A 54,748-nucleotide genomic window follows, 5' to 3' on the forward strand; every position below is an offset into this window, starting at 1 on the left:
GTGTCCGAGCGCGGCACATAGGCTTCCGGCTGGTAGTAGTCGTAATAGGAGACGAAATACTCCACCGCGTTGTTCGGAAAGAACGACTTGAACTCGCCATAAAGCTGGGCGGCCAGCGTCTTGTTGGGTGCCAGCACGATGGCCGGCCGCTGGGTCTGGGCGATGATCTGGGCGGCGGTGAAGGTCTTGCCCGAGCCGGTGACGCCGAGCAGCACCTGGTCGCGCTCCTGCCGGTTCAAGCCGTCGACCAGTTCGGCGATGGCGGTCGGCTGGTCGCCGGCCGGCTCGAAGTCGGAGACCAGTTCGAAAGACTTGCCGCCCTCCCATTTTTCCGGCCGTGCCGGCTTGTGCGGCAGCCAGACCTGGCCGTTGACCTCGGGCCGGCCCTCCTGGATCAGCCGCTCCAGCGCCTTGACCGTGGCGGTGACGCCGGAGGCGCCGATCTCGCTTTCGATGTCGAGCGCCTGTGCCTGCTCGACATTGATGCCGAGCCGGTGCGCCAGCGCCTTGTCGGCGAGGCTCGCCTCGGCCTGGAAGCCGGCCTGCGGGGCTTCGCCGAAACCGGTCTGAGAACCGACGCCGGCGGTGCCGCGGTTGATCGCCGGGTTCAACAGCTCGGCCAGCGCCGGACCGAGCGGCTGGAGCTCCGGCTTGGAGGCCTTCGATCGCGGGCTTTTCGCCTTCGAATCCTTCGTCGCGGGCTTCGTCGCCCTCATCGGGGGCGAGGACGCCGTCGGGGATCGCGGAACTTCGGCGGCAGGCTGCTTCGGCGCTTTCGGCATGGCCGCAATATGGGACGGGAATCGCCGGAACGGAAGAGGTACGGCGGCCCGGCCGCCATGCTGCTGCCAGCCCGTGTCAGCAGTGAGCCGGCGCCCGCGTCACCGTGGCCCTTCCATCGGCGCCGTCAGCCGTGCCATTTTCCGGCCCCGCAGATCGTCCGCTTTCCGGAGCATTCTCATGCCTGCCTTCACTCGTCGCGCCGCGCTCGGCCTTCTGTCCACGGCCCTCACCGCGCCGGCCCTGGCGCAGGCCGATTACCCGAACCGGCCGGTCACCATCCTGGTGCCGCAGGCGCCGGGCGGGGCCAATGACATTATCGGCCGGATCGTCGCGGAGGCGCTGTCGGAGGTGATGGGCCAGCGCTTCATGGTCGAGAACCGGGCTGGCGCCGGCGGCAATCTCGGCTCGCAGGCCGCGGCGCGCTCGACGCCGGACGGCTATACGCTGCTGGTGACGATTTCGGCGAGCCAGGCGATCAATCCGGCGCTCTATGCCCGCACCGGCTTCGACCCGGTGAAGGATTTCGCGCCGATCTCCATGCTCGGCACGGTGCCGAACGTGCTGGTGGTCAATCCGAACTTCCCGGCGAAAACGGTCGCCGACCTGATCCGCATGGCCAAGGAAAAGCCTGGCGACTATCAATATGCCTCGGCCGGCAATGGCACGCTCAATCACCTTGTCGGCGAGATGCTGAAGTCGCGCGCCGGCATCGACCTGAAGCACATTCCCTATCGCGGCATCGCGCCGGCGCTGAGCGACGTCATCGCCGGCCACGTGCCGATCACCTTCTCCAACCTGCCGGCGGTGATCAGCCAGATCCAGGCCGGAACGGTGCGAGCGCTCGGCGTGTCGACGCTGAAGCGCAATGCCAATATTCCCGACGTGCCGGCGATCGCCGAGACCGTGTCGGGTTTCGACGCCGAATTGTGGATCGCCATTTATGGCGTCGCCGGCACGCCGCAGCCGGTCATCGACAAGTTGGTGACCGCCACCCACGCGGCCCTCGCGCGACCGGAGATGAAGGCGAAATTCGCCCAGCAGGGTGCCGATATCGTCGCCTCCACGCCAGCCGAACTGGCGGCCAAGCTGGAGGCCGACCTGAAGGTCTGGGCCGAGATCGTTCGGACTTCCGGCGCCAAGATCGAGTGACTTTGTCGGCGTTGCGTTGGTGGGCCTGGGGCGGAAATTGCCAGTGGCGCTGACGCGCATCCTGAATGGGCCGTTCTCTATGAAAAATCGGGCCGAAGTCGTGGATGGCCGGGACAAGCCCGGCCATGACGAGGGGTACTCCCCAGAGACGGGCGCAGGACCCGCGTCGTGGCCCAGCACCCCGTGAGGTCGACACATCGTCTTGCCCGGGCTTGTCCCTGATATCCACGACTTGTCTGCTCCGAAATCGACCAGTCATGACCACTGAGCAGCGGTACTACCGGCTGCGCGGACCGCCTCGGCAGACCCCGGAGGGGGAGCCGGCATCGTCGCAGGCGGGCCGGCAGTTGCCGGATTGCCGGCAGGCGGAATCGACCCAGCGCTCGCCGGTCGCCTGCCAGTTCACATCGGCGCAACCGGCAAGAAGCAGGGACGCGCCGATGAGGATGACGGCGGAAGCTGCCCGCATGGGATGGCTGGCAAGGCGTGGCATCGAGGAATGGCTGAACATGCGGGCACTCCGGAATGGAGAAATTGCCGTAGCATATCTAAATATCGTTTTGCGATAATTATTTTTTGCCGAAAAGAATTCCCGTGAAGCAAGCCGAACCGGTTCGCCGGGGCGGGCGGGCCGGAACGAAAACGGGGCCCGAAGGCCCCGTCGAAAATCCCGTCAGATGACGCTTGCCGTCGCGGCGATCACTTCGCCTTGCTGGGGCGGGGATCGGTGCGCTCGGCGATGCGGGCCGACTTGCCGCGACGATCGCGCAGGTAATAGAGCTTCGCGCGACGGACCTTGCCGCGGCGCACGACCTTGATCGAGTCGATCGAGGGCGAATAGACCGGGAAGACGCGCTCGACGCCTTCGCCATAGGAGATCTTGCGAACGGTGAAGCTCTCCATCAGGCCGCCGCCGGAGCGCGAGATGCAGACGCCTTCATAGGCCTGCACACGGCTGCGGTCGCCTTCGCGAACCTTGACGTTGACGATCAGGGTGTCGCCGGGAGCAAATTCCGGAATGGTTTTTTCGCCGAGAACGCGAACGGCCTCTTCGGCCTCGATGGTCTGGATCAGGTTCATGGATTTCATCCTTGTGGCCGGCCGATAGCGGTCCGGCATGTTTTTGGTCTTGATTCGAAGGGCGGGCGCGGGCGCCCGGTCGACCCGATAAAAGGGGCTTTCACCCCTGGTTCCATCGGAAGGCGGCTCGATACGCGAAAAGCGCCGGCTTGTCACGCCTTTTTGGCTGATATTCTTGCCCAAAGATCGGGCCGGCGCTCGCGCGTGATGCGCTCGGCCTCGGCGCGCCGCCATTTGGCGATCTTGCCATGGTCGCCGGAGGTCAGGATGGCCGGGATCTCCAGGCCTTCGAACAGTTGCGGCCGGGTGTAGTGGGGATATTCGAGCAGATCGGCCTCGAAGCTCTCCTCGGTGCCGGACTGGTCATGGCCCATGACGCCCGGCAGCAGCCGGACGACGGCGTCGAGCAGCACCAGTGCGGCAATCTCGCCGCCGGACAGCACATAGTCGCCGATCGACACCTCTTCGAGACCACGCGCCTCGATGATGCGTTCGTCGACGCCCTCGAACCGGCCGCAGAGGATCATGGCGCCGGGGCCGGCGGCGAGCTCGCGCACCCGGCTCTGGGTCAAGGGCCGGCCGCGCGGCGACATCAGCAGGCGCGGGCGGGGATCGCCGGCAGGCGAGGCGGCGTCGATGGCGCGTGCCAGCACGTCGGCCTTCATCACCATGCCGGGCCCGCCGCCGGCCGGGGTGTCGTCGGCGGTGCGGTGGCGATCCCGGGTGAAGTCGCGGATGAACAGGGTGTCGAGCGACCAGGCCTCGCCCATGGCCCGGCCGGCCAGGCTGACGCCGAGCGGCCCCGGGAACATTTCCGGATAAAGGGTCAGGACGCTCGCGCGGAACATCAGGCCGGCACCGCCAGGCCCGCGAGGTCGAAGCCGGTGAAATCGGCGATGGTCGCGATCCGGTTGGGGAATTCGGCGAAGGCCTCGGGCGCCAGCATGGTGGTGACCGCGACCGCGCGCATGCCGGCGCGCCGGGCGGCCTCGACGCCGAGCGGCGCATCCTCGAAGACCAGGCAGGTCTCGGGCGGCACGCCGAGCAGTTCGGCGCTCTTCAGGAAGATGTCCGGATTGGGCTTGCCGCGCAGGCCGAGCGCCGGCGAGGCGATGGCCTTGAAGCGGCGGCGCAGGTCCAGCGTGTCGAGCACGACGGCGATATTTTCCGGCGGCGCGGCGGTGGCGACCGCCGAGGGCAGGCCGAGCGCGTCGGCCTTGTCGAGCAGGGCCGTCAGGCCCGCCAGCGGTGCCGCATGGGGCTTGTAGGCGGCGCGGTAGAGTTCTTCCTTCTCTTCCGCCAGGTGCATGCGCTGCGTCTCGGAGAGAGCGGGGAACAGGCCGGCGAAGATCTCGGAGAGCGAGCGTCCGGCGGTCTGGACGAAGTGCCGGTCGCGGTCGAAGGGCAGGCCGTGGCGCTGGTGGAAGATTTCCCAGGCATCGTCGTGGAAGCGCATATTGTCGACAATGGTGCCGTCCATGTCGAAGATCAGCGCGCGGATCGGCTGGCTCATCGCGGTTCCTCCTCGTCCTCGAGCAGGCCGGCAGGTGGGTCGACGACCAGCTTGCCGCCGGCGATGTCGACCACGGGAACGACGGCCTTGGTGAACGGGATCATCACCGCCCGCTTGCCGCGCCGGGCGACGTCGATGACATCACCGGCGCCGAAATCGAACACGGCGGTGACCGTGCCGATGGTCTCGCCGGCGGTGGTCTCAGCGGTCAGTCCGATCAGGTCGGAATGCAGGAATTCATCCTCGTCCATCGGTCCGGCGAGCCGCTCGCGCGGCACCAGCAGGTCGAGATTGGTCACCGCCTCGGCGGCGTTGCGGTCTTTCAGCTCGGTCACCCGCGCGACCAGGACTTCGCCGGCCGGCCGGACCGTCTCGATGGTGAAGCTGCGGCCGTCGCGGCTGACCAGCGGCGAATAGCCCAGAATGGCGGCGGGATCCTGGGTGTAGGATTTCACCCGCACTTCGCCCTTGATGCCGTGGGCGGCACCGAATTTCGCGACGAGGACGAGATCGGAGGGCATGAAAACCTATCCTTGCAGCCTGTCCGCGCCGGCAGCCGCGGCCGGCACGGCGATCGGGCGGTGCGCGGACAGGGCTTTTCCGCCACCTCCCCGGGCCGGGGAGGCGGCTCACAATGTCCTGACGGCCGGCATCGGGCTCATGCGCGGATGCCGGCTGATCAGGTTCAGCCTTCGGCCGGAGCCTCGGCTTCGGCGGCCTTGGCGGCGCGGGAAGCTGCGCGCTCCTCGGCCTTCTTGCCGGGCTTGGCCTTTTCCGGATTGTTGCGGGCTTCGCGCTTCATCAGGCCTTCGGCGTCGAAGAAGCGAGCCACGCGGTCCGTCGGGGTCGCGCCCTTGGCGAGCCAGGCCTTGGCGGCTTCGAGATCGATCTCGTAGCGCTTCTTGTCCTTGTCGAGGATCGGGTTGTAGGTGCCGAGCTTCTCGATGAAGCGGCCGTCGCGCGGCGAACGCGAGTCGGCGACGACGATCTGGTAGAACGGGCGCTTCTTGGTGCCGCGGCGGGCAAGACGGATCTTCAGGGACATGCGGGTAGCTCCTTGTGGTCTTTGAATCTCAGGATTGCAGGGATTCGTGATGCCTGATGACTTCCTTGATGACGAAGTTCAGGAATTTCTCGGCGAAATCGGGATCGAGCTCCGCTGATTCCGCCAGCTGGCGCAGGCGCCTGACCTGCGTCGCCTCGCGCGCCGGGTCGGCCGGCGGCAGGTTGTGGGCAGCCTTGAGGGCGCCAACGCTCTTGGTGCACTTGAAGCGCTCGGCCAGGAGATGGATGAGGGCCGCGTCGATATTGTCGATGCTCTGCCGCAGCGACTTGAGTTCGGCCGGGATCGCCGCATCGGGACGGGATGGGGAAACACTCATCGCGCTTACTTCTTCTTGCCGCCGAAGGGGAAGCCGGGAAGGCCCGGCAGCTTGCCGCCGAGGCCGCCGAGACCGGGAAAGCCCGGCGGCAGGCCGCCGGAGGGCAGCCCGGGCATCTTGTCGGGCAGGCCACCCGGCATGCCGCCGGGCAGTTTCTTGGCCATTTCGGCGAGCATTTCCGGCGTCGGCTGGGGCATGCCGCCGCCGCCGCCCAGCCCGAACATGTTGGCAAGGCCGGCCATCGGGCCGCGCTTGCCCTGGGCGCCGCCCATGGACTTCATCATGTCGGCCATGCCGCGATGCATCTTCAGGAGCTTGTTGACCTCTTCCGGCGAGGTGCCCGAGCCCTTGGCGATGCGGCGGCGGCGCTTGCCGTCGATTTCCTTGGGGTTGCGGCGCTCCCAGCGGGTCATCGCCTGGATGACGGCGCGCTGACGCTTGATCGCCTTGTCGTCCATATTGGCGTTGGCGAGCTGCTGCTTGGCCTGTTTCATGCCGGGCAACATGCCCATCAGGCCCTGCATGCCGCCGATCTTGAGCATCTGGTCGAGCTGCTGGCCGAGATCCTCGAGATCGAACTTGCCCTGCTGCATCTTGCGGGCAATGGCCATGCCCTGTTCGGCATCGATGCTCTCGGCGGCCTTCTCGACCAGCGAGACGATGTCGCCCATGCCGAGGATGCGGTTGGCGACGCGCGAGGGGTGGAAATCCTCCAGCCCGTCCATTTTTTCGCCGGTGCCGAGCAGCTTGATCGGCTTGCCGGTGACCGCGCGCATGGACAAGGCGGCGCCGCCGCGGCCATCGCCGTCGACGCGGGTCAGCACCACGCCCGTCACATTGACGCGGCCGGTGAAGGAGCGCGCGACATTGACCGCGTCCTGGCCGGTCAGGCTGTCGACCACCAGCAGCGTCTCATGCGGCTTGGCGGCGCGCTCGACCTCGGCGACCTCGATCATCAGGGCTTCGTCGACATGGGTGCGGCCGGCGGTGTCGAGAATGACCACGTCGAAACCGCCGAGCTTGCCGGCCTCGATGGCGCGCCGGGCGATCTGCACCGGCGACTGGCCCACGACGATCGGCAGGGTATCGACGCCGATCTGCTTGCCGAGCACGGCGAGCTGTTCCATGGCCGCCGGTCGACGGGTGTCGAGCGAGGCCATCAGCACCTTTTTCTTCTGCTTTTCGAAGAGGCGCTTGGCGAGCTTGGCCGTGGTGGTGGTCTTGCCCGAGCCTTGCAGGCCGACCATCATGATCGGCACCGGCGGCACGGCGACGAGATCGATGGCGACGCCATCGGTGCCGAGCGTGTCGACCAGGGTGTCGTGGACGATCTTGACGACCATCTGGCCCGGTGTGACCGATTTCAGCACCTCGGCGCCGACGGCGCGGTCGCGCACCTTGTCGGTGAAGGAGCGGACGACTTCCAGCGCCACGTCGGCCTCGAGCAGCGCGCGGCGCACCTCGCGCATCGCCTCCTGGACATCGGCTTCGCTCAGCGCGCCGCGCCCTTTGAGACGATCGAGGATGCCGGACAGTCGCGTCGACAGGCCTTCGAACATGGTCGCTCCAAAGTTCATCACCGGGGTCGCCCGGAAATGGTCACGTCCGCCGCAAACCGCAACGCCGAACACGCCCGAGGGCGCTTTGCGCTGTCGGGCGGGAACCTCCGGGATCAGCGTCCCGGTCGGCGAAGGCAGGTCTCGAAGAACGAGAGTGGGTGGGCCGATAGAGACAAAGCGCGCCGGAGTCAAGAAAAAGGCCGGCGCCAGGGGCGCGCACCGCGCCTGGGGCCGGGTCCGATCGTCAGCTTTCCGGCCGCTCGCAGGCCCGCTTCAGATCGGTGAAGGCGGTTTCGAGCGCCTGTTCGGAGCGAGCGATCATCCGGCGCGCCTCGTCGGTGTCGCAATTCCAGCGGGTCGCGGCGCGGGCGGCGAGCGAGCGGCGGAAATGGGCGGCGATGATCTCGAGCGAAGCCGGGGCGACGCAGCCTTGAACGGTGCGGCGCACCCGTCGCTCGAGCGCCGGGGGATGGCCGCAGAACTTCAGGAAACTCTCGACATGGGCATAGCTGTCGACGCGCTGAAACAGCAGCTCCTTCTGCCCGGGGGTCAGCATGTCCAGCCGATAGGTCTCATGGCTCTGGGCCTGGACCGGCGAGGCGGCGAGGCTTGCCGCGGCCAGTGACAGGGCGGCGAGGAGGGCGGTACGAAGGCAAGCGGGCATGGCAGCGGGTCGGCAGGGTCGAGGAGCAAGCCCGACCAGACCTGGTCGATACGGGCAGATCACGGTATCGGCCGGACAACCCGGCTGCTAGATTTGCGGCTGGATTTCTTGGGGAGAACGGGAGATCGCATGCGCCACCATTGTCGTCCGGCGGGCCTCGCTGCCATTGCCGTCATGGGTTTCGTCGCCGCGATGACGCCTGCCGCTGCGCAACAGAAGGGGCTGGCCGATCGCGTGCTGTCGCAGCCCGTGCAGCCTGCGCCGGCCAATTGCGAGAGTGGCAATAGGATGGACCTCGAACTCTGTGCCGTCGCCCGGTTTCGCGCCGCCGATGCCGAGCTCAACCGGGTCTATCGTGACATTGCCGGCGACAAGCAGAGCCGCGATCTGCTGCTGAGCGCCCAGCGGGTCTGGCTCGCCTATCGCGACGCGACCTGCGCCTGGGAGGAGGACCGGGTGCGCGGCGGCACGGCGGCGACGCTTTTTGCGATCAATTGCCTCGCGGCCGCGACCGAGGCACGGGCCGCCTATCTGCAGCAGGCGACGGGCCCCTAGGGCCGGCGCGGCCGATCCGGCGATCGCCGCGAGACGCCCTGGTCGCCGCGTTCGAACGTGGCTACAGATCTCGCCATTTCGTCACGCTTTCTGTGGAGTTCCCATGCTGTTTCACCGGCGCATGCCTCGCGGCACCGTCACGGCCGTGGCGCTTGCGGGCGTCCTCTTTGCCCTTGCGGCGGGACCGGCGCCCGCGCTCGGACAGGGCCGGGGCCTCGCCGAACAGGTCCTGTCGGATCCGGCGCCGAACCTTTGCGACAGCGAGGTGCGCGCCGATCACGACGACTGCGTGGTCAAGCGTTTTCGCAATGCTGACGAGGAACTCAACGAGCGCTATCGCGCGCTGGGGGGAGACGGCCGCAACCGCGAACTCCTCCTGAGGGCGCAGCGTGCCTGGCTCGCCTATCGCGACGCGACCTGTGCCTGGGAGCAGGACATCACGCGTGGCGGGGATGCGCGCGCGGCACGGCTGAGAGGTGTCAAGTGCCTGGCCGACGTCACCTATGCGCGCATCGACTATCTCACGCAGGCGAGGAAGCCCTGAGAGCCGGAGGGCACCGGAGCGACCTTCAGGATATGAGCTCACCGAGCGAGACGGTGAGCGTTTCGCGGAACAGCGCCAGGGGGCGCGTCAGGCGGCCGGCAGGCGGCCGATGCAACAGCCACGAACGCACGCGTGGCTGGAATTCGACGGTATCGAGGACCTCGACGCGCTCGCGCCACGGGCTGCCGGCAAAGGCGGCCGGCGTGACCACACCGATCCCGTGGCCACGGGCAACGAGCGACATACGCAGGTCCGCGCTCAGGGCCTCGATGCCGACCTGGAAAGGCAGCCGGGCGGCTTCGAAGGTACGGCGCAGGAAAGCCCTGAAACCGCAGCCGGTCTCGTTCATCACCCAGGGAAAGCGCGCGAGATCGGCGAGGTTCGCCTGTTTCGGCACGCCCAGGGAAGGCGCCGCGACGAGCAGGACTGGCTGAAGGCCGAGATCCTCGGCGACGAGGTCGTCGGGCGGGTCGATCCCCTCGGCAAGGCAAAGCGCGGCGGCATCCAGCTCGCTGCGTCCGACCTGTTCGACGAGGCGCGGCGACCAGCCCGAGGTGATGCGCAAGGTCAGGTCCGGAAAGGTCGCCCGCAGCCGGTCGAGCGGCGCGGCGAGGGCCGCCTCCGACAGATAGGGCATGATGCCGAGGCGGAATTCGCCGCGCACCGGTCCGCCCGGCGCCAGCCCTGATTTCAGGTCTTCGAGCGAGCGCAACACGCGCCGCCCCTGTTCATAGGCTTCGCGGCCGGCGGAGGTCGGCTTCAGCGGTTTCGACTGGCGGTCGAGCAAGGCCGTGCCCAGGAGGTCTTCCAGGTTCTGCACCCGCCGGGTGACGCCCGGCTGGGTCAGGTTCAGGCGTGCCGAGGCGGCGACGATCGAGCCGGTTTCGACGACGGCGAGAAAGGCCTCGAGGTCATGGGTGTTCATGCTTGATCCGCATAATCATTATAGAATGAATTGAATTGTAGCATGATGCGTAGGCCAAATAAAGTTTCCGAGCAATATGTCATTTCATTTGATCGGAAGTGTCCATGTCCCCTGCAAGCGATACCGCGTCCGGCCTGCTCGCCGCCGACCGGGCCGGGCCGCCGCTCACCCGCGCGCTCATCATTCTGTTCGCCAGCGCTGTCGCCGTCATCGTCACCAACCTGTTCGCACCACAGACGCTGGTGGGGTTGATCGGACCGGCGCTCGGACTGTCGGAGGCGGCCAGCGGGATGGTCGCCATGGCGACCTTGCTCGGTTATGCCGCCGGCCTGTTCCTGCTGGTGCCGCTTGCCGATCTCCTGGAGAACCGGCGACTGATCCTGCGCATGCTGCTTGCCGCGGTGCTGGCGGCGGCGCTGGTGACCGCCGCACCGACGGCGGCTCTCCTGCTACCCTTGCTGTTCCTGCTCGGGGCCGCCTGTTCGGCGATCCAGATCCTCGTGCCGATCGCCGCCGGCATGGCGCCGGCGGAGCGGCGCGGACAGGTTGTCGGCGACGTCATGAGCGGCCTGATGATCGGCGTCCTGCTGTCGCGGCCGCTGGCCAGCCTGATTGCCGATACATTTGGCTGGCGCGCCTTCTACGGCATCAGCGCTGTCGCCATGGGGACGCTGAGCGTCGTGCTGGCCGCTCGCCTGCCGGAGCGCCGGCCGATGGGCCGCACGGCCTATAGCCGGCTGATCCGCTCGCTGGGCCAGCTTCTGCTCACCGAGCCGGTGCTGCGCCGGCATGCCCTGACGGCTTCCTTCAGCATGGCCGGCTTCAGCCTGTTCTGGACGGCGGTGGCGCTTCGGCTCGGCCAGGCGCCGTTCGATCTCGGCCAGCGCGGCATCGCGGTTTTCGCCTTGGTCGGTGCCGCCGGGGCGGCGGTCGCGCCCTTGGCCGGGCGGCTCGGCGACCGCGGCCTGACATCCGCCGCCACGATCGCCGCGCACGGCCTGCTGGTCGTAGCCTTCGGCCTTGCCGCTTGGGCCGGGACGGCGCGCCACGGCGACCCCGTCGCGATGCTGGTGCTGATGGGCGCGGCGGCCGTCCTGCTCGATATCGGCGTCACCGCCGACCAGACGCTCGGACGGCGCGCCGTCACGCTGCTGCAGCCGGAGGCGCGCGGCCGGCTCAACGGCCTGTTCGTCGGACTGTTCTTCCTGGGCGGCGCGCTCGGCTCGGCGGGGGCGGGCCTGGCCTGGGCGCTCGGCGGCTGGCCGCTGGTTTCGGCCATCGGGGCGGCGATCGGCATCACGGCGCTGATCGCCGACCGGCTGATGCGGGCGGCCTGAGCCGGCGGTCTAGCCGCCGGCGAAGTCGACGATGATCTTGATGTTGAGCACGATCAGGGTCAGTGCGATCAGCACGGCGATGGCGGTCAGCCAACGCGGCGAGACCAGCGCCCCCATCCGCTCGCGCGACGCACTGAGGTGAATCAGCGGCACGATGGCGAAAGGCAGCTGCAGCGACAGGATCACCTGGCTGAGGATCAGGAGCTTGGCGGTCTGGCCCTCGCCATAAAGAATGGTCACGACGATGGCCGGGACGATGGCGATGCAGCGCGTGACCAGGCGCCGGAGCCACGCCGCGATGCGGATGTCGATGAAGCCTTCCATGATGATCTGGCCGGCCATGGTGGCGGTGACCGTCGAATTGAGGCCGCAGCAGAGCAGCGCGATGCCGAACAGGGTCGGCGCGATGGCCGAGCCGAGCAGGGGGGTGAGCAGCGAATGGGCCTGCTGCAATTCCTCGACGCCGGTATTGCCCGTCTTGTTGAACGCGGCGGCGGCCAGGATCAAGAGCGAGGCATTGATGGTCAGGGCGAACATCAGCGCGAAGGTCGAATCCAGCGTCGCATATTTCAGCGCTTCGCGTTTCTCCGGGATGCCTTCGCCGAAGGCGCGGGTCTGCACGATGGAGGAGTGCAAATAGAGATTATGCGGCATGACGGTGGCGCCGATAATGCCGAGCGCCAGGTAGAGCATGTCCGGATTGGTGACGATCTGGGTGGTCGGCGCGAAGCCCTTGATGACCTCGCTCCAGTTCGGGTTGGCCATGGCGATCTGCACCAGGAAGCAGAAGGCGATGACGCCGATCAGCGTGATGATGAAGGCCTCGATCCAGCGGAAGCCCTTGGTCTGCAGCCAGAGGATCAGGAAGACATCGAGCGCGGTGATGACCACGCCGATCTCGAGCGGGATGCCGAACAGGAGGTTGAGGCCGATCGCGGTGCCGATCACCTCGGCGAGATCGGTGGCGATCACGGCGACCTCGGCCAGCACCCAGAGCGGCCAGGCGGTCCAGCGCGGATAGGCGTCGCGGCAGGCCTGGGCGAGATCGCGCCCGGTGGCGATGGCGAGCCTGGCGCAGAGCGACTGCAGGATGATCGCCATGATGTTGGACAGCAGCGCGACGAACAGCAGCGCGTAGCCGAATTTGGAGCCGCCGGCGAGCGAGGTCGCCCAGTTGCCAGGGTCCATATAGCCGACCGCGACGAGGTAGCCGGGGCCGAGAAAGGCCAGAAACTTGCGCCAGGGCGTGCCCGTGGTCGGAACACGGATCGAGCGGAAGACTTCGACCAGCGATGCTTCGCCGCGCGCCCGCCGCCATCCCCGTGGAGCAGCGTCGCCTTCATTGATGCGGGCCATGGTCATCCGGTCATCCAGGAGTGGGTTTTCTGGCTCCATTTGGTTCCATGATCATTGTCCGACGTCAAGGCTTTTGCAAATCATTTGCAACAAGCCTCCCGCGCGCCGGGCTCATGACCGGGCTTCGGGGCGAAAGGCGCGGCCTCGATCGCATGCCGGAGCCGGTCGCGGCGGCGCGCATTTTCATGTTCTATGACAGCGGCTTGGGCCGCTTCAGCCGGACGCCGGGCCCGTCGTCGCCATCCGGCAGAAAGGTGATTCCGGCGGTCTCGAACGCCTTGACGATTTGCGTCTCGGTCGTGGCGTGCAAGTCGTGATGACCACCCTCGAAGCCGCGAATGGTGCTGCGCGAGACATCGGCGAGGCGAGCGAGGCGCTCCTGGGACCAGTCGAGCAGGGCGCGGGCGGCCCGGCACTGTTCAGGTAACAAAATCATGAGATCGTTTGGACCTTTGGCCTTGCGGGGACCGGTGGGTGTCAACCATATTGGTTGAAATCCGCCAAACCATCCAGCCCTCGCAACCGATCGTCCGGAAAGGCCGCCCCCAGCCCATGCATCATGACACGCCGCTGATCGCCACCATCGTCATGGGCCTCGGACTGGCCTTCGTCTTCGGCGCGATCGCCAACCGGTTTCGTGTGCCGCCCCTGGTCGGCTACCTCCTGGCCGGCGTGCTGGTCGGGCCGCATACGCCGGGCTTCGTCGCCGACCAGAAACTGGCGCCCGAGCTCGCCGAGATGGGCGTGATCCTGCTGATGTTCGGCGTCGGCCTGCATTTCTCGCTGAAGGATCTCCTGTCGGTGCGCACGATCGCGCTGCCGGGCGCCGTCGTGCAGATCACGGTGGCGACCGTCATGGGGGCCGGGCTTGCCTGGGTGCTCGGCTGGAGCTTCGGCGCGGGCCTGGTGTTCGGCCTGGCGCTGTCGGTCGCCAGCACCGTGGTGCTGCTACGCGCCATGCAGGAGCGCCGGCTGATCGACACCGAAAGAGGCCGGATCGCGGTCGGCTGGCTGATCGTCGAAGACCTCGCCATGGTGCTGGCGCTGGTGCTGCTGCCGGCGCTGTCGGGCCTGCTCGGCGGCAATAGCCAGGCGGCCGCGGCGGATCCGCTGAGCGCCTATCTCGGCCTCGGCGTCGGCGGCACCATTGCGCTGACCGTCGTCAAGGTCGCCGGTTTCGTCGGCCTCATGCTGGTGGTCGGACGGCGGATCATCCCTTGGATCCTGCACTATGTCGCCCATACCGGCTCGCGCGAGCTGTTCAGGCTCGCGGTGCTGTCGATCGCGCTCGGCGTCGCCTTCGGAGCGGCCAAGCTGTTCGGCGTGTCCTTCGCGCTCGGCGCCTTCTTTGCCGGCATGATCATGAGCGAGTCGCCGCTCAGCCACCGGGCGGCGGAGGAATCGCTGCCGTTGCGCGACGCCTTTTCGGTGCTGTTTTTCGTGTCCGTCGGCATGCTGGTCTCGCCGATGAACCTGATCAGCGATTCCGGCGCGGTCCTGGCGACGCTGTTCATCATCGTCATCGGCAAATCGGTCGCGGCCTTCCTGATCGTGCTCGCCTTCGGCTATCCGCTGGCCACCGCGCTGATCATTTCGGCGAGCCTGGCGCAGATCGGCGAGTTCTCGTTCATCCTGGCCGAGCTCGGGGTCCAGTTGGCCCTGCTGCCGGAGCGCGGCCGCGACCTCATCCTGGCCGGCGCCATCCTGTCGATCCTGGTCAACCCGCTGGCCTTCGCGGCGGTCGGCTGGCTGAAGCGGTTCTCCGATCGCAAGGAGGTCGTGCCGCCGGACGCCGCGGCACCGGCCGGTGCCGCCGTGGCGCCGGCGGCGCCCGCCGGGCATGTCGATGACGACGTGCCGGTGGCGACGACGCTAAGCGGACATACGGTGCTGGTCGGCTATGGCCGGGTCGGCAGCCTGGTCGGCGCCGGGCTGAAGCAGAAGGGCGAGCCGTTCCTGGTGATCGAGGACGCCGACAAGCTGGTCGCCCGTCTGCATGCCGAAACGGTGGAGACCATCGCCGGCAATGCGGCCCGCAGCGATATCCTGAAGGCGGCCAATGTGGCCGGGGCCGAACGATTGATCCTGGCCATTCCGAACGCTTTCGAGGCCGGCCAGATCATCGACAAGACCAAGGCGGTCAATCCGGGGATCCGGGTGATCGCGCGCGCCCATTCCGATGCCGAGGTCGACCACCTGACCGGGCATGGTGCCGACATCGTGATCATGGGCGAACGCGAGATCGCCAAGGGCATCCTCGATCATGCCGCCAAGGCCGTGGCCGACGAGGCCGGAGATGGCGCCGCGGGCCCCGCCGCTGCCTGATCCGGTCGCCGCCGGCTGGTGCCGAAGCTTTGCCGCCAGGGGAGGGGCCGGGCATGAAGGTCAAACGGATCGTCGCCAATATCGCGGCAGCGGATATCACCGCTGCCAGGCGTTTCTACCAGGACCTGCTCGGCCTCGAGCTCATGATGGATCATGGCTGGATCGCCACCTATGGCTCGGCCGAGACAATGAAGGTCCAGCTCAGCGTCGCCTCGCAGGGCGGTTCCGGCACGCCGGTGCCGGATCTGTCGATCGAGGTCGACGATCTCGACGTGGCGCTCGACCGGATGCGGGGCGCCGGCGTTCCGATCGTCTATGGGCCGGCCGACGAGCCCTGGGGCGTCAGGCGCTTCTATGTGCGCGATCCCCTCGGCAAGCTCGTCAACATTCTCGTGCACAAGGACCAGGATTGACGTCCGGGCTCGGCCCTGCCGGCTAGAATATCGTGCTGCTCTCGATGCTGTTGCGAAACGCGATCAGGCGGGGGCCGAGCTCGTCATAGATGACCGACCGGGTCATGCGGTAGATCGGACCGCCGACGCTGATGACATAGATCTGCCGCCGGTCGGGACGGCTGAACGGCACCGCGATGGTGCCGATGTCCTCGACCCAGTCGCCGAGGCTGATCGAAAAGCCATATTGCTGATAGTGGTCGATCTGCTTGTCCACGTCCTCCTTGGACAGGCCGTCATTGACCATCTGCCGGGCAAGCTCACCCAATTGTATCTGGAGCTCTCCCGCGGTGAGCGCCGCCAGGTAGGCGCGCCCCATGGCGGTGGTGAAAAAGGGAATGCGGAAGCCGGGATAGACCTTCAGGCCCACCAGCGCGGTTCCCTCCCAGGTGTCGATATAGAGCATCGAGTCCTTGTCGCGGACACCGAGCCCGATATTCAGCCCGGTCTCGTTGGCGAACTGCTGCATCATGGGCCGGAGATTGCCGCGAATATCCGCGTCGGCCCGCGCGACGAAACCGAGGTTCAGGGCCTTCGGGCCCAGGTGATACATCCGCTGCCTTTGGTCGAAAGACAGAAAACCGCTCTTGGCGAGGGTGAAGGTGATGCGCGAGACGGTCGCCTTGGGCAGTCCGGTCCGGGTCGCCAGTTCGTGGTTGCCGAGCTGCCGGTCGCCCAGGTGAAAGGCGCCCAGCACCTCCAGGCCGCGGGCCAGCGCCGCGATGACCTGGCTGTCGTCGGCATTGTCGCCGGTCAGGTCGTTGCCGCTCCCGCCCTGACGGACCTTCGATCGCGTGGCGGGCGGCGTGCTGCTCTTGATGGCCATGAAAGTGATCTTGCGGTTGGCAGATGCCCGGCACATTCGCCCGGCGAGATGGAAATGTATTCCAATATCTTGCGCAAATCCAGGCCCCGGCCACGCTCAAGTCGATATACCGGCGGTCGCGTAACTACCTGATATTGCGTCATAAGTTTTGCGAGCACCGCCGACGCGCCTATTCGCCGGGCCGTTTCTGGCCAAAGGGCTTGACAAGATCGCCGACGACGATCAGAAATAATGGAAATCAATTCCAAAAAAAGAGCGCTTCATGACTCTTCACCCGGGAAACGCCGTTCCAAGCCGTCAGGACGTCTCGATCGTCGCGAGGCGCGGCCAGCCGTGCCGCCGCTCCACGCGCGCAGGATCGTCCCGGGCAACCAAAAATCGGGCTGCAGGCTGATCACGGCATCGCCGCCGGCCGCACCCGTCCGACCCACCGCAAACCGTCAGCTCCACCGGCCGCGCAACAGGCGCGGGGTGTTCGGCTGCGCCAGAAAAGGAAGTCACTCCGATGTCGTCAGCCTATCTCGTTCTCGATCTGCAAAACGATCTGGTCCACAAGGATGGGCCGAACGGCGCCGGACCGCTCGGTGAGCAGGTCCGCAGCCGCGATGTCCTGGCCAGGACGGCGGCGGTGATCGAAAAGGCGCGGGCGGCTGGCGTGCCGGTCGTCTTCGTCCGGGTCGGCTTCTCCAGCGATTATCGCGAATGCCCGTCGACCTCGCCGATGTTCAGCGCGGCCCGGAAATATGGGATTTTCAAACTGGACTCGTGGGGAACCGAGATCCATCCCGATATCGACCGCCGCGAGACCGACCTGCTGGTCACCAAGCACCGGGTCAGCCCGTTCTACGGCACGAATCTCGAGGTCTTCCTGCGCGCTCACGGCATCACGCGCCTGTTCATGTCGGGCGTGTCGACCGCCGCCGTCGTGCAGGCGGGCATCCGCGAGGCCCACGACCGGGACTATGTCTGCGTCGTCATCGAGGATTGCTGCGCGGCGGCGACCGCGCGGGATCATGACGATTCGATCGCCGTGCTCGGCCGCTTCGCGGCGATCACGACCTCCGACGCCGTGTCGTTCGACTGACGCCCCCCATGCGGCCTCCGGCCTTATGGCGGACGGCCCGGAGCCAGACCATGAACCGCGAAGAATTGCGCGAATACCGGCGCCAGAACATTCCGATCTTCAATGATCAGAAGCTCAAGCTCGGCGTCTTCGCCATGAACTGCAGCGGCGGCAGCGTCATTACGACCTTGCCGACCGAGCATCAGATGTCCTGGCAGCAGAATCGCCGGATCGTCCAGATCGCCGACCAGATGGGCTTGGAAGTGGCCCTGCCGATCGGCCGATGGAAGGGCCAGGGTGGCCAGTCCAACCATAACGGCACCAATTTCGACGTCTATACCTGGGCTGCCGGCATGGCCGAAGCAACCGACAGGATCATGTGTTTCGCGACCTCCCATGTCGGTCTCACCCATCCCGTCGTCGCCGCCAAGCAGGCCGCGACCATCGATCACATCTCGAACGGACGGTTCGGCCTCAATGTCGTGATGGGCTGGTTTCGTTCCGAAATGGCCATGTTCGGCACCGGCCTGCGTGAGCATGACGACCGCTATCGCTACGGCGAGGAATGGCTCGACGTGGTCAAGCGGCTCTGGACCGACCGGGAGCCGTTCGATTTCAAGAGCCAGTATTTCGACCTGGCGGGCCTGGAATCGAGCCCCAAGCCGCTGCAGCGGCCCGGCCCGGTTCTGGTCAATGCCGGCACGTCGCCGGCCGGCATCGAGTTCACCGCGCGCAATGTCGACATCAGCTTCGGATCGCCGTCGCGTCCCGACGACATCGAGCGGCTGCTGAGCGTCAAGGAGCGCGCCGACAAGGAATATAACCGCGACGTCGCGTTGATGTGCTCGGCGCTGGTGGTCTGCCGCGACACCGAGGCAGAGGCCCAGGCGGCGTTCCAGAGCATTCTCGACCATGGCGACTGGGAAGCGGCGCGCAGCATGATGGCGACGCTCGGCATCGAAAGCGGGTCGTTCAAAGAGGGTTTCGAAGAGCGCGCGCGCCGGTTCGTGGCGGGCTATGGCACGCATCCGTTGATCGGCACTCCCGAACAGATCGTCGATCAGATGAACGACTATGCCCGGCGCGGCGTCCACGGCCTGGTGATGTATTTCGTCGACTACGCTTCCGAGCTCGAATATTTCCGCGACAAAGTGATGCCGTTGCTGAAGCAAAGCGGCCTGAGGCATTGAGCGGGGGGTGTTGGTGATGCAGAGCAGACAGGCCCTCAGCGGCAAGACCGTCGTGGTCACCGGCGCCCGCGGCGGCATCGGCATGGCGATTTGCAAGCGTTTCGCCCGCGAGGGCGCAACGGTCATCGGCGCGGATATCGGCGCCGATGACGGGATGTTCGGCGGCGGCGCCGGCGATGGCCATGACGAGGTCGCGCAGCGTTGCCGGCCCTATGACCTGGACGTGACGTCGGAGGGGGCAGTCGCCCGTTTCGGCGATCACGTCAAGGCGACCTGGGGCCGGCTCGATATCCTGGTCAACAATGCCGGCGCGATGGTCGGCAAGCCGCTCCTGGAGACGAGCCTCGCCGATCTCGATCGTCTCATGGCGGTCAATGTCGCCGGTCCGTTCCTGCTGATGCGGACCCTGGCGCCGCTGATGGCCGAGAGCGGGGCGATCATCAACATGTCGTCGGGCGCGGCGACCAAGCCGACGGCCAATATGAGCGCCTATTCGGCGTCCAAGGCGGCGGTTGCGATGATGTCGCGGGTGGCGGCGATCGAGCTCGCTCCGATCCGGGTGAACTCGATCCTGCCGGGTGCGATCGACACACCGATGCCGCGCGCCTTCATTTCGAACATGTCGCGGCCGCAACAGGAGAAGGTCATGGCGGGCCTGAGCGAGGGCCGCCTGGCGAAGCGTCTCGGCCGGGCCGACGAGGTCGCGGCCATGGCGCTCTACCTGGCCTCGGACGAGGCGGCTTTCGTCACCGGCGCCGATTTCGTCATCGACGGCGGGCGTCTGTAGCCGGCTCATGGTGGCCGCATCCAGCATTCATTTCGGGAGGAAACAATGAAAAGAATTCTTCACGCCTGCATCCTGACGCTCGGCACCCTGCTGGCGGGAGCGGCCTCGGCGCAGATGTCGGACAATGTCATCAAGATCGGTGTGCTCACCGACATGTCGGGGCCGTTCTCGCACCAGACCGGCGCGGGTTCGGTGGCCGCCGCGCAAATGGCGATCGACGAGTTCGGCGGCGCCATTGGCGGCGTGCCGATCGTACTGGTCTCCGCCGACCATCAGAACAAGCCGGATGTCGGCCTGAACATCGCGCGCCGGTGGCTCGATGTCGAACAGGTCGATGCCATCGTCGACCTCGGGAGCTCGGCGGTCGCCTTGGCCGTGCAGGAACTGGTCAAGGAAAAGAACCGGGTCGTGCTGTTCTCCGGGCCCGGCACGGATAGGCTGACCAATGACAGCTGCTCGCCCAACGGCATCCACTGGACCTATGACACCTATGCCACCGGCCGGTCCATGGCGAACGCGGTCAGCGGCAGCGGCGGCACGAAATGGTTCTTCATCGGCATGGACAGCGCGTTCGGCCGCTCGCTCGTCGAGGTGATGACCAAGACGATCGCCGCGCGCGGCGGCCAGGTGGTCGGAACCATCTGGCATCCGACCGGCAACAATGACTATTCCTCCTTCATCATGCAGGCGCAGGCGTCCGGCGCCAATGTCCTCGTCTTCGCCAATTCCGGCACCGACTTCGTCCGCGCGGTCAAGCAGGCCCGGGAGTTCGGCATCAAAGGCGACGCGCTGCGCATCGTCGGCCCGGCCATCACCATGGTCGATATCCTGGCGCTCGGCCGCGAGGACGCGGAAGGCCTTCAGTATATCGACGCCTTCTACTGGGACCTGAACGACGGCACGCGCCAGCTCGCGCGCGAATTCAACCGTCGCCGCGGATCCAATCCGGGCCAGGCCCATGCCGGCGTCTATTCGGCGGTCCGCTCCTACCTGAAGGCCATCGAGGCGGCGAAGACCGACGGCGCCACGGCGGTGCTGAAGAATCTTCACACGATGACCATCTCGGACAATTTTACCCCGTCGGGACAGGTCCGCCGCGACGGCCGCATGATGCATGAAATGTACCTGATGCGCGCCAAGGGACCGGCGGATCCGAGCACGGCGCCGTGGGACGCGGTCAGCCTGGTCACCAGGGTTGCCGCCGAGGACGCCTTCCGGCCGATCGCCGAGAGCGCCTGCCCGCTGCTGCGCTGAGCCGCCTCATCGTCGAACCGCAACGGGGCCGGCGGCGTCGCCGGCCCGATACAGACCAGCGAGCCAGGAGCGCGCGAAGCAATCATGTTCGGAATTTCAGCGCAGGTTCTCAGCGGGCAGTTGCTGATCGGGCTGATCAACGGTTCGTTCTACGCGCTGATGAGCCTTGGCCTGGCGATCATCTTCGGTCTCCTGCACATCATCAATTTCGCCCATGGCGCGATCTACATGCTGGGCGCCATGTGCGCCTGGCTCATGCTGAACTATCTCGGCATCGGCTATTGGTGGGCACTGTTGCTGTCGCCCTTGATCGTCGGCGCTTTCGGCATGGCGCTGGATCGGCTGCTGATCTCCCGCCTGCGCGGCCTCGACCCGATCTACGGCCTGCTCCTGACCTTCGGCATCGCGCTGATGCTGCAATCCCTCTTCCAGGGTCTCTTCGGCTCGTCGGGCCTGCCCTACGGTATCCCGGCGGAGCTGCGCGGCGGCTGGAATCTGGGCTTCGTCTTCCTGCCCAAATACCGGGCCTGGATCATCGTCGTGTCGATCCTGATCTGCTTCGCCGTCTGGTATGCGATCGAGAAGACCCGGCTCGGCTCCTATCTGCGCGCCACCAATGAAGACCCGGATCTGGTCTCGGCTTTCGGCGTCAACGTGCCGATGCTGGTGACGCTGACCTTCGGCGCGGGCGCAGCCCTTGCCGGCTTCGCCGGCATTCTCGCGGGCCCGATCTATACGATCAGCCCGCAAATGGGCGTGGAGATGCTCAGTATCGTCTTCGCCGTCGTCGTCATCGGCGGGATGGGCTCGATACTGGGGTCGATCATCAGCGGCTTTTCCCTCGGGATCCTCGAGGGTCTGACCAAGATATTCTACCCCGAAGCATCCTCCGTCGTGATCTTCGTCGCGATGATCGTGGTGATCATGATCCGCCCCTCAGGATTGCTGGGAAAGTACTGAGACAGTCATGTCGGTTTCCTCTCCGCTCGCCCCCGAGGCTCCCGCCTATGCGGCCCTCGCCGACCCGGCCCGCAGCCGCACGCATTTCCGCTGGATCTTTCTCGGGCTGGCCGTGGCGCTGATCGTCCTGCCCGCGCTGGTCTATCCGATCTTCCTGATGAAGCTCCTGTGCTTCGCGCTGTTCGCCGTCGCCTTCAATCTCCTGCTCGGTCATTGCGGCTTGCTGTCCTTCGGCCATGCGGCGTTCTTTGGCGCCGGCGGCTATGTCGCCGCTTATGCCGCGCTGGTCTGGCGACTGCCGCCCGAGGCGGCCGTCGCGCTCGGCACGCTGGCGGGCATCGTGCTGGGGGCGGTCTTCGGCGCCCTGGCGACCCGCCGCCAGGGCATCTACCTGACGATGGTGACGCTCGGCCTTGCCCAGCTGGTCTATTTCGTCGCCCTTCGCTCGCCGTTCACCGGCGCCGAGGACGGCATCCAGAACGTGCCGCGCGGCAATCTCTTCGGGCTGATCGACCTGAAGAATGACGTGACGCTGTATTTCGTCATCGCGACGGTCTTCTTCGCCGTGCTCATGCTGACATACCGGCTGGCGTTTTCGCCGTTCGGGCAGGTGCTCCGCGCGATCCGCGGCAACGAGCCGCGCGCGATATCGCTCGGCCTCGACGTGAGATCCTACAAGCTCGCCGTCTTCGTCATTTCCGCCGGGCTTTCCGGCCTCGCCGGATCGATGAAGGCCATCGTCTTCCAGATCGCTTCGCTGGTCGACGTCCACATCGCGACCTCGGGGGAGGTCGTGCTGATGACCCTGGTCGGCGGGGTCGGCACGATCCTCGGCCCCATTGTCGGGGCGAGCGTCATCGTGATCAGCCAGAACTATCTGGCGGGCTTCGGCGAATGGGTCGTCTTCCTGCAGGGACTGATCTTCGTGATCTCGGTCCTGCTGTTCCGCGACGGCATTGTCGGCGTCATCTCGCGCAAGATCGGGAGGCCGCTGTGATGGCCGCGCGACCGACGACCGAAGGCGTGGGGCCCGCGCCTCGGGTCATGATCGAGACACGCCAGCTCGCGATGGAGTTCTCAGGCTTCCGCGCCGTCGACGGGGTGGATCTGCGGGTGGCGGAAGGCAGCATTCATGCGCTCATCGGCCCGAACGGCGCCGGCAAGACGACGTGCTTCAACCTGATCACGAAGTTTCTCACGCCGACGGCGGGCCAGATCTTCTTCGGTGGCCAGGACATCACCAGCTTCGAACCGGCCGCTATCGCCCGGCGCGGCCTCGTCCGGTCGTTCCAGATCTCGGCCGTGTTTCCGGGGTTGAGCGCGGTGCAGAACGTCTGCGTCGCGCTGCAAAGCCGGACCCGGCGCCTCTTCCAGTTCTGGAAAAGCGATCGCTCGCTCGCCGACCTGGAGGCCGAGGCCGACGCCATTCTGGAACAGGTCGACCTGGCCGCGTTTCGCAACGTCAATGCCGCGCTGCTGCCCTATGGCCGCAAACGCGCGCTCGAATTGGCGACGACGCTGGCTCTGGATCCGCGCGTCCTGCTGCTCGACGAGCCGATGGCCGGCATGTCGCCGGCGGATGTCGAGCGCGTCTCGCAACTCATCCTGCGCATCCGCAAGGGGCGGACCATCCTGATGGTCGAGCACAACCTGCCGGTGGTCGCCGCCCTTTGCGACCGGATCACCGTGCTGGCGCGGGGGCGGGTGCTGGCCGAGGGCGACTATCGGGACGTCTCCGGCAATCCCCAGGTTCAGGAAGCCTATATCGGATCCGACCATGACTGACAGCGCCGCCGATCGACGCGACTGCCTCCTCAGGGTGCGCGACCTGAACGCCTGGTACGACGAAAGCCATGTCCTGCACGGCATCGATCTCGACCTGGCGGATGGCGAGGTCGTGACCCTGCTCGGGCGCAACGGCGCGGGCAAATCGACCACGCTCAAGGCGATCATGGGCTTGCTGCCCGGCCGGACCGGTTCGATCGGGCTCGCCGGGGCCGAGACCATCGGATTGCCGGCGCGGCGCATCGCCCGCATGGGCATTGCCTATTGTCCGGAGAACCGCGGCATATTTTCGTCGTTGACGGTGCTGGAAAACCTGCTGCTCCCGCCGGTCCTGCAGCCCGGCGGATTGTCGATGGACGAGGTTTTCGCGCTGTTTCCGAATTTGCGGGAGCGGCTGAACAGCCAGGGCACCAAGCTGTCGGGTGGCGAGCAGCAGATGCTGGCCATTGCCAGGATCCTGCGCACGGGATCGCGCATTCTGCTCCTGGACGAGCCGACCGAGGGGCTCGCTCCCGTCGTCGTCCAGGAGATCGGCCGGATCCTCAAGCGCCTGCGTGCCCGGCGCTACACCATTCTGCTCGTCGAACAGAACTATCGCTTCGCCGCGGCGGTCGCCGACCGGCATTACGTCATGGCGAGCGGGCGCATCGTCGACATGATCCGAAGCGACGAAGTCGCGGCGAGACAGTCCGACATCAAGTCCTATCTGGGCGTCTGACGCCGGATCACGCATCGAATGAGAGCAAAAATGGCTTCATCCATCCGAGAAATGCTCGCGGCCAACGAGATGATACTGGCGCCGGGCGCCTATGATTGCCTGACCGCGGGGGCCATCGAGCGCGCCGGTTTCAAGGCCGCCTATATGACCGGCGCCGGCGTCTCCGCTTCCCATGGCTTCCCGGATTTTGGCGTGCTGACCATGACCGAGATGGTCGCCGTGGCCGGCCGGATGGCCCGGTCCTTGTCGATCCCGCTGATCGCCGACGGCGATACCGGTTTCGGCAACGAACTCAATGCGGCGCGCGCGGTGCGCGAATATGAGCGGGCCGGCGTCGGCGCCATGCATATCGAGGACCAGGTGTTCCCTAAGAAATGCGGCCATTTCGACAATAAGGCGATCGTCCCGGCCGACGAGTTCATCGCGAAGATCAAGGCCGCCGCCATGGCGCGGGAGACCCGGGAATTTGTCCTGATCGCCCGGACCGATGCCCGCTCGGTCGAAGGCCTCGATGCCGCGATCGATCGCGCCAACCGGGCGCTCGACGCCGGGGCCGACGTCGCCTTTGTCGAGGCGCCCCAGGACCTCGACGAGATGGCCGCGATTCCCCGGCGGGTCCAGGGCCCCTGCCTCCTGAACATCGTCTGGCGCGGCAAGACGCCCGATGTCTCCTTCGAGGACGCCGCGGCGATGGGTTATCGCATCGCGATCCTGCCGAGCATCCTGCTGAAGTCGGTCATGGGAATGTCGGAGCAGGTTCTGGCGGCCGCACGGCAGGCCGGGCGTCATCCGGTGCCTCCGGGCGATATCGGCATCCAGGACGGGGTGGCGCGCGCCGGCGGCGCAGAATGGAAACGCCTGCGCGCGTGCGCGCCGTGAACCGCCGCTTCCGGCCGGCATGGCCCAGGCGCGCTTTTTCATCAACCGGACCAGGGAGTTGAACGGCCATGGCTCAGTATCGTCCCTACATCGTCGGCATCGGCGGCACCACCTCCGACAATTCCTCCAGCGAGAAGGCGTTGATGACCGCCTTGCGTCACGCCGAGGCAGGCGGCGCCGATATCGCGGCCTTCGTTTCGGCGGATCTGGATTTTCCCAATTATGGCGCGGGCAGGCTCTCCGACGACCGGGCGATCCGTCTGGTCGATGCCGTCCGGCGCTGCGACGGCCTGATCATCTCGACCCCGGCCTATCACGGCATCATGTCCGGGATGATCAAGAATGCCCTGGACTGCGTCGAGGAACTGCGCGGCGACACGCGGCCCTATCTCGACGGCCGGGCGATCGGCACGATCGTGTGCGCCTATGGCGACCAGGCCATGGGGACGACGCTGGCCAGCCTGCGCGCGGTGATCCACGCCTTGCGCGGATGGCCGACCCCGATGGGCGTGGCGATCAATTCGAGCGAGTGCCGGTTCGACGCCGAGGGCCACTGTTCCAACCCCGATATCGATGCGCGCCTGCGGCTGCTCGCCCAGCAAACACTCGGGTTCGCGAGGTTCTCCCATGTCGCCTGAACCGATCTCGCCTGAACCGATCTCGCCTGAACCGATAGCCGCCGGCGTGACCGGGCCGCGGTCGCTCTTCGACAAGCTTTGGGCGCGGCACTCCGTGATGGAGCATCCGATCGCCGGTACGCTGCTCTATATCGACCGGCATCTGCTGCATGAGGGGTCGCGCAATGGATTTGCGCTGCTCAAGCGCAAGGGGCTGCCGGTTCGGCGTCCCGACCTGACGACGGCGACCGCCGACCATTACGCGCCGACCGATGGCCGCAGCGTCGACGCGATCGATGTCCGGTCGCGCCGCGAAGTGATCTCCGACCTCGGCGCCAATACAGCGGCGGCCGGGATCAGGCTGTTCGACCTCGCCCATCCACGCCAGGGCATCGTTCACGTCATCGGGCCGGAACTCGGTCTGAGCCTGCCGGGCCTGACGGTGATCTGCGGCGATAGCCATACCGCTACGCATGGCGCCCTGGGGGCGCTGGCCTTCGGCGTCGGCGCGTCGCAGGTTGCCCATGCGCTGGCGACACAGACGCTCTGGCAGAAGAAGCCGAAGCAGATGCGCATCCGCGTGACCGGCGAACTCCGGCCGCGGGTCACCGCGAAGGACCTGATCCTGACGGTCATCGCGCGGATCGGCGCCGCCGGCGGCACGGGTTTTGCCATCGAATATTGCGGACCGGCGGTGGAAGCGCTGTCGATCGAAGGACGCCTGACGCTCTGCAACATGACCATCGAGGCGGGCGCCAAATTCGGCCTGGTCGCGCCGGATGAAAAGACCTTCGCCTATGTGAAGGGGCGTCCGTTCAGTCCAACGGGCGATCAATGGCACGCGGCGGTCGCGTCCTGGCGCGGGCTGGCGAGTGAGGACGATGCGCATTTCGACCGGGAGGTCGAGATTGACGCCCGCACGGTGGAACCGATGGTCACCTGGGGTACCAGCCCGGAGGACGGCGTATCGGTCAACGGCCATGTGCCGGACCCGATCGCGATCGCCGATCCGTCGCGTCGCGCCAGCAAAGGTGAGGCACTCGACTATATGGGCCTGTCGGGCGGCACGCCGATCGCGGATATCCGGTTCGACCGGGTGTTCATCGGCTCCTGCACCAATGGACGCATCGAGGACCTGCGTGCCGCCGCCGAGGTGGTTCGCGGCCGCCGGGCGGTCATTCCGGCCCTGGTCGTGCCGGGCTCGATGGCCGTGCGCGCCGCCGCGGAAGCCGAAGGGCTGGACCGGGTCTTCTTGGAGGCCGGTCTGGAATGGCGCATGTCGGGATGTTCGATGTGCGTGGGCATGAACGGTGATCTGGCCAAGGCGGGCGAACGCTGCGCCTCGACCTCCAACCGCAATTTCGTCGGGCGGCAGGGTGCCGGCGTCCGCACCCATCTCATGAGCCCTGCCATGGCTGCCGGTGTTGCCCTGCACGGCCATGCGGTCGACGTGACGAGGTCCTGACCATGCTGGCATTCACCCGATTGCAATCGGTCGCCGTGCCCCTGGCCCTCGACAATGTCGATACCGATCAGATCCTTCCCGCCCGCTTCCTGGTGCAAAAGCGCGAGCTCGGCTACGAGGCCTATTGCTTTCGTGACCTGCGCTATTTCGCCGATGGCACGGAGCGGCCGGATTTCGTGCTGAACCAGGCCATCTATCGCGGCGCGCAGGTGCTGGTGGCCGGCGCGAATTTCGGCTGCGGCTCGTCACGCGAGGGCGCGGTCTATGCCTTGCAGGACATTGGCGTCCGGGCGGTCATCGCCGAGAGCTTCGGCGATATTTTTTATCAGAACGCCCTGATCAACGGAGTGCTGCCGGTTCATCTGGCGGCCGAGCCCATGCAGGCCTTGCTCGCGGCGATGCGTGCGGAACCGGGCGTGAAGGTCGCGATCGATCTCCCGAGCCAGACGGTCACCATGCCCGGCGGCATGGCCCTCGACTTCCGCATCGATGCTTTTCGGAAGCACTGCCTGCTGGAAGGCCTCGACGAGATCGACTTCACGATCAATTACATGCGCGAGATCGAACAATATGAAGCCAGGCCGGGGGCGGCCTGAGATGCCCTAGGTCCTTGTCGCATCGGCGCGGACGGGAAAGGCCGGCCGGGCCGAGACGATCATCCGGCCGAGCTCGACGAAGTCGCGCTTGCGCGGCGAGGTGGCGCGCCAGGCGAGGCCGAGGACGCGATGCGGCTCGGGATCGGCGAAACGCATCAGCTTGAGCGGACCGTGGCGGGCCTCGACCTCGACGCAGATCTCCGGAAGCAAGGTCAGGCCGAGGCCGTTGGCCACCATCTGGACCAGGGTCGACAGGCTGGAGGCGCCGAAAGTGTCGATGTTCTCGACCTTGCGCAGGCTGCAGAAGGTCAGCGCCTGATCGCGCAGGCAGTGGCCTTCCTCGAGCAGCAGCAGGCGATCGTCCTTCAGCAGGTCGGGCGTTGCCTGCACCCGGCCGTGCATCTGGCGCGAGGCCGGAAGCGCCAGCAGGAAGCGGTCCTCGAACAGCCTGATCGTCTCGATGTCGGGATGCTCGACCGGCAGCGCCGCGAGCAGCAGGTCGAGGCCGCCATCGAGCAATTCGCTGGTGAGCTGGCGGGTCTGGGTTTCCCGGATATGGACCTCGAGATCGGGGAAGGCGTCGCGCAGCAGCGGCAGGAAGCGCGGCAGCAAATAGGGCGCGACCGAGGGAATCACCCCGAGGCGCAGGGTGCCGGACAGCCGCGCGCCGCGATGGTGGGCATAGTCCCGGAGATCGCGGATATCAGCGAGGATGCGCTGGGCGCGGCGCGCGATCTCGCGCCCGTCCTCGGTCAGTTGCACACCTTTGCGCCGCCGTTCGACGAGCTGGAGTTTCAGCTCCTTTTCCAGATCCTGGATCTGCATGGAGAGCGCCGGCTGGGTGATCGCGCAGTGCTCGGCGGCCTGGCCAAAATGTTTCAGGCGGGCGACCGCATCGAAGTATCGGAGCTGTTTGAAGGAAATCATTTCGATCAGTTTTTCTGATTGAGACGGCAGGATAATCCGATTGGCCTTGATCGACAAGCGGTGCCTAGAACCATTCCATCCAATCTCGATGGAACCTTCCAATGCCCCAGAAACCGACCCTGACCACCTCCGCCGGCGCACCGGTTTCCGACAATCAGAATTCGCTGAGCGCGGGAGCGCGCGGGCCGCTGCTGCTGCAGGACTACCAGCTGCTGGAGAAACTGGCGCATCAGAACCGCGAGCGGATCCCCGAGCGCGTGGTTCACGCCAAGGGCTGGGGCGCCCATGGCTCGCTGACCATCACCAACGACATCAGCCGCTATTCGCGGGCCGGCCTGTTCGCCAAGATCGGCCAGAAGACCGATCTGATGCTGCGCTTCTCGACGGTGGCGGGCGAGTTGGGCGCGGCCGACGCCGAGCGCGACGTGCGTGGCTTCGCCGTCAAGTTCTATACGCAGGAAGGCAATTGGGACCTGGTCGGCAACAACACACCGGTGTTCTTCGTCCGCGACCCGCTGAAGTTTCCCGACTTCATCCACACCCAGAAGCGCCATCCGCGCACCAATCTGCGGTCGCCGACGGCGATGTGGGATTTCTGGTCGCTGTCGCCGGAGAGCCTGCACCAGGTGACCATCCTGATGTCGGACCGTGGCCTGCCGGTCGCCCCGATGTTCATGAACGGCTATGGCTCGCACACCTATTCGATGGTCAATGCCGGCCAAGAGCGGTTCTGGGTCAAGTTCCACTTCAAGACCCAGCAGGGCCATAAGTTCCATACCAATGCCGAGGGTGGCCAGGTCATCGCCCGCTCGCGCGAGAGCTACCAGGAGGAATTGTTCGGCGCGATCGAGCGCGGCCAGTTCCCGCGCTGGACCATGTGCATCCAGGTCATGCCGGAGGCCGATGCCGGCAAGACCTCCTACAACCCGTTCGACCTGACCAAGGTCTGGCCGCATGCCGACTATCCCTTGATCGAGGTCGGCGTGCTCGAGCTCAACCGCAACCCGGACAATTATTTCGCCGAGGTCGAGCAGGTCGCCTTCTCGCCGTCCAACGTCGTGCCGGGCATCGGCTTCTCGCCGGACAAGATGCTGCAGGCGCGCATCTTTTCTTATGCCGATGCCCATCGCTACCGGCTGGGCACCCATTACGAGGCGCTGCCGGTGAATGCGCCGCGCTGCCCGGTGCATCATTATCACAAGGACGGGGCGATGCGGTTCTTCCGCAACGACACCGGCAATCCGGATGCCTATTACGAGCCGAATTCGGTCAACGGCCCGGCCGAGGCGCCCGAATATCGCGAGCCGCCGCTGGCGATATCGGGCGATGCCGACCGCTACGACCATCGCGCCGGCAATGACGACTACACCCAGCCGGGCAACCTGTTCCGGCTGATGACGCCGGCCGAGCGCAACCGCCTGATGGACAATATCGCCGAGGCCATGCAGGGCGTGCCGGTCGCGATCGTCAAGCGCCAGGTCGGCCATTTCTACCGTTGCGATCCGGACTACGGCATCGGGGTTGCCACCCGCATGGGCCTCGGCGTCACCGACCTGCCGGGGACGCTCGCCGCCGAATGAGCCGTCCCACCCCGTGATCCAGGCGCCGCCGGCCCCGGCCGGCGCCGCCAGGCTTCGCATGCCGCATTTCCCTCTTCACAAGGATCATCCCATGGCCGTCGCCCAGCATGCCCAGTCGAACCGTTCCGATGTGGTCAGCGAGTTCATCACCGAAGCCCGGGTCGAGGCGCTGAACAGCGCGCTGTCGGATCGCGGCATCGCCGCCGACCGGATCATCTCGATCCTGCCGGTGTCCGGCCAGACGCTGATCAATGCGTCACCGGCACAGTTCCGCGTGCTCTACCGGCTGAACTGAGCCGGTCCCGGGGCGGCGCGCGGGACTTGACGCGCGCGCCGTCCTCGGCCACGCCTCGGCCATGTTCGAGACGCGCCTGACCCATGTCGCTTCCCTGGTCGAAGCGGTACTCCACGATATCCTGTCCGATGCCGTGCGCAGCGGCGAGACCGCTCGCCCGGCGCGGCTCATCGGCGCCATGCGCCATGGCGTGCTCGGCGGCGGCAAGCGGCTCAGGCCCTTGCTGGTGGTCGAGGCCGCCGGCCTGTTTGGCGTCGCCGAGGCCCAGGCGCTGCGCGCCGGCGCGGCGCTCGAACTGATCCATTGCTATTCGCTCGTCCATGACGACCTGCCGGCCATGGACGATGACGATCTGCGCCGTGGCCAGCCCACCGTGCACCGGGCCTATGACGAGGCGACCGCGATCCTGGCCGGCGACGCGCTGCAGACGCTGGCCTTCGAGGTGATGGCCGACAGCGCGGTTCATGCCGACCCGCAGGTCAGGGCGGAACTGGTGCTGCTGCTCGCGCGCGCCACCGGGCTCGGCGGCATGGCGGGCGGCCAGATGCTCGATCTCGAAGCCGAAGGGCGCTTCGCCGGCGGCGTGCCCCTGGCGCTGGCGGAAGCCGAGATCCGCCGGTTGCAGGCGATGAAGACCGGTGCGCTCATTCGTTTCGCCTGTCTTGCCGGTGCCGTGCTCGGCGGAGCACGCGGCACCGAGCGGGCCTCGCTCGAAGCCTATGGTGCGACCATTGGCCTTGCCTTCCAGATCGCCGACGACCTGATCGACCACGAGGGTGATGCGCTGAGCGCCGGCAAGGCGACCGGCAAGGACGCCGCGCGCGGCAAGGGCACACTGGTGTCGCTGCATGGCGCGGCCTGGGCACGCGCCGAACTCGCCCGCCTGGTCGCGGTGGCCGAAGGCCATCTCGCGCCCTTCGGGGCCAAGGCCGGCACGCTTGGCGCGGCTGCCCGCTTTATTGCCTTCCGGCAGGTCTGATGCACAGGTTGTCGCCTTGACAATTTTTTGTGCGGACCACCAGGATCAGGATAATCCCTGACTACAGGGTAAGACAGAATGAGGGTGGCGATGAGGCGTTTTTGGGGGCTGGTGCTCGGCGCGGCCGTTTTGATGGGGCTGGCCATGCCGGCGGAGGCGCAGAAGCGCGCCAATACGGTGCGGTTCGGCTATGATCAGGTGCCTGAGAACGTCGACCCTTATTACAACAGCGTCCGTATCGGCGTGATCCTCGGTCAGCAGGTCTGGGACACGCTGATCTATCGCGATCCCAAGACCAATGAATATCGCGGCCAGCTCGCCACCGCCTGGCGCTGGATCGACGACCGCACGCTGGAGCTCGACCTGCGCCAGGGCGTGAAATTCCACAATGGCGAGGAATTCGACGCCGACGACGTGGTGTTCACGCTGAACTTCGTCTCCGATCCCGCCAACAAATCGGTGACCCAGCAGAATGTCAGCTGGATCCAGCGGGTCGACAAGATCGACAAGTTCAAGGTCCGCATCGTCACGCGCCGGCCGTTCCCGGCGGCCATCGAATATCTCGCCGGCCCGATCGTCATTCACCCGAATGAATATTATGCCCAGGTCGGCCCGCGCGGCATGAACGAGAAGCCGATCGGCACCGGCCCTTACCGGGTCGTCGACCACCAGATCGGCAAGCAGATCTCGCTGCGGCGCAATCCCGATTATTTCCGCGACAGCCCGAAACCGCAGCCGACGATCGAGAACGTCGTCATCCGCTTCATTCCCGATCGCCAGACCCAGGTCGCCGAAATGCTGGCCGGCGGGCTCGATTTCATCATGAACATCGCGCCCGACCAGGCGACGCAGATGCGCGCCGTGCCGAGCCTGCAGATCGTCTCGGGCGAGACCATGCGCATCGCCTTCCTGCAGATGGCGACCTCCGAGCAATCGCCGACGCCGGCGCTGCGCGACATCCGCGTCCGCCGGGCGATCAACCACGCCATCGATCGCCAGACCATGGCGACGCAGCTGGTCGGCCCGGGCTCGCAGGTGCTGAACGCCATTTGCTTCCGCAGCCAGTTCGGCTGCGACGATTCAAAGGCGACGCAGTACGCCTATGATCCCGCCAAGGCGCGCCAATTGCTCGCCGAAGCCGGCTTCCCCAATGGCTTCGAGCTGGAGCTGCACTCCTATCGCGAGCGCAACCAGGCCGAGGCGATGATCAACTACCTGCGCGCCGTCGGCATTCGCGCGACCTTGCGTTTCGGCCAATATGCGACGTTCCGCGAGCAGAACCGCGCCAATCGCGTCGGCCTGGCGCACCAGACCTGGGGCTCGTTCTCGGTCAACGACACCTCGGCCTCGACCTCGGTGTTCTACAAAGGCGTCGACGACGACGTGACGCGCGATCCCGAGCTGATCGCGCTTCTGTCGCGCGGCGACACGGTGACCGATCCGGAGCAGCGCAAGGCCGCCTATCGCGATGCGCTGGCGCGCATTTCGGAACAGGCCTATTCGGTGCCGCTCTATTCGCTCGTCACCTTCTATGCCGCGACCAAGGACCTCGAATTCACGCCCTATCCGGACGAGATGCCGCGGTTCTGGGAAATGCGCTGGCGGTAACGGATGCCGGCCGGCTTTGCGGCCGGCCGCTCCTTTGCGCCCGTGAAGGACGGGCCTGAATGGCAGGACAGCACCTGGGGCGCGACCACCGCCCCAGGTGCAGCTTTTCAAGCGCCTGTTTTCAAGCTCTTCTTGGCCCGCTCTCCCTTCCCAACTCCTGGCCGGCACCTGGCCGGGCACGGGACGTCAGGACGACTGAACCGATGTTGATCTATACGCTGAAGCGATTGGGGCTCGCCGCGCTGGTCGCGTTCGCGGTCTCGGCGCTCGCCTTCCTCCTGCTGCGCCTCTCGGGCGATGTCGCCATCGCGATCGCCGGCGAGGGCGCGCGCGCCGAGGACATCGCGATGATCCGCCAGCAATATGGCCTCGACCGGCCCTTGCTGCTGCAATATCTGGAATGGCTCGGCCGGACGATCACCGGCGATTTCGGTCAGTCGCTTTATTTCAAGTCGCCGGTGGTCAACCTGATCAGCGAGAAGATCGGCACGACCCTCATTCTCGGCTTGTTGTCGATCGGTTTCGCGCTGGTCGTTTCGATCCCGCTCGGGGTCATGGCGGCGATCTGGCAGAATTCCTGGATCGACCGGCTCTGCCTCGCCATTGCCGTGGTCGGCCAGGCGCTGCCCAATTTCTTCTTCGCTTTGTGCCTGATCATGGTTTTCGCGATCGGCCTGCGCTGGCTGCCGGTCTCGGGGGCCGATGGCTGGGAAAACTTCGTCATGCCGACGATCGCGCTCGGCTATTACGTCACGCCGCCGTTCATGCGGCTGATCCGCGCCGGCATGATCGACGTGCTCGCCTCCGACTATGTCCGCACCGCGCGCGCCAAGGGCCTGCCGGCCTCGACCGTGGTGATCAAGCACGCCCTGCGCAACGCGCTGGTCCCGGTGGTGGCGCTGACCGCGGTGCAGATGGGCTTCCTGCTCGGCGGTTCGATCGTGGTGGAGACGGTGTTTGCGCTCGATGGACTCGGCTATCTCGCCTACCAGGCGATCAGCCAGAAGGATTTTCCGGTGATCCAGGCCGTGCTGATGCTTCTGTCGGTCGGCTATGTCGGGCTGACGCTCGCCGCCGATCTGGTCAATGCCTGGCTCGATCCGCGCATCAGGGTGGCATGAGATGACCGACGCAACCCAGACCAATGTGTTCGACGTCAAGGAGCCCTCGGCCGCGCTGCGACTGTGGCGGCGGATCAAGGGCCACAAGGGCCTGCTGTTCGGCTCCGGCCTGTTCCTGGTGATCCTGCTGATGGCGCTGACCGCGCCTGTGGTCGCGCCGCACGATCCCTATGCCCAGGACCTGATGAACCGGCTGGTGCCGCCGTTCTGGTACGAGCGCGGTACCTGGGCGCATCCGCTCGGCACCGACAATCTCGGCCGCGACTATCTCTCGCGCCTGCTCTACGGCGCGCAGATCTCGCTGCTGATCGGTTTCGCCGTGATGGTGATCTCGGGCACCATCGGCACCGCGCTCGGCCTGTCGGCCGGCTATTTCGGCGGCCGCGTCGACATGGCGATCACCTTCCTGGTGACCACCCGGCTGGCGCTGCCGGTGGTGCTGGTGGCGCTCGCCGTGGTGTCGATGGTCGGCGGCACGCTCTTTATCGTCATCGCGGTGCTCGGCTTCCTCAAATGGGACCGTTTCGCCGTGGTCATGCGCTCGGCGACCCAGCAGGTGCGTTCGCTCGACTATGTCGCGGCGGCGGAAGCGGCCGGCGCCTCCAAGGCGCGCATCATTTTCGGCGAGATCCTGCCCAATGTCGCGCCGCAGCTGATCGTGGTGGCAACCGTGGAAGCGGCCAGCGCCATCCTGCTCGAAGCCGCCCTGTCGTTCCTGGGCCTCGGCGTGCAGCCGCCGCTGCCGTCCTGGGGCCTGATGATTTCCGAGGCCAAGAATTTCATGTTCTTCTCGTTCTGGCTGATCGCCATCCCGGGCAGCGCGCTGGCGCTGCTGGTCCTCGCCATCAACATGATGGGCGACGGCCTGCGCGATGTGACCGCGCCGGAGGGGCGCTCGTGACCGCGGTTCTCGAGGTTGAAGACCTGAAGGTCGATCTGGCGGTCGCCGCCGGCACCCTGCATGCGGTGCGCGGCGTGTCGTTCTCGATCGCACGCGGCGAGACGCTCTGCCTCGTCGGCGAAAGCGGCTGCGGCAAGTCGATGACCGCCTTGTCGGTGATGGACCTGCTGCCGCCGCGCGCCATGCGTTCGGCGCGCCGGCTGTCGCTTGCGGGCGAAGACCTGGTCGCGGCCGGGCCGAAGCGCTGGAACGCGCTGCGCGGCGACCGGATGGGCATGATCTTCCAGGAGCCGATGACCGCGCTCAACCCGGCCTATACGATCGGCGACCAGCTGATGGAGCATCACCGGCTGCACAAGGGGTCGAGCGCAAGCGCGGCGCGCGAGCGCGCGGTGTTCCTGCTCGAGAAGGTCGGCATCGCCAATGCCACCCAGCGGCTCGGCCAATATCCGCATCAGCTGTCCGGCGGCCTGCGCCAGCGGGTGATGATCGCCATGGCGCTGATGTGCGGACCGGACCTGATCGTGGCGGACGAGCCGACCACCGCGCTCGACGTGACCATCCAGGCGCAGATCCTGCGCCTGCTGATGGACCTGCAGAAGGAGTTCGGCATCGCGCTGCTGCTGATCACCCACGATCTCGGCGTGGTCGCCCGCATGGCCCACAAGGTCGCGGTCATGTATGCCGGCGAGATCGTCGAGAGCGGCACTTCGGCCGAGGTGTTCAACGCGCCGAAACATCCCTACACGCTCGGCCTGATGGAATGCATCCCGGTGCCCGGCCGCACCTTGCCCGGCGAACGGCTCGGCTCGATTCCCGGCGTGGTGCCGTCGCTGGTCGGCGATATCGGCGGCTGCGTCTTCCGCACCCGCTGCAAGCTCGCCGAGGAGGCCTGCGCCGCGCCGGTGCCCCGGCGTCGCGACGGCGATCACGCCTGGTCCTGCCTGAAGGTGGCGGCATGAGCACGCTTCTGACCATTTCCAACGTCTCGCGCACCTTCCAGGTCAGCCAGGGCCTGTTTTCCAAAAAGAAGACGCTGCATGCCGTCAACGGCATCGACCTGACGGTCGAGAAGGGCGAAGTGCTCGGCATTGTCGGCGAAAGCGGCTGCGGCAAGTCGACGCTCGCCAAGATGGTGCTGGGCCTGTTGCCGGCGACTTCGGGCGAGATCGCGCTCGAAGGCGCCGACATGCGCGGCCTCGACCGCAAGGCGGTGGCCAGGCGCATCCAGCCGGTGTTTCAGGATCCCTATTCCTCGCTCAATCCGCGCAAGACGATCGCCTCGATCGTCGCCTTTCCGCTGCTCGTGCACGGTTTCGGCAATGGCGAGGCGCGGCGCGACAAGGCGCTCGCCATTCTCGACAAGGTCGGCCTGCCCAAGCGTTTCGCCGACCGCTATCCGAACCAGCTCTCGGGCGGCCAGCGCCAGCGCGTGGCGATCGCGCGCGCCCTGGTGATGGAGCCGGAGCTGGTGGTCTGCGACGAGCCGACCTCGGCGCTCGACGTTTCCGTGCAGTCGCAGATCCTCAATCTGCTGATGGATCTGCGGCGCGATCTCGGGCTGACCTATGTGTTCATCTCGCACAATCTGGCCGTGGTCGAGCATATCGCGACGCGGGTCGCGGTGATGTATCTCGGCCGCGTGGTCGAACTCACCGACACCGCCACGCTCTTCAAGGCGCCGCGCCATCCCTATACCAAGGCCCTGCTGCAATCGGTGCTGACGCCGGAACCGGGCGCCGGCATTCCCGAGACCGGGCTTGGCCTGGCCTTTCCCGATCCGCTCAATCCGCCGCCCGGCTGTGCCTTCAATCCGCGCTGTCCGGACGCTTTCGCCACATGCCGCACACTTGCGCCGCGGTCGGTCAAGGACACGGCAGGCCTTGTCGCCTGCCATCTCCACGATCCCGAGAGGTCGCGGGCCGCGGCGGCCTGAGCCGGGCGCCGTCGGACAGGGGCGGGCAGGGGCCGAAGCCGGATCGACCCGTTGCGGGGCGGCAGCCCTCTGCCGTCAGGGTTTGGCCTGGTTGCGGGCGAATTCCTCGTCGATCTTGCGGATTTCTTCGGCCGGCGCGTCCAGGAGCGGCTGGATCAGGGTGTCCCAGGCACCGAGCTGATGGCCTTGCAGCGATTGCTTGCCTTCGTCGGCGACCTGCTTGGCAAGGTAATAGGCGGGCGAATCCTCGGGGAAACGACCCGCGGCGATATGATCCCGCAGTTTCGCGGCCAGTTCCTCATGATCCCTGGTAGCCATGGCGGTTCTCCTTCAAGCCAAGGACCAACCCGCGGCCTGCCGGCAGGTTCCCTGGAAAAGGCGGTCTCGAATGCGCTGGCGTCCTGGGCGAAGCGCCCGCGCTGCGCTAGCGTGGCGGCATCGTCGAATTCCCCTGTCCAATGCCCCAACCGAGTTTCCGATGACCCGCGCCGCCGCCATATCCGCTGCCGAGAAGACCTTCGACGATGGCCGCCTGAAGGCGATCTTCGCCCGCCGCATCGCCATTCCCACCGAAAGCCAGAACCCCGACCGGGCCGCCGATCTCGCGCGCTACCTGACCGGCGAGATGCAGCCTTCGCTGGAAGCGCTGGGCTTCACCTGCAAGATCCTGACCCATCCCAAGGCCAAGGCGCCGTTTCTGCTCGCCGAGCGGATCGAGGATCCGAGCCTGGTCACCGTGCTCGGCTACGGCCATGGCGACGTCATTCGCGGCCTCGAGGGCCAGTGGAAGGACGGCCGCGACCCCTGGACGCTGGATGACACGGGGACCCGCTGGTACGGCCGCGGCGTGGTCGACAACAAGGGCCAGCACACGATCAATATCGAGGCGCTGCGCTGCGTGCTGGAGACGCGCGGCAAGCTCGGCTTCAACGTGCGCTATCTCATCGAGATGGGCGAGGAGGTCGGCTCGGCCGGCCTGCACGATCTCGCCCGTGAGCACCGCGACCTGTTCAAGGCCGACCTCCTGATCGGCTCGGACGGACCGCGCCTGACCGCCGACCGGCCGACGCTCTGCCTCGGCGCGCGCGGCGGCTATCGCATCGACCTGACCATCAATGCGCGCGAGGGCGGCCATCATTCCGGCAACTGGGGCGGGCTCCTGTCCAACCCAGCCGTGCGGCTCGCCCATGCCATCTCGACCATTATCGGGCCGACCGGCCAGGTGCTGGTGCATGAGCTGCTCCCGGACGAACTGCCGGCATCGGTGAAGCGGGCGCTCGCCGATATCGAGCCGGCGAGCATTCCCGGCGGACCGCAGATCGAGCCCTGGTGGGGCGAGGTCGGCTTCACGCCGGCCGAAAAGGTCTATGGCTGGAACACGTTCGAGGTGCTGGCCTTCGGTTCCGGCGACATCGCCAATCCGCAGAACGCCGTGCCGCCCTCGGCCAAGGCGGCCTGCCAGATCCGCACCGTGGTCGGCTCCAACCCCGATGGCTTCATGCCGGCGATCCGGCGCCATCTCGCCCGCCACGGCTTTCCCGATGTCGAGGTGTCGAGCGGCCGCGACGCGGCGTTCAAGGCGACCCGCACCGATCCCGACCACCCCTGGGTGCAGTGGGCGGCGGCCTCGATCGCCGAGACCACGGGCAAGAAGCCGGCGGTCATTCCCAACGCCGGCGGCTCGCTGCCCAACGACGTCTTCGCCGAGATCCTGGGCATGCCGACCATCTGGGTGCCGCATTCCTATCCGGGCTGCTCGCAGCATGCGCCGAACGAACACGTACCCTCGGCGCTGGTGCGCGAGGCGATCAGCCTGATGGCGGGGCTCTATTGGGACCTCGGCGAGGGTGGCCATCCCAAGGTCGTGCGATAGGTTCAGGAGCTGGGGCGCGCCGGCCATCGCGGTGCCGGCCGTGCCCCGATCGCCGGGCCACCTCAAGGGCACAAAAGGAAACGGCGCCAGATGGCGCCGTTTGCATGACCGGTCGGTGCGAAGCCTATTGGGCCGGCTTGCCGTCGGCGGCGAAGGTTTTCAGATAGGCGATCAGGTCGGTGATCTGCTGGTCGTTACGCAAGCCGGCGAAGACCATGCGGGTGCCCGGCGTGACGCCGCGCGGATCGCGGATATAGGTGGTGAAGTTCTCTTCGCTCCAGACCTTCGAGGCGACCTCCGGCCGCTTGTAGGCGTCTGAATAATTGTAGCCCGGGGCTGTGCCGGCGGTCCGGCCGATCAGGCCGTTGAGTTCCGGCCCGACACCGTTGCGCGCGGTCGGCCCGATCTGATGGCAGGCCCGGCACTGGGCGAAGACGCGCTGGCCGGCGGCGGCATCCTGGGCGGAGGCGAGCTGCGGGGCGGCGGCGACAGCCGCAAAAGCGGCAAGGGCGATCAGGTTGCGCATGGCGTTCCTCGGATGAGCCTGGCCGGCATCTGCGCCGGCCACTCTATACCCATTCTAGTCAATGGGTGAGGTTCACCACAATTCACAACTCGGCGCACCGGTCATTCGCGGCGCGCCGAGACGAGCCGAGCGCGGATCAGCCCACGGCTTCCTTGGACGAGCGCTCGAAACGCTTGCGGTCGTTGGGGTCGAGATAGGTCTTGCGCAGACGGATCGACTTCGGCGTGACCTCGACCAGTTCGTCGTCCTGGATCCAGGCGAGCGCCTTTTCCAGGGTCATGCGGATCGGCGGCGTCAGGCGCACCGCTTCGTCTTTCGAGGTCGTGCGGATATTGGTGAGCTTCTTGCCCTTCAGCACGTTCACTTCGAGGTCGTTGTCGCGGTTGTGGATGCCGATGATCATGCCGCGATAGACACGCACGCCGGGGTCGATGACCATCGGGCCGCGATCTTCCAGGTTCCACATGGCATAAGCGACCGCCTCGCCGATATCGTTGGAGATCAGCACGCCGTTGACGCGGCCGGCGATCTCGCCCCGATAAGGCTCATAGGCATGGAACAGGCGGTTCATGATCGCCGTGCCGCGGGTATCGGTCATCAGCTCGCCCTGATAGCCGATCAGGCCGCGGGTCGGGGCGTGGAACACCAGCCGGAGCCGGTTGCCGCCGGAAGGCCGCATCTCGATCATCTCGGCCTTGCGCTCGCTCATCTTCTGCACGACGACGCCGGAATGCTCCTCGTCGACGTCGATCAGCACTTCCTCGATCGGCTCCAGCGTCACGCCGTCATCGCCCTTCTGAAGGACGACGCGCGGCCGCGACACGGCGATCTCGAAGCCCTCGCGGCGCATGGTCTCGATCAGGATGGCGAGCTGCAATTCGCCGCGGCCGGAGACGAAGAACGAATCCTTGTCCGGGCTCTCCTCGATCTTCAACGTGACATTGCCCTCGGCCTCCTTGAGCAGGCGGTCGCGGATCATGCGGCTGGTGACCTTGTCGCCCTCGGTGCCGGCGAGCGGCGAGTCGTTGACGATGAAGCTCATGGTGACGGTCGGCGGATCGATCGGCTGGGCCTGGATCGGGGTGTCGATCTCGGGCGAGCAGAAGGTGTCGGCGACCGAGCCCTTGGACAGGCCGGCAATGGCGACGATGTCGCCGGCGACGCCCTCCTCGATCGGCTGGCGCTCGATGCCGCGGAAGGCGAGGATCTTGGAGACGCGGCCGGTCTCGACCACGGTGCCGTCACGCGCCAGGACCTTGATCGCCTGGTTCGGCTTGACCGTGCCCGACGAGATCCGGCCGGTGATCATGCGGCCGAGGAAGGGATTGGCCTCGAGCAGCGTGCCGAGCATGCGGAAGCCGCCGGGCTCGACCTTGGCCGGGGGGACGTGCTGCAGCACGAGGTCGAACAGCGGGGCGAGGCCCTGGTCAATCGGGCCCTCGGGCTTGGCGGCCATCCAGCCTTCGCGGCCCGAGCCGTAGAGGATCGGGAAATCGAGCTGGTCGTCGCTGGCGTCGAGCGCGGCAAACAGGTCGAACACCTCGTTGATGACTTCCTGGTGGCGGGCGTCGGGCCGGTCGATCTTGTTGATCGCGACGATCGGGCGCAGACCGATCTTCAGCGCCTTGCCGACCACGAACTTGGTCTGCGGCATCGGGCCTTCGGCGGCGTCGACCAGCACGATGGCGCCGTCGACCATGGACAGGATGCGCTCGACCTCGCCACCGAAATCGGCGTGGCCGGGGGTGTCGACGATATTGATGCGGGTGTCCTTCCAGACGACCGAGGTCGCCTTGGCGAGGATCGTGATGCCGCGTTCCTTCTCGAGGTCGTTCGAATCCATCACGCGCTCAGCCACGCGCTGGTTCTCGCGGAACGAGCCCGATTGCTGGAGCAGCTTGTCGACCAGCGTAGTCTTGCCATGGTCGACGTGGGCGATGATGGCGATATTGCGCATGTTCATGGTGCGGACGTCCGTCGCGGAAAGCGAAAAAGCGGGCCCCCGTGAACCGTGAGCCCGCATGCCTTGCTGCGGTGCACATATAGGAGGCCCGCGCCCGGCGCAACGGCAAGAGCGCAGAACCTGCCCGGAAACGGGCGAAACCGGCTCATGCCGGCCGCCGATCCTCGCATTCTGCGAGGAGCGTCGCATTTTGCAAGTGGCATTCCGCGAGAGCCCGCCGGGGTCTTGCGCGGGAGAACCGACATCTAGCGGGGCGACCGTTAGCCGACCACATCATGTTGATTGGCCCGCTCGCCAACGGCTCTGGCACCGGTCGTGCAGAAACATCTGCGAACCGGCATCTGGTATTGCGTCGCCGGCTCAATGGCTCGGACGGGAGGGGACCGCAATCTGCGACCCCTTGAACGTGGTCTCCTCCCCTCCAATCCGACGCCATGCCGCGAGGCTTCGACCGGCCCTCGCCACTGCGGTGCCTCCCCCGATTTCCCCAATCAGTCCAGACCGTTGACCTGACGTGCCACGTCATCTCGCGAGTTGACGGTAGGTCAATTTTTCTGTTGGTCCGTGCCCGAAGCTGTGGCAGGATTTGACCCGTTCTAATTTCACGCCGCCAGCCGGTCCAAGCGCGGTGTAGGAGTGCACGATGAGCGATGCGACCAATGACAAGGGCATGCAGCAGGATGCCGTGACGCCGGAAACGCCGGCTTCTCCGGACAAGGCCCTGAGCCGCCGCTTGTTCATGTTCAAGACCGCGCTCGGCGCCGCCGCGCTCGTCACGGTCGGGGCCGTGGTCGCCCCGGCGCCGGCCGAAGCCCAGCGGCTGCGGGTGACCGACAGCGATCCCTATGACCGCGAAGGCCGTGGCCGCGGACGCTATATTCGCCGTCGCGGCACCGACAACGATCCCTATGACGCGGAGGGTCGCGGCCGGGTGAGAACCTATCGTCGCCGGGCCCGGATCACCGACAACGACCCGCGCGACCCGCGCGGCGGCGGTCGCGGCTGGTAAGCCGTCCAGCGCAATCTCGTGCATCGAGGATCCTATGACGCTGGCCGCGGAAGCCTTCGCGCTCGCCTTCGGTGACCTGTCCATCGAGGACGGCTTGAAGCTGCGCGAAGCCGGAATCATGCGGCATTTCGTGGCCGCCGACCGCAATCGCTTCGACCGGCTGCTGTCGATCGCCGATCTCGACGCGTTCCTGAAGACCGATGGGGCGCAGATCCCGCGCCTCAGCATGGCCGACAGCGGTCGCAGCGGCAGCGCCAGCGTGCCGGACGAGCTGTTCACCTTTGCCGACGGCAAGGCCGATCCGTCCCGGCTGTTTCCCTTGTTCGACGGCGGCGCGACGCTCGTCGTGTCGCAATTCCACGAATTCCATCCGCCGCTGGCGCGCTTCTGCCGCGGCCTGGAGCGGATCTTCCTGCATGCGGTCCAGGCCAATATCTACCTGACCCCGCCCGGCGCCCAGGGCTTCCGGACCCATTACGATACCCATGACGTCCTGGTGCTGCAGGTCTCCGGCGAGAAGCGCTGGCGGGTCTGGGGCGAGGCGATCGTGCCCGACGCGACGCGCAAGACGCCGTGGAACGGCGCGGTTCACAAGGCCGATCCGGCCGGTGGCCGCGAGGTGGTGCTGCGCGCCGGCGACGTTCTCTACGTGCCGCGCGGCGTGCTGCACGATGCCTCCGTCCAAGGCGGCGGTGAGCCGTCGTTGCATGCCACGATCGGATTGCTGGAACCGAGCTGGGCCGATGCCTTGCGCGCGGCGATCGACCAGGTGGAGGCGCGCGAACCGGCCCTGCGCCAGTCGTTCCGCACCTGGCGGCTGAACGACGAGGCGGCCCGCGCCAAGCTGCCGGCGGCAGCCGCCGAAAGGCTGGCGCTGGTCGCCACCGAGGCCGGGCTCGACCTCGCCTCGATGCAGTTCCTGCAACAGCTGGCAACCGATCGCATGCCGATGTCGGGCCGCGGCCTGCTGGCGCCGGCGCCCGGCGCCGACGACCGGCTGATCCTGGCGGATTCGGTGCACCACTATGTCGTGCCGGTGGGCGATGGCGCGGAACTGCGCTGGGCCGGCGAGGCCGAAAAGCTGACGGGTGCCGAACTCGACTGGCTCGCGGCGCTCGAAGAGGGCGCTACGCCGAGGTCGCTCGGCGGCGAACCGGCGCTGGCTTTTTGCCGCCGCCTGGTGACCCTCGGCATCCTGGTCCGCGACAAGCCCAGGGCCTGAGGCCCCTGTCTTGCGAGAGGCTTCGGCGGGTCACTCCCGACGGCCGCGCTCCAGCACGTCGCGCACGCAGGCGAGGAGGCGGTCGCGCCCGTCATGGCGTTCCTGCGACGACCAGATGGCGCGCGCCTCATGCAGCGCTGTGGTCTCTTCCAACGGCAGGAAGACGGTGCGCGCGATGCCGGCATGGCCAAGCGACCGCGGCACCAGCGCGATGCCGAGTTCATGGGCGACCAGTGACACCACGGTCAGCCAATGACTCACCTCGTGCATGATGCGCGGCTCGATGCCGGCTGCACGGAACAGTCCGAGAATATGGTCGTGATAATGCGGCGCCAGCGGCCGGGCGAAGATGATCAGCGGCTCCAGCGCCAGTGCCCGCAGCGACACGCGTTTGAGCGTCGCCAGCGGATGGGCCGCCGGCAGGCAGCAGACGAAGGGCTCGTCCATGATCAGCAGCGACGCGACGCCCGGCGGCAGCGGCATGCCGTGAATGAAACCGATATCGATCTTGCTCTCGAAGATCGCCGCGAGCTGCGTCGCCGAATTCATCTCGCGGATCTCGACGGTATAGCCGGCATGGCGCTCGCGGAATTCGTGCAGCATGCCGGGCAGGCCGCGAAAGATCATCGAAGGCACCAGGCCGACGCGGACCACGCCGCCGGGGCTGGCGGCGATCTTGCGGGTGAGCGCCTCGGCCTCGGACAATTGCCCGAGCAACATGCGGGCCCGCGCCGCGAAGGTTTCGCCGGCCCGTGTCAGGGTCACGCGGCGGCTGGAGCGTTCGACCAGCTGGACCTGCAGGTCCTCCTCCAGCTGGCGGATGCCGGTGCTCAGCGGCGGCTGCGACATGTTGAGGCGGCGCGCCGCCCGGCCGAAATGCAGCTCTTCGGCGAGCACCGCGAAATAGCGCAATTGACGAAAGGTCGGTGCCATCCGCCTCAAGCCCTCCCGGTGTCATCGATAGCCTTTTCGCTATTGCCGGATGCTAAATCAATATTGGAGCCGGTCCAGCGCTCTTGTTAACGATCGCGGCAGACGAGGAGCCGCCGATGAGTGCCGAGACCGTCCTGATCCACCGCAATATTCCCGACAGCTCCGGCACCAATGCCTATCTGAGCGATCCGGATTTCGCCCGGCTGCTCAGGGTCTATGGCGCGCCGGATCTGGTCGCGGCGGTCGAGCCGCATTTCGTCCGGCTGGGCGGGCTGGTGCGGGCCGATCTGGACCGGCTGGCGCAGGCGGCGGACGCCCATCCGCCGGTCCTCAAGCAGCGCACCCGCGCCGGCGCCGACCTGCAGGCGATCGACAAGCATCCGAGCTATGTCGCGCTGGAACGCCATGCCTTTTCCGAATTCGGGCTGGCCGCCATGTCGCATCGCGCCGGCGTGTTCGGCTGGCCGGAGCCGCTGCCGCCGGTGGTCAAATACGGCCTGACCATGCTGTTCGTGCAGGCCGAGTTCGGGCTCTGCTGCCCGGTCAGCATGACCGACGCGCTGACCCGGACATTGACCAAATTCGGCGCGTCCGAGCTGGTCGCGCGGTTTCGCGACCGGCTGGTCACCCAGGATTTCGAGGCGCTGTTCCAGGGCGCCATGTTCATGACCGAGCAGGATGCCGGCTCCGATGTCGGCGCCATCACGACCATGGCCCGGCCGGCCGGGGACGGCACCTGGCGGCTCAGCGGCGACAAGTGGTTCTGCTCCAATGCCGATGCCGATCTCGCCATGGTGCTGGCGCGCCCGGACGGCGGCGCGGCCGGCACCGGCGGATTGTCGCTGTTCCTGCTGCCGCGGACCTTGCCCGACGGCAGCCGCAACAGCTACCGCATCGTCCGCCTGAAGGACAAGCTCGGCACCCGGTCGATGGCGAGCGGCGAAATCGTGCTCGACGGCGCCACCGCCTATCTGGTCGGCGAGGCCGGCTCGGGCTTCAAGCAAATGACCGACATGATCAACATGTCGCGGCTTTCCAACGCCGTGCGCTCGGCCGGCCTGATGCTGCGCGCGGCCCACGAGGCGCTGTTCATCGCCCGGCATCGCCAGGCTTTCGGCGGCAAGCTGGTCGCATTGCCGCTGATGCGCCGGCAATTGCTCAAGCTGCTGGTTTCGGCCGAGCAGGGCCGGTCGATGGCCCTGCACACCGCGGATTGCCTGAAGCGGGCGGATGCCGGCGACGCGGAAGCGGCCAAGCTCATGCGCATCCTGACGCCCTTGATGAAGTTCCGCACCTGCCGCGATGCACGCAAGGTGACGGGCGATGGCATGGAGGTACGCGGCGGCTCGGGTTACATCGAGGAATGGTCGGATGCCCGGGTGCTGCGCGACGCCCATCTCGGCTCGATCTGGGAAGGCACCAGCAATATCGTCGCGCTCGATGTCGCCCGCTCGATCCGGCGCGAACAGACGCTCGGCACGCTCAAGGCCTATCTCGCCCGCCTGTTGGAGACACCGGGCATTCCCGAAGCGTCCAGGCGCGCGCTCGGCCGGGCGCTCGACCGGGCCGCGGCCTTCGCCGAACGGGTGAGCGCCGATCGCGCCGAGGAGGCCGAGACGCGCCGGATGGCGAGCGGCCTCTACCACGCGGCTTCGGCGATCGTGCTCGCCTTCGAAGCCGCCCGGATCGGTACCGACATGCGCCGCCTGGCGCTCGCCCATCTGGTGCTGCGTCACAAGCTCCTGCCGCGCGATCCGCTGGCAGCCGATGACGATGCCGCGGCGGTCTGCGAGGCGTTGCTGAGCCAGGCTCCCGTCGATACCGGGCTGGCGCTCAGCCTCGACATCGGTGCCGGATCGTGAACGGTACCATGACCACGGCACCCGCCGGCGCCGGTGCGCTGGCCGGGCTCAAGGTGATCGACCTGTCGCGGGTTCTGGGAGGGCCTTTCGCGACCCAGATCCTGGGCGACCACGGCGCCGAGGTGATCAAGATCGAACCGCCCGGCGGTGACGAGACACGCGGCTGGGGGCCGCCGTTCCAGGACGAGACGGCCTCCTATTTTCTCGGCGTCAACCGCAACAAGCGCGGCCTGGCGCTCGATTTCGGCCAGCCGGCGGCGCGCGACGTGCTGCTGCACCTGCTCGAGGATGCCGACGTGCTGGTCGAGAACTTCAAGACCGGCACCCTGGAGAAATGGGGCCTGGGTTATTCCGACGTGCTGGCGGCACGTTTCCCCAGGCTGATCCATTGCCGGGTCAGCGGTTTCGGCGCCGACGGCCCGCTCGGCGGCTTGCCGGGTTACGACGCGGTGATCCAGGCCATGGCCGGACTGATGTCGGTCAATGGCGAGAAAGGCGGCGAGCCGCTGCGTGTCGGTCTGCCGGTTGTCGACATGGTCACCGGGCTCAACGCGGTGATCGGCATCCTGCTCGCGCTCAACCACCGCACAGTCAGCGGGCGCGGGCAATTCGTCGAGGCGGCGCTGTTCGACTGCGGCCTGTCGCTGCTACATCCACACGCCGCCAACTTTTTCCTGTCCGGCCGGACGCCGAGCCGTAGCGGCAACGACCATCCCAATATCGCGCCCTATTCGGTTTTCGCGACCGGCGGCCAGCCGCTGTTCCTGGCGGTCGGCAATGACCGGCAATTCGCCAGGCTGTGCGAGGTGATCGGGGCCCCGGAGATCGGCGAAGATCCGCGCTTCCTGAGCAATGGCGCGCGTGTGGCCAATCGGGACGCTCTGCGCGGAGCGCTGGAAACCGTGCTGGCGCGTCATGACGGAGCCCTGCTCGCCACCACGCTGATCCAGGCGGGCGTGCCCTCGGGCCCGGTGCTCGGGGTCGATCAGGCGCTCGAGCATCCTCATGCGATCCATCGCGAGATGGTCGTTTCGCGGGACGGCTATCGCGGCGTCGGCGCGCCGGTGAAGCTGTCGGCGACGCCCGCCAGCTATCGCCTGACGCCGCCGGCCTTCGGCGCGGACACTCTGGCGATCCTGCATGAGGCCGGCTTCAGCCAGGCCGAGATCGACCGGCTGGTCGCCGACGGCGCCGTGCCGGGGCCGGCAGCCACGACTGCATGAAACGATAACGCCAAGGGCAAGAGCCCGGCCGAGGAGGAAATGCCGATGACGCTGTTCGCACGCCTTGTCTTTGCGCTGCTGGTCCTGGCGGCCAGCCCGCTCGCCGCCGCCGACCGGCCGATCCGCCTGGTCGTGCCCTTCGCCGCGGGCGGCCCGACCGATGCGCTGGCCCGCCATCTGGCCGAGGGGCTGCGGGTGCGGCTCGACCGTGCCGTGGTGGTGGAGAACAAGGCGGGCGCCGGCGGCAATCTCGGTGCCATCGAGGTGGCGCGTGCCGAGCCCGCCGGCACGACGATCCTGTTCGGCACGTCGGGGCCGCTCGCCATCAATGTCAGTCTCTACCGCAACCTGAGCTACGATCCGCTGACCAGCTTCGAACCGGTCGTCATGATCGGCGCGCTGCCCAATGTGCTGGCGGTCAACCCGAAAGTGCCGGCGCGCAGCCTCGCCGAACTCGTCGCCTATGCCAAGGCGCGGCCGGGCCAGCTGTTCTTTGCGTCCTCGGGCAACGGCGCCTCGTCGCATCTCGCCGGCGTCCTGTTCAACGGCGTCGCCGGCACCGAGATCAAACATGTGCCCTATCGCGGCACGGGGCCTGCACTGAACGACCTGATCGCCGGGCACGTCCAGATGACCTTTACCGACGTGCTGACCGCGGCGCCGCATATTCAGGCGGGCACGATCAATGCGATCGGCGTGACGACGCTGGCGCGCTCGGGCGCTCTTCCGCAGGTGCCGACGCTTGCCGAGCAGGGTCTGGCCGGCTTCGACGTCAGCGTGTTTTTCGGCATCGTGGCGCCGAAGAACACGCCGCGCGCGACGATAACGGCGCTCAACCAGGCCTTCGTCGCGGCGATGGCCGATCCGGCCCTGGCGCGTGTCCTGGAGAGCCAGGGGATCATCCGCGACCAGGACACCAGTCCCGAGCGTCTGACCCGGCTGATGCAGCAGGAAATCGCCAAATGGCGGACGGTGGTCGCGACGTCGGGCGCCCAGCTCGACTGACGGCGCCCTTCGCGCGCCGGCCGACCAAACCGAGCCGGCCACTTCAACACGCCGCCGCCCGTCCGGGTGTCCATGGCCGGCCGCCCGTCAGCCCAGGGCTGACCCGGCGCACCATCTGCCGGGGCGGCTGGCGCTGGTCGCAAGCCCCGGATTTATCGACGGCATTGGCCGCCCGATCCCGACGCGCTTCGCGGCGTGGCGGCGCAGGCGCGTGATTTTGCGATCGGCGCGCGACGCTACCGGCTCGCCCATGCGGATGCCGGTCGCGGCGTTGGGTATTGCCGGGCGTGCGCGCCCTGGTCGAATTTCCGCTGAAGGATTCGCGTGCAGCGATCAGGCGGCCCTGGCTGCGGCACCACGCCGCGCCGCCATTGCCGTCGTGGCGGCGATCCTGGCCGCCGCGGACAGGCAAAGTTAACGGCTTGATATTAAGAATGAATCCTTCAACGCCTTTAAAATTGGACATTTCGCGCTAGATCTGCCGCCATGCTGGTTCCGATCGACGAGACAAATCTGGAGAGCGTGCATGCTTTGCTTGCGCGCGGTTTCCCGTCTCAGCAGCCATCGTTCTGGATCGAGGGGCTGCGGCGGCAGACCGATCACCACGCGCGGATCCAGGCTGGACCGGTGGGCCAGATCCTGCGTGTCCGGGACCAGGATGTCGGAATCATCCTGACCATGCGCAGCAGGCGGATCGAGCCGGATGGGACGACCCGCGACGTCGTCAACCTGTCGAGCTGGTATATCGACGAGGCGCACCGATGGCTGGCGCCGCGCATGCTGAAGGCCGTGATCAGCGAACCCGGGACCGTCTATACCGACCTGACGCCCAGCCCGAGCGTGGTGCATCTGAACGGCCGCCTGGGACTGACAGTCTGGACCGACGGCGTCCTGCTGGCGGCGCTGCCGCTCGCCGCCCTGCACTATAGCCCGGCGGCGGGGCGGGTGGTGCCGCTCGACCAGGTGCCGGCGGACGCCCTGCAGGGGCCGGCGCGAACCGTGCTGGAGGACCATGCCAGGTTCGGCTGCATCTGCGTCGTGCTCAATCGCGACGATGCATTCTGGCCGGTGGTTTTCGCCCGGACGCGCCACAAGGGTCTTCCCGCCGCCCGGGTGGTCTATGCGCCGAGCAAGGCCGAACTGAAAGCGGCGATCGGCACGGTCGCCCGGTTCCTGCTCGGGCAGGGCGTGGTTTCGCTCGAGATCCCGGCGCGCCGGGATGAGGGGGTGCCCGGCGCCTGGTTCAGCCGGCTTCGGCCACCGACCTTCACCAAGGGCGGCGTCGATGCCGAGACGATCGATCACGCCTATTCCGAATTCGTGCTGCTTCCCTTCTGATACCCGATGAACGCGAGATCAAAGACGATGTCCGAGAGCGAAGTTCTTGACGCCAAGGTGGTCATCCGGGATTTCCTGCTCAGGCGTTTCCCCGGCCTCGGCTCCCGGCCTTTCGACGACCAGACCTCGCTGCTCGCCACCGGCGCGATTGACTCGCTCGGCGTGCTCGACCTCATGGGCTTCATCGAGGAACGCTTCGCGGTCGAGATTTCCGATCAGGACTTCGATCCCGACAATTTCGAGACGGTGGAACAGCTCGCCCGTTTCGTCGAGCAAGCCCGACGCTGATGTCGCCGCCCTTCCTCGTGCATCACCTGCTCGACGCCGGCTTGGCCGGCGTGGCGGGCGGCGTTGCCCTGGTCGATGGCGACCGGTCGATGGCCTATCCGGCACTGCGGGCCCAGGTGGGTCATGCCGCGGCCGTCCTGCAGGAGCTCGGTCTCCGGCGCGGCGAGCGGGTCGCGATCGTCTTGCCGAAGTCGCTCGAGGAATGCTGGGCGATCTTCGCGGCAAGCCGTGCCGGCGGCGTCTTCGTGCCGGTCAACAGCCTGCTCCACGCCGGCCAGATCCGTCACATCGTCACCGATTGCGGCGCCCGCATCGTGCTGACCAACGCGGCCCTGGCGCCCAGGCTGCGCGAGGCGCTGGCGGGCATCGAGGGCGTCTCGCTGCATCTGGTCGACGAGCCGGCATGGCGTGCGCCATCCGCCGATGACGACGCGGCGCGGCCGCCCCTGAGCGACCAGGCGATCGGCGAGGACCTGGCCGCCATCCTCTACACCTCGGGCTCCACCGGCCGCCCCAAGGGCGTCATGCTGAGCCATCGCAACCTGATCGCCGGCACGCGCATCGTGCGCACCTATCTCGGCCTGACCGGCGCGGACCGGATCCTGTCGGTCCTGCCGTTCAGCTTCGACTATGGCCTGAACCAGCTGCTCACCGCGGTGGAGCAGGGCGCCGTGCTGATCCTGCTGAGCTTCCGTTTCGGCGACGAGATCGTCGCGGCGATCCGCGACCATGGCGTCACCGGGCTTGCCGGCGTGCCGACGATCTGGGCGATCCTGACGCGCGCCAGTCCGTCGCTCGCGCGCACGCCCTTGCCGTCGCTGCGCTACATCACCAATTCCGGCGGCGCCGTGCCGTCCGAGACCGTGAAGCGGCTGCGGACGCGGCTGCCCGAGACCCGCATCTTCCTGATGTATGGGCTGACCGAGGCGTTCCGGTCGACCTTCCTGCCGCCCGACGAGATCGACCGGCGGCCAACCTCGATCGGCCGGGCCATTCCGGAGACGGAAATCTTCGCGGTGACCGCCGAAGGCCGCAGGACCCGGCCCGGCGAGCCCGGCATCCTGGTGCATCGCGGCCCGACCGTGTCGCTCGGCTACTGGAACCGGCCGGAGGACACCGCCGAGGTGCTCAAGCCCCATCCCTTCGTCGCCATGGCGCAGGGCGGCGACACCGTGTGTTATTCCGGCGACCTGGTCTTCGAGGACGACGAGGGCTTTTTCCACTTTGTCGGGCGGCGCGACGCCATGATCAAGTCCGCCGGCTATCGGATCAGCCCGACCGAGGTCGAGGAGGTGCTGATGGCGACCGGCGCTTTCCTCCAGGTGGCGGTGATCGGGCTGCCCGATCCCTTTGCCGGGCAGAAGGTGCATGCGGTCGGCGTCGCCAAGGCGGGTGCCGCGGATGTCGACGCGGTGCTGCAGGCGGCAGCGGCGGACCTGCCGGCCTATATGGTGCCGCGCGCCATCGAATGGGTCGAGGCCCTGCCGGTGACCCCGAACGGCAAGGTCGATTATCGCGGCCTGGTCGCGGATCGCAGCCATGACCAGCAGTGATCCGGTGGCGCCGGCCGCGCGCCTTGCCGTCGACCCCTTTGCCGTCGACGGACAGGACCTGCTCATCGGCGGCCTCGCGGTCGAGGCGCTGGCTGAACGTTTCGGCACGCCACTCTATCTCTATGACGCCGCGGCGATGCGGCGGAACTACAGCAAGCTCGCGACGGTGCTGTCGGGTTTCGCCGCCATTCACTATTCGATCAAGGCCAACCCGAACCCGGCGGTCGTCGCGGTGTTTCTCGGTGCGGGCGCGGGTGTCGAAATCGCTTCGCTCGGCGAATACCGGCTGGCCCGTTCGGCCGGCGCCGCGCCGGAGAACATCCTGTTCGCCGGGCCGGGCAAGCGCGCCGGGGAACTCGAGGCCGTGATCGCCGAAGGCATTGGCGAGATCCACCTGGAGAGCCTGGAGGAGATCGCCCGTATCGAAAGGCTCGCCGCCGGGCGATCGGCGCCGGTGCCGGTGGCGATCCGGTTCAATCCGGTCGCCGAGGTCCAGGGCGGCGCCATGCGCATGGGCGGCCGTCCCGCACCCTTCGGTTTCGACGAGGAAGGGCTCGACGGCGTGATCGACCGGGTCCAGTCGAGCCGCACCTTCGACCTGCGCGGCGTCCATATGTTCGCCGGCACCCAGATTCTCGACGCCGACATTCTGGCCGGGCAATGGGCCCATGGCCTCGCGGTCGCGGGGCGTGTCGCACGGCGCATCGGCCGGCCGCTCAAGACCATCGATCTCGGCGGCGGGCTGGGCATTCCCTATTTCGCAGGCGAGGCGACGCTCGATCTGGTGCGGCTGGCGAGCCATATTCCGGCGCTTGCCGCGGCCCTTCAGGCCGATCCGCTGACCCGCGACGCCAGGGTCGTGGTCGAACCCGGACGCTTCCTGGTCGGCCCGGCGGGGCTCTATGTCGCCCGCGTGCTGGCGGCCAAGACCTCGCGCGGTGCGCGCTTTCTGGTTACCGACGGCGGCATGCATCATCACCTGGCGGCCTCGGGCAATCTCGGCCAGATCATCAAGCGCGACTATCCGGTGCTGGCACCGGCCCGCATGGGCGAAGCGGCGACCGTGACGGCGGCCATTGCCGGGCCGCTCTGCACGCCGCTCGACATGCTCGCCCGCAAGGCCGAGCTGCCTGATCTCGGCGAAGGCGACCTCGTCGCGGTGCTGCAGTCCGGCGCCTATGGCCTGACCGCCAGCCCGGTCGATTTCCTCGGCCACCCGGCGCCCGCCGAGGTGCTGGTCGACGGCGGCGAGGCGCGGCTGATCAGCCGCTGAGCGCGGTCGCGGCAGGGCGCCGGGCCGGACCTGCCGCGCGTCGGTCGTGAGGACGAACAGCATCGCTATCGCGGCGTCATGGCCCTTCACCGCAGCTGGCGGATCTGCAAGGCTCCAGGGCCAGGCCGAGGAGAGATCCGTGCAATTCCACCTGAACGGTTTCGAACCCGGGGATCCCGATATTTCAGACCCGGATGAGCGCAACGGCACAGCCGCGGCTCCGCGACCTCTTCCCGACGACGTCGATGTCCTGATCGTCGGTTGCGGCCCGGCGGGCCTGACCCTTGCCGCCCAGCTCTCGGCCTTTCCCGGTAGCAGGACATGCATCGTCGAGCAGAAGCCCGGCCGCCTGCTGCGCGGCCAGGCCGACGGCATCGCCTGCCGCACGATGGAAATGTTTCATGCCTACGGCTTCAGCGAGCGCGTCCTGCGCGAGGCCTATTGGGTCAACGAGACCACGTTCTGGACGCCCGACGACCGCCGGCGCGAGACGATCGTGCGCAGCGGCCGGGTGCAGGACACCGAGGACGGGCTCTCCGAATTTCCTCACGTCATCCTCAACCAGGCGCGGGTGCATGATTTCTATCTCGACGTCATGCGCAAATCGCCGGCGCGTCTCGAGCCGCATTATTCGCGGCGGCTGGTCGGTCTGACGGTCGATCCGGCGGCCGCGCTGCCGGTCACGGCGACGTTCGAGCGTCTCGATGCCGGGCATGAGGGGCAGACCGAGACGGTCAGGGCGCGCTACGCCATCGGTTGCGACGGCGCGCGCAGCACCGTGCGCCGGTCGATCGGGCGCGCCCTGCACGGCGATGCCGCCAATCAGGCCTGGGGCGTCATGGATGTCCTTGTCGTCACCGATTTTCCCGATATCCGCCTGAAGTCGGTCATCAAGTCCGGCGACGGCGGCAGCATCGTGCTGATCCCGCGCGAAGGCGGCTACCTGGTTCGCATCTATGTCGAGCTTGGCGAGCTCGGCGCCGACGAGCGCGTCGCCGACCGCAACATCACGATCGACTATCTCGTCGCGGCGGCGCAGCGGGTGTTCAGGCCCTACGCCTTCGACGTCAAGGAGGTGGCGTGGTGGTCCGTCTATGAGATCGGCCAGCGCCTTTGCGACAAGTTCGACGACGTGCCGGACCAGGAGGCCGGCGAGCGTTCGCCCCAAGTGTTCATCGCCGGGGATGCCTGCCACACGCACAGCCCGAAAGCCGGGCAGGGCATGAACGTCTCCATGCAGGACGCCTTCAATCTGGGCTGGAAGCTGGCCGCGGTGCTGCAAAAGCGTTGCGCCCCCAGCCTGCTGCACAGCTATTCGGCCGAACGCCGGGCCATTGCAAAGGAACTCGTCGATTTCGATCGGGAATGGGCCGGCATCCTCAGCGGTGCCTCCAAAGCCTCCGGCGGCGGGCAGGGCGGCATCGATCCCGCCGAGGTGCAGCGCTATTTCGTTCGGCACGGGCGCTACACTGCGGGAACCGAGACACGCTATGCGCCGTCCATCCTCACGGGTGAAGCAACCTATCAGCATCTGGCGACAGGCTTCACGATCGGCACGCGCCTCCACTC

The 54,748-nt window shown here is 67.1% G+C and carries 56 protein-coding genes (2 of these 56 only partly in view); 37 read left to right on the forward strand and 19 right to left on the reverse strand.

The window, feature by feature from the left end:
- Positions 1–716, reverse strand: partial view of an excinuclease ABC subunit UvrB gene (gene uvrB, locus AC07WJ_RS03960; protein ID WP_494933216.1) — the 5' end (the start) only. The gene continues 1,885 nt to the left of window position 1, outside the view; the window shows 716 of its 2,601 coding nt (coding positions 1–716); the start codon lies at positions 714–716; the stop codon falls past the left edge of the window.
- A gap of 244 nt (positions 717–960) precedes the next feature.
- Between uvrB and AC07WJ_RS03965 the strand changes: the two genes are divergently transcribed.
- Entirely contained in the window at positions 961–1,932 is a 972-nt protein-coding gene (locus AC07WJ_RS03965) for a Bug family tripartite tricarboxylate transporter substrate binding protein (RefSeq protein WP_494933217.1), read from the forward strand.
- A gap of 277 nt (positions 1,933–2,209) precedes the next feature.
- On the opposite strand, the gene AC07WJ_RS03970 is transcribed toward AC07WJ_RS03965, so the two are convergent.
- The 9 genes from AC07WJ_RS03970 to AC07WJ_RS04010 form a co-directional block, all read right to left on the reverse strand.
- Complete coding sequence (locus AC07WJ_RS03970) at positions 2,210–2,443, reverse strand: hypothetical protein (protein WP_494933218.1); 234 nt, start codon at positions 2,441–2,443, stop codon at positions 2,210–2,212.
- 188 nt (positions 2,444–2,631) lie between these two features.
- Positions 2,632–3,012 (reverse strand): 50S ribosomal protein L19, encoded by a 381-nt coding sequence (gene rplS / locus AC07WJ_RS03975; protein ID WP_494933219.1) that lies wholly within the window; start codon positions 3,010–3,012, stop codon positions 2,632–2,634.
- Between the two features lie 152 nt (positions 3,013–3,164).
- On the reverse strand, positions 3,165–3,860 hold the full coding sequence (trmD, locus tag AC07WJ_RS03980; protein WP_494933220.1) for a tRNA (guanosine(37)-N1)-methyltransferase TrmD: 696 nt from the start codon (positions 3,858–3,860) through the stop codon (positions 3,165–3,167).
- Entirely contained in the window at positions 3,860–4,525 is a 666-nt protein-coding gene (locus tag AC07WJ_RS03985) for an HAD family hydrolase (RefSeq protein ID WP_494933221.1), read from the reverse strand. The genes trmD and AC07WJ_RS03985 overlap by 1 nt, the downstream gene beginning before the upstream one ends.
- Positions 4,522–5,046 (reverse strand): ribosome maturation factor RimM, encoded by a 525-nt coding sequence (gene rimM / locus AC07WJ_RS03990; protein WP_494933222.1) that lies wholly within the window; start codon positions 5,044–5,046, stop codon positions 4,522–4,524. Before rimM ends, AC07WJ_RS03985 begins: the two co-directional genes overlap by 4 nt.
- 164 nt (positions 5,047–5,210) lie before the next feature.
- Complete coding sequence (rpsP, locus tag AC07WJ_RS03995) at positions 5,211–5,570, reverse strand: 30S ribosomal protein S16 (RefSeq protein ID WP_494933223.1); 360 nt, start codon at positions 5,568–5,570, stop codon at positions 5,211–5,213.
- A gap of 28 nt (positions 5,571–5,598) precedes the next feature.
- Positions 5,599–5,907 (reverse strand): chorismate mutase, encoded by a 309-nt coding sequence (locus tag AC07WJ_RS04000; protein ID WP_494933224.1) that lies wholly within the window; start codon positions 5,905–5,907, stop codon positions 5,599–5,601.
- A gap of 5 nt (positions 5,908–5,912) precedes the next feature.
- Positions 5,913–7,466, reverse strand: a complete 1,554-nt coding sequence (gene ffh, locus AC07WJ_RS04005) for a signal recognition particle protein (RefSeq protein ID WP_494933225.1) — start codon at positions 7,464–7,466, stop codon at positions 5,913–5,915.
- A 244-nt stretch (positions 7,467–7,710) separates the two neighbouring features.
- Positions 7,711–8,130: a hypothetical protein gene (locus AC07WJ_RS04010; RefSeq protein ID WP_494933226.1), complete on the reverse strand. Its 420-nt coding sequence runs from the start codon at positions 8,128–8,130 to the stop codon at positions 7,711–7,713.
- 129 nt (positions 8,131–8,259) lie between these two features.
- Between AC07WJ_RS04010 and AC07WJ_RS04015 the strand changes: the two genes are divergently transcribed.
- The gene (locus AC07WJ_RS04015) at positions 8,260–8,685 is read left to right on the forward strand and encodes a lysozyme inhibitor LprI family protein (RefSeq protein ID WP_494933227.1); all 426 of its coding nucleotides are present in this window, start codon (positions 8,260–8,262) and stop codon (positions 8,683–8,685) included.
- Positions 8,686–8,788: 103 nt separating this feature from the next.
- Entirely contained in the window at positions 8,789–9,229 is a 441-nt protein-coding gene (locus tag AC07WJ_RS04020; RefSeq protein ID WP_494933228.1) for a lysozyme inhibitor LprI family protein, read from the forward strand.
- Between the two features lie 25 nt (positions 9,230–9,254).
- Here the strand turns inward: AC07WJ_RS04020 and AC07WJ_RS04025 are convergent, their stop codons facing one another.
- Entirely contained in the window at positions 9,255–10,154 is a 900-nt protein-coding gene (locus AC07WJ_RS04025; protein WP_494933229.1) for a LysR family transcriptional regulator, read from the reverse strand.
- 104 nt (positions 10,155–10,258) lie between these two features.
- Between AC07WJ_RS04025 and AC07WJ_RS04030 the strand changes: the two genes are divergently transcribed.
- Positions 10,259–11,491, forward strand: coding sequence for an MFS transporter (locus AC07WJ_RS04030; RefSeq protein ID WP_494933230.1), 1,233 nt, complete (start codon positions 10,259–10,261; stop codon positions 11,489–11,491).
- Between the two features lie 9 nt (positions 11,492–11,500).
- Here AC07WJ_RS04030 and AC07WJ_RS04035 read toward each other — a convergent pair whose 3' ends face one another.
- Together AC07WJ_RS04035 and AC07WJ_RS04040 are read right to left on the reverse strand one after the other, a co-directional pair.
- Positions 11,501–12,847, reverse strand: a complete 1,347-nt coding sequence (locus AC07WJ_RS04035; protein WP_494933832.1) for an Nramp family divalent metal transporter — start codon at positions 12,845–12,847, stop codon at positions 11,501–11,503.
- Between the two features lie 190 nt (positions 12,848–13,037).
- Entirely contained in the window at positions 13,038–13,283 is a 246-nt protein-coding gene (locus tag AC07WJ_RS04040) for a helix-turn-helix transcriptional regulator (protein ID WP_494933231.1), read from the reverse strand.
- A 116-nt stretch (positions 13,284–13,399) separates the two neighbouring features.
- Here AC07WJ_RS04040 and ybaL point away from each other — a divergent pair, with 116 nt between their 5' ends.
- Positions 13,400–15,172, forward strand: coding sequence for a YbaL family putative K(+) efflux transporter (ybaL, locus tag AC07WJ_RS04045; protein ID WP_494933232.1), 1,773 nt, complete (start codon positions 13,400–13,402; stop codon positions 15,170–15,172).
- Between the two features lie 53 nt (positions 15,173–15,225).
- Positions 15,226–15,585: a VOC family protein gene (locus tag AC07WJ_RS04050; RefSeq protein WP_494933233.1), complete on the forward strand. Its 360-nt coding sequence runs from the start codon at positions 15,226–15,228 to the stop codon at positions 15,583–15,585.
- A 22-nt stretch (positions 15,586–15,607) separates the two neighbouring features.
- Here AC07WJ_RS04050 and AC07WJ_RS04055 read toward each other — a convergent pair whose 3' ends face one another.
- The gene (locus AC07WJ_RS04055) at positions 15,608–16,450 is read right to left on the reverse strand and encodes an IclR family transcriptional regulator (protein WP_494933234.1); all 843 of its coding nucleotides are present in this window, start codon (positions 16,448–16,450) and stop codon (positions 15,608–15,610) included.
- Positions 16,451–16,955: 505 nt separating this feature from the next.
- Between AC07WJ_RS04055 and AC07WJ_RS04060 the strand changes: the two genes are divergently transcribed.
- From AC07WJ_RS04060 to leuD, 12 genes are all read left to right on the forward strand, one after another.
- The gene (locus AC07WJ_RS04060) at positions 16,956–17,534 is read left to right on the forward strand and encodes a cysteine hydrolase family protein (RefSeq protein WP_494933235.1); all 579 of its coding nucleotides are present in this window, start codon (positions 16,956–16,958) and stop codon (positions 17,532–17,534) included.
- Positions 17,535–17,584: 50 nt separating this feature from the next.
- Positions 17,585–18,703 (forward strand): LLM class flavin-dependent oxidoreductase, encoded by a 1,119-nt coding sequence (locus AC07WJ_RS04065; protein WP_494933236.1) that lies wholly within the window; start codon positions 17,585–17,587, stop codon positions 18,701–18,703.
- A gap of 16 nt (positions 18,704–18,719) precedes the next feature.
- Positions 18,720–19,490 (forward strand): SDR family NAD(P)-dependent oxidoreductase, encoded by a 771-nt coding sequence (locus tag AC07WJ_RS04070; protein ID WP_494933237.1) that lies wholly within the window; start codon positions 18,720–18,722, stop codon positions 19,488–19,490.
- 45 nt (positions 19,491–19,535) lie between these two features.
- Positions 19,536–20,744: an ABC transporter substrate-binding protein gene (locus AC07WJ_RS04075; RefSeq protein ID WP_494933238.1), complete on the forward strand. Its 1,209-nt coding sequence runs from the start codon at positions 19,536–19,538 to the stop codon at positions 20,742–20,744.
- A gap of 84 nt (positions 20,745–20,828) precedes the next feature.
- A complete protein-coding gene (locus AC07WJ_RS04080; protein WP_494933239.1) occupies positions 20,829–21,704 on the forward strand; it encodes a branched-chain amino acid ABC transporter permease in 876 nt (291 codons plus the stop codon).
- A gap of 7 nt (positions 21,705–21,711) precedes the next feature.
- Positions 21,712–22,701 carry a branched-chain amino acid ABC transporter permease gene (locus AC07WJ_RS04085; protein WP_494933240.1) on the forward strand — a complete coding sequence of 330 codons (990 nt, stop codon included), beginning with the start codon at positions 21,712–21,714 and terminating at the stop codon, positions 22,699–22,701.
- Positions 22,701–23,489, forward strand: coding sequence for an ABC transporter ATP-binding protein (locus AC07WJ_RS04090; RefSeq protein ID WP_494933241.1), 789 nt, complete (start codon positions 22,701–22,703; stop codon positions 23,487–23,489). Before AC07WJ_RS04085 ends, AC07WJ_RS04090 begins: the two co-directional genes overlap by 1 nt.
- Positions 23,482–24,207 (forward strand): ABC transporter ATP-binding protein, encoded by a 726-nt coding sequence (locus AC07WJ_RS04095; protein WP_494933242.1) that lies wholly within the window; start codon positions 23,482–23,484, stop codon positions 24,205–24,207. Before AC07WJ_RS04090 ends, AC07WJ_RS04095 begins: the two co-directional genes overlap by 8 nt.
- A gap of 30 nt (positions 24,208–24,237) precedes the next feature.
- Positions 24,238–25,086: an isocitrate lyase/PEP mutase family protein gene (locus tag AC07WJ_RS04100; protein ID WP_494933243.1), complete on the forward strand. Its 849-nt coding sequence runs from the start codon at positions 24,238–24,240 to the stop codon at positions 25,084–25,086.
- Positions 25,087–25,154: 68 nt separating this feature from the next.
- Positions 25,155–25,724 carry an NADPH-dependent FMN reductase gene (locus AC07WJ_RS04105; RefSeq protein ID WP_494933244.1) on the forward strand — a complete coding sequence of 190 codons (570 nt, stop codon included), beginning with the start codon at positions 25,155–25,157 and terminating at the stop codon, positions 25,722–25,724.
- Complete coding sequence (leuC, locus tag AC07WJ_RS04110) at positions 25,714–27,168, forward strand: 3-isopropylmalate dehydratase large subunit (RefSeq protein ID WP_494933245.1); 1,455 nt, start codon at positions 25,714–25,716, stop codon at positions 27,166–27,168. The genes AC07WJ_RS04105 and leuC overlap by 11 nt, the downstream gene beginning before the upstream one ends.
- A gap of 2 nt (positions 27,169–27,170) precedes the next feature.
- Entirely contained in the window at positions 27,171–27,764 is a 594-nt protein-coding gene (gene leuD / locus AC07WJ_RS04115; RefSeq protein WP_494933246.1) for a 3-isopropylmalate dehydratase small subunit, read from the forward strand.
- A 6-nt stretch (positions 27,765–27,770) separates the two neighbouring features.
- Here the strand turns inward: leuD and AC07WJ_RS04120 are convergent, their stop codons facing one another.
- Complete coding sequence (locus tag AC07WJ_RS04120) at positions 27,771–28,691, reverse strand: hydrogen peroxide-inducible genes activator (RefSeq protein WP_494933833.1); 921 nt, start codon at positions 28,689–28,691, stop codon at positions 27,771–27,773.
- Positions 28,692–28,792: 101 nt separating this feature from the next.
- Between AC07WJ_RS04120 and AC07WJ_RS04125 the strand changes: the two genes are divergently transcribed.
- The 8 genes from AC07WJ_RS04125 (at position 28,793) to AC07WJ_RS04160 (ending at position 37,111) form a co-directional block, all read left to right on the forward strand.
- The gene (locus tag AC07WJ_RS04125; RefSeq protein WP_494933247.1) at positions 28,793–30,271 is read left to right on the forward strand and encodes a catalase; all 1,479 of its coding nucleotides are present in this window, start codon (positions 28,793–28,795) and stop codon (positions 30,269–30,271) included.
- Positions 30,272–30,362: 91 nt separating this feature from the next.
- Positions 30,363–30,566: a hypothetical protein gene (locus AC07WJ_RS04130; RefSeq protein WP_494933248.1), complete on the forward strand. Its 204-nt coding sequence runs from the start codon at positions 30,363–30,365 to the stop codon at positions 30,564–30,566.
- A 61-nt stretch (positions 30,567–30,627) separates the two neighbouring features.
- Positions 30,628–31,545 (forward strand): polyprenyl synthetase family protein, encoded by a 918-nt coding sequence (locus tag AC07WJ_RS04135; protein WP_494933249.1) that lies wholly within the window; start codon positions 30,628–30,630, stop codon positions 31,543–31,545.
- Positions 31,546–31,635: 90 nt separating this feature from the next.
- Positions 31,636–33,153, forward strand: coding sequence for an ABC transporter substrate-binding protein (locus AC07WJ_RS04140; protein ID WP_494933250.1), 1,518 nt, complete (start codon positions 31,636–31,638; stop codon positions 33,151–33,153).
- 203 nt (positions 33,154–33,356) lie between these two features.
- Entirely contained in the window at positions 33,357–34,274 is a 918-nt protein-coding gene (locus tag AC07WJ_RS04145) for an ABC transporter permease (RefSeq protein ID WP_494933251.1), read from the forward strand.
- Between the two features lies 1 nt (position 34,275).
- Entirely contained in the window at positions 34,276–35,175 is a 900-nt protein-coding gene (locus AC07WJ_RS04150) for an ABC transporter permease (RefSeq protein ID WP_494933252.1), read from the forward strand.
- Positions 35,172–36,137, forward strand: a complete 966-nt coding sequence (locus AC07WJ_RS04155) for an ABC transporter ATP-binding protein (RefSeq protein ID WP_494933253.1) — start codon at positions 35,172–35,174, stop codon at positions 36,135–36,137. The genes AC07WJ_RS04150 and AC07WJ_RS04155 overlap by 4 nt, the downstream gene beginning before the upstream one ends.
- Entirely contained in the window at positions 36,134–37,111 is a 978-nt protein-coding gene (locus AC07WJ_RS04160; RefSeq protein ID WP_494933254.1) for an ABC transporter ATP-binding protein, read from the forward strand. The genes AC07WJ_RS04155 and AC07WJ_RS04160 overlap by 4 nt, the downstream gene beginning before the upstream one ends.
- A 75-nt stretch (positions 37,112–37,186) precedes the next feature.
- Here AC07WJ_RS04160 and AC07WJ_RS04165 read toward each other — a convergent pair whose 3' ends face one another.
- Complete coding sequence (locus tag AC07WJ_RS04165; protein ID WP_494933255.1) at positions 37,187–37,429, reverse strand: hypothetical protein; 243 nt, start codon at positions 37,427–37,429, stop codon at positions 37,187–37,189.
- Positions 37,430–37,589: 160 nt separating this feature from the next.
- Between AC07WJ_RS04165 and AC07WJ_RS04170 the strand changes: the two genes are divergently transcribed.
- The gene (locus tag AC07WJ_RS04170; protein ID WP_494933256.1) at positions 37,590–38,984 is read left to right on the forward strand and encodes a M20 family metallopeptidase; all 1,395 of its coding nucleotides are present in this window, start codon (positions 37,590–37,592) and stop codon (positions 38,982–38,984) included.
- A gap of 124 nt (positions 38,985–39,108) precedes the next feature.
- On the opposite strand, the gene AC07WJ_RS04175 is transcribed toward AC07WJ_RS04170, so the two are convergent.
- Positions 39,109–39,510, reverse strand: coding sequence for a c-type cytochrome (locus AC07WJ_RS04175; RefSeq protein WP_494933257.1), 402 nt, complete (start codon positions 39,508–39,510; stop codon positions 39,109–39,111).
- Between the two features lie 136 nt (positions 39,511–39,646).
- Complete coding sequence (gene typA / locus AC07WJ_RS04180; protein WP_494933258.1) at positions 39,647–41,473, reverse strand: translational GTPase TypA; 1,827 nt, start codon at positions 41,471–41,473, stop codon at positions 39,647–39,649.
- Between the two features lie 643 nt (positions 41,474–42,116).
- On the opposite strand from typA, the gene AC07WJ_RS04185 reads away from it, so the two are divergent.
- Positions 42,117–42,482 (forward strand): hypothetical protein, encoded by a 366-nt coding sequence (locus tag AC07WJ_RS04185; RefSeq protein ID WP_494933259.1) that lies wholly within the window; start codon positions 42,117–42,119, stop codon positions 42,480–42,482.
- Positions 42,483–42,516: 34 nt separating this feature from the next.
- Complete coding sequence (locus AC07WJ_RS04190) at positions 42,517–43,704, forward strand: cupin domain-containing protein (RefSeq protein ID WP_494933260.1); 1,188 nt, start codon at positions 42,517–42,519, stop codon at positions 43,702–43,704.
- Positions 43,705–43,734: 30 nt separating this feature from the next.
- Here the strand turns inward: AC07WJ_RS04190 and AC07WJ_RS04195 are convergent, their stop codons facing one another.
- The gene (locus tag AC07WJ_RS04195; RefSeq protein WP_494933261.1) at positions 43,735–44,637 is read right to left on the reverse strand and encodes a LysR family transcriptional regulator; all 903 of its coding nucleotides are present in this window, start codon (positions 44,635–44,637) and stop codon (positions 43,735–43,737) included.
- 116 nt (positions 44,638–44,753) lie between these two features.
- Between AC07WJ_RS04195 and AC07WJ_RS04200 the strand changes: the two genes are divergently transcribed.
- The 8 genes from AC07WJ_RS04200 to AC07WJ_RS04235 form a co-directional block, all read left to right on the forward strand.
- On the forward strand, positions 44,754–46,499 hold the full coding sequence (locus tag AC07WJ_RS04200; RefSeq protein ID WP_494933262.1) for an acyl-CoA dehydrogenase family protein: 1,746 nt from the start codon (positions 44,754–44,756) through the stop codon (positions 46,497–46,499).
- Between the two features lie 8 nt (positions 46,500–46,507).
- A complete protein-coding gene (locus AC07WJ_RS04205; protein WP_494933263.1) occupies positions 46,508–47,722 on the forward strand; it encodes a CaiB/BaiF CoA transferase family protein in 1,215 nt (404 codons plus the stop codon).
- Between the two features lie 45 nt (positions 47,723–47,767).
- Positions 47,768–48,727, forward strand: coding sequence for a Bug family tripartite tricarboxylate transporter substrate binding protein (locus AC07WJ_RS04210; RefSeq protein ID WP_494933264.1), 960 nt, complete (start codon positions 47,768–47,770; stop codon positions 48,725–48,727).
- Positions 48,728–49,213: 486 nt separating this feature from the next.
- Complete coding sequence (locus tag AC07WJ_RS04215) at positions 49,214–50,065, forward strand: hypothetical protein (RefSeq protein WP_494933265.1); 852 nt, start codon at positions 49,214–49,216, stop codon at positions 50,063–50,065.
- 27 nt (positions 50,066–50,092) lie between these two features.
- On the forward strand, positions 50,093–50,353 hold the full coding sequence (locus AC07WJ_RS04220) for an acyl carrier protein (RefSeq protein ID WP_494933266.1): 261 nt from the start codon (positions 50,093–50,095) through the stop codon (positions 50,351–50,353).
- Positions 50,353–51,906: an AMP-binding protein gene (locus tag AC07WJ_RS04225; RefSeq protein WP_494933267.1), complete on the forward strand. Its 1,554-nt coding sequence runs from the start codon at positions 50,353–50,355 to the stop codon at positions 51,904–51,906. Before AC07WJ_RS04220 ends, AC07WJ_RS04225 begins: the two co-directional genes overlap by 1 nt.
- On the forward strand, positions 51,893–53,179 hold the full coding sequence (locus AC07WJ_RS04230) for a type III PLP-dependent enzyme (RefSeq protein WP_494933268.1): 1,287 nt from the start codon (positions 51,893–51,895) through the stop codon (positions 53,177–53,179). The genes AC07WJ_RS04225 and AC07WJ_RS04230 overlap by 14 nt, the downstream gene beginning before the upstream one ends.
- A 139-nt stretch (positions 53,180–53,318) precedes the next feature.
- On the forward strand, positions 53,319–54,748 hold the 5' portion of the coding sequence (locus AC07WJ_RS04235; protein WP_494933269.1) for an FAD-binding monooxygenase. 499 nt of this gene lie beyond the right edge of the window; only the first 1,430 of its 1,929 coding nucleotides appear in the window; its start codon is at positions 53,319–53,321; its stop codon lies beyond the right edge, outside the window.

Source organism: Phreatobacter sp. GW821-FHT04C01 (genome assembly GCF_059420385.1).

What these genes read in the sequence shown, in the direction of transcription:
- ffh (WP_494933225.1), bottom strand. Translation starts at nt 7,466, where the DNA reads ATGTTCGAAGGCCTGTCGACGCGACTGTCCGGCATCCTCGATCGTCTC.
- AC07WJ_RS04065 (WP_494933236.1), top strand. Translation starts at nt 17,585, where the DNA reads ATGAACCGCGAAGAATTGCGCGAATACCGGCGCCAGAACATTCCGATC.
- AC07WJ_RS04125 (WP_494933247.1), top strand. Translation starts at nt 28,793, where the DNA reads ATGCCCCAGAAACCGACCCTGACCACCTCCGCCGGCGCACCGGTTTCC.
- AC07WJ_RS04185 (WP_494933259.1), top strand. Translation starts at nt 42,117, where the DNA reads ATGAGCGATGCGACCAATGACAAGGGCATGCAGCAGGATGCCGTGACG.
- AC07WJ_RS04040 (WP_494933231.1), bottom strand. Translation starts at nt 13,283, where the DNA reads ATGATTTTGTTACCTGAACAGTGCCGGGCCGCCCGCGCCCTGCTCGAC.
- leuC (WP_494933245.1), top strand. Translation starts at nt 25,714, where the DNA reads ATGTCGCCTGAACCGATCTCGCCTGAACCGATCTCGCCTGAACCGATA.
- AC07WJ_RS04070 (WP_494933237.1), top strand. Translation starts at nt 18,720, where the DNA reads ATGCAGAGCAGACAGGCCCTCAGCGGCAAGACCGTCGTGGTCACCGGC.
- AC07WJ_RS04120 (WP_494933833.1), bottom strand. Translation starts at nt 28,691, where the DNA reads ATGATTTCCTTCAAACAGCTCCGATACTTCGATGCGGTCGCCCGCCTG.
- AC07WJ_RS04000 (WP_494933224.1), bottom strand. Translation starts at nt 5,907, where the DNA reads ATGAGTGTTTCCCCATCCCGTCCCGATGCGGCGATCCCGGCCGAACTC.
- AC07WJ_RS03965 (WP_494933217.1), top strand. Translation starts at nt 961, where the DNA reads ATGCCTGCCTTCACTCGTCGCGCCGCGCTCGGCCTTCTGTCCACGGCC.
- trmD (WP_494933220.1), bottom strand. Translation starts at nt 3,860, where the DNA reads ATGTTCCGCGCGAGCGTCCTGACCCTTTATCCGGAAATGTTCCCGGGG.
- rpsP (WP_494933223.1), bottom strand. Translation starts at nt 5,570, where the DNA reads ATGTCCCTGAAGATCCGTCTTGCCCGCCGCGGCACCAAGAAGCGCCCG.
- AC07WJ_RS04050 (WP_494933233.1), top strand. Translation starts at nt 15,226, where the DNA reads ATGAAGGTCAAACGGATCGTCGCCAATATCGCGGCAGCGGATATCACC.
- AC07WJ_RS03985 (WP_494933221.1), bottom strand. Translation starts at nt 4,525, where the DNA reads ATGAGCCAGCCGATCCGCGCGCTGATCTTCGACATGGACGGCACCATT.
- AC07WJ_RS04130 (WP_494933248.1), top strand. Translation starts at nt 30,363, where the DNA reads ATGGCCGTCGCCCAGCATGCCCAGTCGAACCGTTCCGATGTGGTCAGC.
- AC07WJ_RS04015 (WP_494933227.1), top strand. Translation starts at nt 8,260, where the DNA reads ATGCGCCACCATTGTCGTCCGGCGGGCCTCGCTGCCATTGCCGTCATG.
- AC07WJ_RS04215 (WP_494933265.1), top strand. Translation starts at nt 49,214, where the DNA reads ATGCTGGTTCCGATCGACGAGACAAATCTGGAGAGCGTGCATGCTTTG.
- AC07WJ_RS04205 (WP_494933263.1), top strand. Translation starts at nt 46,508, where the DNA reads ATGACCACGGCACCCGCCGGCGCCGGTGCGCTGGCCGGGCTCAAGGTG.
- AC07WJ_RS04080 (WP_494933239.1), top strand. Translation starts at nt 20,829, where the DNA reads ATGTTCGGAATTTCAGCGCAGGTTCTCAGCGGGCAGTTGCTGATCGGG.
- typA (WP_494933258.1), bottom strand. Translation starts at nt 41,473, where the DNA reads ATGAACATGCGCAATATCGCCATCATCGCCCACGTCGACCATGGCAAG.
- AC07WJ_RS04090 (WP_494933241.1), top strand. Translation starts at nt 22,701, where the DNA reads ATGGCCGCGCGACCGACGACCGAAGGCGTGGGGCCCGCGCCTCGGGTC.
- AC07WJ_RS04035 (WP_494933832.1), bottom strand. Translation starts at nt 12,847, where the DNA reads ATGGCCCGCATCAATGAAGGCGACGCTGCTCCACGGGGATGGCGGCGG.
- AC07WJ_RS04140 (WP_494933250.1), top strand. Translation starts at nt 31,636, where the DNA reads ATGAGGCGTTTTTGGGGGCTGGTGCTCGGCGCGGCCGTTTTGATGGGG.
- AC07WJ_RS04225 (WP_494933267.1), top strand. Translation starts at nt 50,353, where the DNA reads ATGTCGCCGCCCTTCCTCGTGCATCACCTGCTCGACGCCGGCTTGGCC.
- AC07WJ_RS04160 (WP_494933254.1), top strand. Translation starts at nt 36,134, where the DNA reads ATGAGCACGCTTCTGACCATTTCCAACGTCTCGCGCACCTTCCAGGTC.
- AC07WJ_RS04175 (WP_494933257.1), bottom strand. Translation starts at nt 39,510, where the DNA reads ATGCGCAACCTGATCGCCCTTGCCGCTTTTGCGGCTGTCGCCGCCGCC.
- AC07WJ_RS04150 (WP_494933252.1), top strand. Translation starts at nt 34,276, where the DNA reads ATGACCGACGCAACCCAGACCAATGTGTTCGACGTCAAGGAGCCCTCG.
- AC07WJ_RS03970 (WP_494933218.1), bottom strand. Translation starts at nt 2,443, where the DNA reads ATGTTCAGCCATTCCTCGATGCCACGCCTTGCCAGCCATCCCATGCGG.
- AC07WJ_RS04030 (WP_494933230.1), top strand. Translation starts at nt 10,259, where the DNA reads ATGTCCCCTGCAAGCGATACCGCGTCCGGCCTGCTCGCCGCCGACCGG.
- AC07WJ_RS04055 (WP_494933234.1), bottom strand. Translation starts at nt 16,450, where the DNA reads ATGGCCATCAAGAGCAGCACGCCGCCCGCCACGCGATCGAAGGTCCGT.
- AC07WJ_RS04190 (WP_494933260.1), top strand. Translation starts at nt 42,517, where the DNA reads ATGACGCTGGCCGCGGAAGCCTTCGCGCTCGCCTTCGGTGACCTGTCC.
- leuD (WP_494933246.1), top strand. Translation starts at nt 27,171, where the DNA reads ATGCTGGCATTCACCCGATTGCAATCGGTCGCCGTGCCCCTGGCCCTC.
- AC07WJ_RS04200 (WP_494933262.1), top strand. Translation starts at nt 44,754, where the DNA reads ATGAGTGCCGAGACCGTCCTGATCCACCGCAATATTCCCGACAGCTCC.
- AC07WJ_RS04195 (WP_494933261.1), bottom strand. Translation starts at nt 44,637, where the DNA reads ATGGCACCGACCTTTCGTCAATTGCGCTATTTCGCGGTGCTCGCCGAA.
- AC07WJ_RS04230 (WP_494933268.1), top strand. Translation starts at nt 51,893, where the DNA reads ATGACCAGCAGTGATCCGGTGGCGCCGGCCGCGCGCCTTGCCGTCGAC.
- AC07WJ_RS04105 (WP_494933244.1), top strand. Translation starts at nt 25,155, where the DNA reads ATGGCTCAGTATCGTCCCTACATCGTCGGCATCGGCGGCACCACCTCC.
- ybaL (WP_494933232.1), top strand. Translation starts at nt 13,400, where the DNA reads ATGCATCATGACACGCCGCTGATCGCCACCATCGTCATGGGCCTCGGA.
- AC07WJ_RS04100 (WP_494933243.1), top strand. Translation starts at nt 24,238, where the DNA reads ATGGCTTCATCCATCCGAGAAATGCTCGCGGCCAACGAGATGATACTG.
- AC07WJ_RS04025 (WP_494933229.1), bottom strand. Translation starts at nt 10,154, where the DNA reads ATGAACACCCATGACCTCGAGGCCTTTCTCGCCGTCGTCGAAACCGGC.
- AC07WJ_RS04020 (WP_494933228.1), top strand. Translation starts at nt 8,789, where the DNA reads ATGCTGTTTCACCGGCGCATGCCTCGCGGCACCGTCACGGCCGTGGCG.
- AC07WJ_RS04095 (WP_494933242.1), top strand. Translation starts at nt 23,482, where the DNA reads ATGACTGACAGCGCCGCCGATCGACGCGACTGCCTCCTCAGGGTGCGC.
- AC07WJ_RS04085 (WP_494933240.1), top strand. Translation starts at nt 21,712, where the DNA reads ATGTCGGTTTCCTCTCCGCTCGCCCCCGAGGCTCCCGCCTATGCGGCC.
- AC07WJ_RS04075 (WP_494933238.1), top strand. Translation starts at nt 19,536, where the DNA reads ATGAAAAGAATTCTTCACGCCTGCATCCTGACGCTCGGCACCCTGCTG.
- AC07WJ_RS04210 (WP_494933264.1), top strand. Translation starts at nt 47,768, where the DNA reads ATGACGCTGTTCGCACGCCTTGTCTTTGCGCTGCTGGTCCTGGCGGCC.
- AC07WJ_RS04010 (WP_494933226.1), bottom strand. Translation starts at nt 8,130, where the DNA reads ATGCCCGCTTGCCTTCGTACCGCCCTCCTCGCCGCCCTGTCACTGGCC.
- AC07WJ_RS04220 (WP_494933266.1), top strand. Translation starts at nt 50,093, where the DNA reads ATGTCCGAGAGCGAAGTTCTTGACGCCAAGGTGGTCATCCGGGATTTC.
- AC07WJ_RS04060 (WP_494933235.1), top strand. Translation starts at nt 16,956, where the DNA reads ATGTCGTCAGCCTATCTCGTTCTCGATCTGCAAAACGATCTGGTCCAC.
- AC07WJ_RS04170 (WP_494933256.1), top strand. Translation starts at nt 37,590, where the DNA reads ATGACCCGCGCCGCCGCCATATCCGCTGCCGAGAAGACCTTCGACGAT.
- rimM (WP_494933222.1), bottom strand. Translation starts at nt 5,046, where the DNA reads ATGCCCTCCGATCTCGTCCTCGTCGCGAAATTCGGTGCCGCCCACGGC.
- rplS (WP_494933219.1), bottom strand. Translation starts at nt 3,012, where the DNA reads ATGAACCTGATCCAGACCATCGAGGCCGAAGAGGCCGTTCGCGTTCTC.
- AC07WJ_RS04135 (WP_494933249.1), top strand. Translation starts at nt 30,628, where the DNA reads ATGTTCGAGACGCGCCTGACCCATGTCGCTTCCCTGGTCGAAGCGGTA.
- AC07WJ_RS04145 (WP_494933251.1), top strand. Translation starts at nt 33,357, where the DNA reads ATGTTGATCTATACGCTGAAGCGATTGGGGCTCGCCGCGCTGGTCGCG.
- AC07WJ_RS04165 (WP_494933255.1), bottom strand. Translation starts at nt 37,429, where the DNA reads ATGGCTACCAGGGATCATGAGGAACTGGCCGCGAAACTGCGGGATCAT.